This is a genomic window from Hwanghaeella sp. 1Z406, assembly GCF_048892425.1.
Taxonomy (GTDB): Bacteria; Pseudomonadota; Alphaproteobacteria; order UBA8366; family Aestuariispiraceae; genus Pacificispira.
Genome location: NZ_JBLZHU010000012.1, coordinates 1 through 57,671, shown reverse-complemented (window position 1 = coordinate 57,671; position 57,671 = coordinate 1). Strand labels below are relative to the sequence as shown.

General features: G+C 52.1%; 52 protein-coding genes, 1 tRNA gene and 1 rRNA gene (1 of these 54 running past the window's edge). 22 read left to right on the top strand and 32 right to left on the bottom strand.

The window, feature by feature from the left end; translation table 11 throughout:
- Nucleotides 1-171, bottom strand: partial view of an acyl-CoA dehydrogenase family protein gene (locus tag ACOSDR_RS19010; RefSeq protein ID WP_420722411.1) — the 5' portion only. The gene continues 966 nt to the left of window position 1, outside the view; only the first 171 of its 1,137 coding nucleotides appear in the window; the start codon lies at nucleotides 169-171; the stop codon falls past the left edge of the window.
- A 269-nt stretch (nucleotides 172-440) separates the two neighbouring features.
- Nucleotides 441-2,039 carry a rhodanese-like domain-containing protein gene (locus tag ACOSDR_RS19005; protein WP_420732252.1) on the bottom strand — a complete coding sequence of 533 codons (1,599 nt, stop codon included), beginning with the start codon at nucleotides 2,037-2,039 and terminating at the stop codon, nucleotides 441-443.
- Between the two features lie 167 nt (nucleotides 2,040-2,206).
- Here ACOSDR_RS19005 and ACOSDR_RS19000 point away from each other — a divergent pair, with 167 nt between their 5' ends.
- Nucleotides 2,207-2,998, top strand: a complete 792-nt coding sequence (locus ACOSDR_RS19000) for an IclR family transcriptional regulator domain-containing protein (protein WP_420732251.1) — start codon at nucleotides 2,207-2,209, stop codon at nucleotides 2,996-2,998.
- 20 nt (nucleotides 2,999-3,018) lie between these two features.
- Here ACOSDR_RS19000 and ACOSDR_RS18995 read toward each other — a convergent pair whose 3' ends face one another.
- Together ACOSDR_RS18995 and ACOSDR_RS18990 are read right to left on the bottom strand one after the other, a co-directional pair.
- Nucleotides 3,019-4,980: a TRAP transporter permease gene (locus tag ACOSDR_RS18995; protein ID WP_420722408.1), complete on the bottom strand. Its 1,962-nt coding sequence runs from the start codon at nucleotides 4,978-4,980 to the stop codon at nucleotides 3,019-3,021.
- Nucleotides 4,981-5,012: 32 nt separating this feature from the next.
- Entirely contained in the window at nucleotides 5,013-5,954 is a 942-nt protein-coding gene (locus ACOSDR_RS18990) for a TAXI family TRAP transporter solute-binding subunit (RefSeq protein WP_420722407.1), read from the bottom strand.
- 559 nt (nucleotides 5,955-6,513) lie between these two features.
- Between ACOSDR_RS18990 and ACOSDR_RS18985 the strand changes: the two genes are divergently transcribed.
- Nucleotides 6,514-7,017 (top strand): flavin reductase family protein, encoded by a 504-nt coding sequence (locus tag ACOSDR_RS18985; protein ID WP_420722406.1) that lies wholly within the window; start codon nucleotides 6,514-6,516, stop codon nucleotides 7,015-7,017.
- Between the two features lie 258 nt (nucleotides 7,018-7,275).
- Here ACOSDR_RS18985 and ACOSDR_RS18980 read toward each other — a convergent pair whose 3' ends face one another.
- The 6 genes from ACOSDR_RS18980 to ACOSDR_RS18955 form a co-directional block, all read right to left on the bottom strand.
- The gene (locus ACOSDR_RS18980; RefSeq protein ID WP_420732250.1) at nucleotides 7,276-8,103 is read right to left on the bottom strand and encodes an ABC transporter permease; all 828 of its coding nucleotides are present in this window, start codon (nucleotides 8,101-8,103) and stop codon (nucleotides 7,276-7,278) included.
- A gap of 18 nt (nucleotides 8,104-8,121) precedes the next feature.
- Entirely contained in the window at nucleotides 8,122-9,060 is a 939-nt protein-coding gene (locus ACOSDR_RS18975; protein ID WP_420732249.1) for an ABC transporter permease, read from the bottom strand.
- A 36-nt stretch (nucleotides 9,061-9,096) separates the two neighbouring features.
- A complete protein-coding gene (locus tag ACOSDR_RS18970; protein WP_420732248.1) occupies nucleotides 9,097-10,224 on the bottom strand; it encodes an aromatic ring-hydroxylating oxygenase subunit alpha in 1,128 nt (375 codons plus the stop codon).
- Nucleotides 10,225-10,258: 34 nt separating this feature from the next.
- Complete coding sequence (gene hisC, locus ACOSDR_RS18965) at nucleotides 10,259-11,371, bottom strand: histidinol-phosphate transaminase (protein WP_420732247.1); 1,113 nt, start codon at nucleotides 11,369-11,371, stop codon at nucleotides 10,259-10,261.
- An 18-nt stretch (nucleotides 11,372-11,389) separates the two neighbouring features.
- Nucleotides 11,390-12,787, bottom strand: coding sequence for an FAD-binding oxidoreductase (locus tag ACOSDR_RS18960; protein ID WP_420732246.1), 1,398 nt, complete (start codon nucleotides 12,785-12,787; stop codon nucleotides 11,390-11,392).
- Between the two features lie 98 nt (nucleotides 12,788-12,885).
- Complete coding sequence (locus ACOSDR_RS18955) at nucleotides 12,886-14,436, bottom strand: ABC transporter substrate-binding protein (protein ID WP_420732245.1); 1,551 nt, start codon at nucleotides 14,434-14,436, stop codon at nucleotides 12,886-12,888.
- A gap of 210 nt (nucleotides 14,437-14,646) precedes the next feature.
- Here ACOSDR_RS18955 and ACOSDR_RS18950 point away from each other — a divergent pair, with 210 nt between their 5' ends.
- From ACOSDR_RS18950 to ACOSDR_RS18930, 5 genes are all read left to right on the top strand, one after another.
- Nucleotides 14,647-15,567 (top strand): LysR family transcriptional regulator, encoded by a 921-nt coding sequence (locus ACOSDR_RS18950; protein ID WP_420732244.1) that lies wholly within the window; start codon nucleotides 14,647-14,649, stop codon nucleotides 15,565-15,567.
- A gap of 93 nt (nucleotides 15,568-15,660) precedes the next feature.
- Nucleotides 15,661-16,704 carry a Rieske 2Fe-2S domain-containing protein gene (locus ACOSDR_RS18945; RefSeq protein ID WP_420732243.1) on the top strand — a complete coding sequence of 348 codons (1,044 nt, stop codon included), beginning with the start codon at nucleotides 15,661-15,663 and terminating at the stop codon, nucleotides 16,702-16,704.
- A 4-nt stretch (nucleotides 16,705-16,708) separates the two neighbouring features.
- On the top strand, nucleotides 16,709-17,794 hold the full coding sequence (locus ACOSDR_RS18940; protein ID WP_420732242.1) for a 2Fe-2S iron-sulfur cluster-binding protein: 1,086 nt from the start codon (nucleotides 16,709-16,711) through the stop codon (nucleotides 17,792-17,794).
- Nucleotides 17,795-17,888: 94 nt separating this feature from the next.
- Nucleotides 17,889-19,346: a sulfatase-like hydrolase/transferase gene (locus tag ACOSDR_RS18935; protein WP_420732241.1), complete on the top strand. Its 1,458-nt coding sequence runs from the start codon at nucleotides 17,889-17,891 to the stop codon at nucleotides 19,344-19,346.
- A gap of 40 nt (nucleotides 19,347-19,386) precedes the next feature.
- A complete protein-coding gene (locus ACOSDR_RS18930) occupies nucleotides 19,387-20,514 on the top strand; it encodes a succinylglutamate desuccinylase/aspartoacylase family protein (RefSeq protein WP_420732240.1) in 1,128 nt (375 codons plus the stop codon).
- A 47-nt stretch (nucleotides 20,515-20,561) separates the two neighbouring features.
- On the opposite strand, the gene ACOSDR_RS18925 is transcribed toward ACOSDR_RS18930, so the two are convergent.
- Nucleotides 20,562-21,452 carry a LysR family transcriptional regulator gene (locus ACOSDR_RS18925; protein ID WP_420732239.1) on the bottom strand — a complete coding sequence of 297 codons (891 nt, stop codon included), beginning with the start codon at nucleotides 21,450-21,452 and terminating at the stop codon, nucleotides 20,562-20,564.
- 130 nt (nucleotides 21,453-21,582) lie between these two features.
- Here ACOSDR_RS18925 and ACOSDR_RS18920 point away from each other — a divergent pair, with 130 nt between their 5' ends.
- The 3 genes from ACOSDR_RS18920 (at nucleotide 21,583) to ACOSDR_RS18910 (ending at nucleotide 23,773) form a co-directional block, all read left to right on the top strand.
- The gene (locus tag ACOSDR_RS18920; protein ID WP_420732238.1) at nucleotides 21,583-22,608 is read left to right on the top strand and encodes a fatty acid desaturase; all 1,026 of its coding nucleotides are present in this window, start codon (nucleotides 21,583-21,585) and stop codon (nucleotides 22,606-22,608) included.
- Complete coding sequence (locus tag ACOSDR_RS18915; RefSeq protein ID WP_420732237.1) at nucleotides 22,605-23,309, top strand: 3-methyl-2-oxobutanoate hydroxymethyltransferase; 705 nt, start codon at nucleotides 22,605-22,607, stop codon at nucleotides 23,307-23,309. The genes ACOSDR_RS18920 and ACOSDR_RS18915 overlap by 4 nt, the downstream gene beginning before the upstream one ends.
- A 149-nt stretch (nucleotides 23,310-23,458) precedes the next feature.
- Nucleotides 23,459-23,773: a Rieske 2Fe-2S domain-containing protein gene (locus ACOSDR_RS18910; protein ID WP_420732236.1), complete on the top strand. Its 315-nt coding sequence runs from the start codon at nucleotides 23,459-23,461 to the stop codon at nucleotides 23,771-23,773.
- Between the two features lie 309 nt (nucleotides 23,774-24,082).
- On the opposite strand, the gene ACOSDR_RS18905 is transcribed toward ACOSDR_RS18910, so the two are convergent.
- The gene (locus ACOSDR_RS18905) at nucleotides 24,083-25,348 is read right to left on the bottom strand and encodes an amidohydrolase/deacetylase family metallohydrolase (RefSeq protein ID WP_420732235.1); all 1,266 of its coding nucleotides are present in this window, start codon (nucleotides 25,346-25,348) and stop codon (nucleotides 24,083-24,085) included.
- A 252-nt stretch (nucleotides 25,349-25,600) separates the two neighbouring features.
- Here ACOSDR_RS18905 and ACOSDR_RS18900 point away from each other — a divergent pair, with 252 nt between their 5' ends.
- From ACOSDR_RS18900 to ACOSDR_RS18880, 5 genes are read left to right on the top strand one after another with little or no spacing between them, the layout of a single operon-like run.
- Nucleotides 25,601-27,979, top strand: coding sequence for a xanthine dehydrogenase family protein molybdopterin-binding subunit (locus tag ACOSDR_RS18900; RefSeq protein WP_420722465.1), 2,379 nt, complete (start codon nucleotides 25,601-25,603; stop codon nucleotides 27,977-27,979).
- Nucleotides 27,976-28,803 (top strand): FAD binding domain-containing protein, encoded by an 828-nt coding sequence (locus tag ACOSDR_RS18895; RefSeq protein ID WP_420732234.1) that lies wholly within the window; start codon nucleotides 27,976-27,978, stop codon nucleotides 28,801-28,803. The genes ACOSDR_RS18900 and ACOSDR_RS18895 overlap by 4 nt, the downstream gene beginning before the upstream one ends.
- The gene (locus tag ACOSDR_RS18890) at nucleotides 28,800-29,966 is read left to right on the top strand and encodes a 2Fe-2S iron-sulfur cluster-binding protein (RefSeq protein ID WP_420732233.1); all 1,167 of its coding nucleotides are present in this window, start codon (nucleotides 28,800-28,802) and stop codon (nucleotides 29,964-29,966) included. Before ACOSDR_RS18895 ends, ACOSDR_RS18890 begins: the two co-directional genes overlap by 4 nt.
- A 36-nt stretch (nucleotides 29,967-30,002) precedes the next feature.
- Nucleotides 30,003-30,503: a MarR family winged helix-turn-helix transcriptional regulator gene (locus ACOSDR_RS18885; protein WP_420722462.1), complete on the top strand. Its 501-nt coding sequence runs from the start codon at nucleotides 30,003-30,005 to the stop codon at nucleotides 30,501-30,503.
- A gap of 39 nt (nucleotides 30,504-30,542) precedes the next feature.
- The gene (locus ACOSDR_RS18880) at nucleotides 30,543-31,691 is read left to right on the top strand and encodes a DUF1116 domain-containing protein (protein ID WP_420722461.1); all 1,149 of its coding nucleotides are present in this window, start codon (nucleotides 30,543-30,545) and stop codon (nucleotides 31,689-31,691) included.
- A gap of 7 nt (nucleotides 31,692-31,698) precedes the next feature.
- Here the strand turns inward: ACOSDR_RS18880 and ACOSDR_RS18875 are convergent, their stop codons facing one another.
- Nucleotides 31,699-32,091, bottom strand: a complete 393-nt coding sequence (locus tag ACOSDR_RS18875; RefSeq protein ID WP_420722460.1) for a Rieske (2Fe-2S) protein — start codon at nucleotides 32,089-32,091, stop codon at nucleotides 31,699-31,701.
- Here ACOSDR_RS18875 and ACOSDR_RS18870 point away from each other — a divergent pair.
- Nucleotides 32,082-32,828 carry a phosphoribosyltransferase gene (locus ACOSDR_RS18870; protein ID WP_420722459.1) on the top strand — a complete coding sequence of 249 codons (747 nt, stop codon included), beginning with the start codon at nucleotides 32,082-32,084 and terminating at the stop codon, nucleotides 32,826-32,828. The two genes, ACOSDR_RS18875 and ACOSDR_RS18870, sit on opposite strands and share 10 nt — an antisense overlap.
- Nucleotides 32,829-32,863: 35 nt before the next feature.
- Here the strand turns inward: ACOSDR_RS18870 and ACOSDR_RS18865 are convergent, their stop codons facing one another.
- The 14 genes from ACOSDR_RS18865 to ACOSDR_RS18800 all read right to left on the bottom strand — a co-directional run bounded on the left by ACOSDR_RS18865 (nucleotide 32,864) and on the right by ACOSDR_RS18800 (nucleotide 47,881).
- Nucleotides 32,864-33,580 (bottom strand): ABC transporter ATP-binding protein, encoded by a 717-nt coding sequence (locus ACOSDR_RS18865; RefSeq protein WP_420722458.1) that lies wholly within the window; start codon nucleotides 33,578-33,580, stop codon nucleotides 32,864-32,866.
- Nucleotides 33,573-34,331, bottom strand: coding sequence for an ABC transporter ATP-binding protein (locus ACOSDR_RS18860; protein ID WP_420722457.1), 759 nt, complete (start codon nucleotides 34,329-34,331; stop codon nucleotides 33,573-33,575). Before ACOSDR_RS18860 ends, ACOSDR_RS18865 begins: the two co-directional genes overlap by 8 nt.
- The gene (locus tag ACOSDR_RS18855) at nucleotides 34,328-35,302 is read right to left on the bottom strand and encodes a branched-chain amino acid ABC transporter permease (protein ID WP_420732232.1); all 975 of its coding nucleotides are present in this window, start codon (nucleotides 35,300-35,302) and stop codon (nucleotides 34,328-34,330) included. Before ACOSDR_RS18855 ends, ACOSDR_RS18860 begins: the two co-directional genes overlap by 4 nt.
- Nucleotides 35,302-36,162, bottom strand: coding sequence for a branched-chain amino acid ABC transporter permease (locus tag ACOSDR_RS18850; protein WP_420732231.1), 861 nt, complete (start codon nucleotides 36,160-36,162; stop codon nucleotides 35,302-35,304). The genes ACOSDR_RS18855 and ACOSDR_RS18850 overlap by 1 nt, the downstream gene beginning before the upstream one ends.
- Nucleotides 36,163-36,274: 112 nt before the next feature.
- A complete protein-coding gene (locus tag ACOSDR_RS18845; RefSeq protein ID WP_420722454.1) occupies nucleotides 36,275-37,489 on the bottom strand; it encodes an amino acid ABC transporter substrate-binding protein in 1,215 nt (404 codons plus the stop codon).
- Nucleotides 37,490-37,826: 337 nt separating this feature from the next.
- Entirely contained in the window at nucleotides 37,827-38,654 is an 828-nt protein-coding gene (locus ACOSDR_RS18840) for a phytanoyl-CoA dioxygenase family protein (protein WP_420732230.1), read from the bottom strand.
- A gap of 22 nt (nucleotides 38,655-38,676) precedes the next feature.
- Nucleotides 38,677-39,885 (bottom strand): amino acid ABC transporter substrate-binding protein, encoded by a 1,209-nt coding sequence (locus ACOSDR_RS18835; protein ID WP_420732229.1) that lies wholly within the window; start codon nucleotides 39,883-39,885, stop codon nucleotides 38,677-38,679.
- 616 nt (nucleotides 39,886-40,501) lie between these two features.
- On the bottom strand, nucleotides 40,502-40,807 hold the full coding sequence (locus tag ACOSDR_RS18830; RefSeq protein WP_420732228.1) for a DUF3325 domain-containing protein: 306 nt from the start codon (nucleotides 40,805-40,807) through the stop codon (nucleotides 40,502-40,504).
- Nucleotides 40,807-41,109 (bottom strand): hypothetical protein, encoded by a 303-nt coding sequence (locus ACOSDR_RS18825; RefSeq protein WP_420732227.1) that lies wholly within the window; start codon nucleotides 41,107-41,109, stop codon nucleotides 40,807-40,809. Before ACOSDR_RS18825 ends, ACOSDR_RS18830 begins: the two co-directional genes overlap by 1 nt.
- Before the next feature lie 5 nt (nucleotides 41,110-41,114).
- A complete protein-coding gene (locus tag ACOSDR_RS18820) occupies nucleotides 41,115-41,759 on the bottom strand; it encodes a hypothetical protein (RefSeq protein ID WP_420732226.1) in 645 nt (214 codons plus the stop codon).
- 11 nt (nucleotides 41,760-41,770) lie between these two features.
- Nucleotides 41,771-43,399 carry a PepSY-associated TM helix domain-containing protein gene (locus ACOSDR_RS18815; RefSeq protein ID WP_420732225.1) on the bottom strand — a complete coding sequence of 543 codons (1,629 nt, stop codon included), beginning with the start codon at nucleotides 43,397-43,399 and terminating at the stop codon, nucleotides 41,771-41,773.
- A 67-nt stretch (nucleotides 43,400-43,466) separates the two neighbouring features.
- Nucleotides 43,467-45,920 (bottom strand): TonB-dependent siderophore receptor, encoded by a 2,454-nt coding sequence (locus tag ACOSDR_RS18810; RefSeq protein ID WP_420732224.1) that lies wholly within the window; start codon nucleotides 45,918-45,920, stop codon nucleotides 43,467-43,469.
- Between the two features lie 259 nt (nucleotides 45,921-46,179).
- Nucleotides 46,180-47,247: a FecR family protein gene (locus ACOSDR_RS18805; protein WP_420732223.1), complete on the bottom strand. Its 1,068-nt coding sequence runs from the start codon at nucleotides 47,245-47,247 to the stop codon at nucleotides 46,180-46,182.
- 115 nt (nucleotides 47,248-47,362) lie between these two features.
- Nucleotides 47,363-47,881, bottom strand: coding sequence for a sigma-70 family RNA polymerase sigma factor (locus ACOSDR_RS18800; protein WP_420732222.1), 519 nt, complete (start codon nucleotides 47,879-47,881; stop codon nucleotides 47,363-47,365).
- Between the two features lie 497 nt (nucleotides 47,882-48,378).
- Here ACOSDR_RS18800 and ACOSDR_RS18795 point away from each other — a divergent pair, with 497 nt between their 5' ends.
- The 4 genes from ACOSDR_RS18795 to ACOSDR_RS18780 are packed head-to-tail and all read left to right on the top strand — an operon-like array spanning nucleotide 48,379 to nucleotide 52,019.
- Nucleotides 48,379-49,242: a siderophore ABC transporter substrate-binding protein gene (locus ACOSDR_RS18795; protein ID WP_420732221.1), complete on the top strand. Its 864-nt coding sequence runs from the start codon at nucleotides 48,379-48,381 to the stop codon at nucleotides 49,240-49,242.
- A 38-nt stretch (nucleotides 49,243-49,280) separates the two neighbouring features.
- Nucleotides 49,281-50,267, top strand: a complete 987-nt coding sequence (locus ACOSDR_RS18790; protein ID WP_420732220.1) for an ABC transporter permease — start codon at nucleotides 49,281-49,283, stop codon at nucleotides 50,265-50,267.
- Nucleotides 50,257-51,234, top strand: coding sequence for an iron chelate uptake ABC transporter family permease subunit (locus tag ACOSDR_RS18785; protein ID WP_420732219.1), 978 nt, complete (start codon nucleotides 50,257-50,259; stop codon nucleotides 51,232-51,234). The genes ACOSDR_RS18790 and ACOSDR_RS18785 overlap by 11 nt, the downstream gene beginning before the upstream one ends.
- Nucleotides 51,231-52,019 (top strand): ABC transporter ATP-binding protein, encoded by a 789-nt coding sequence (locus ACOSDR_RS18780; RefSeq protein WP_420732218.1) that lies wholly within the window; start codon nucleotides 51,231-51,233, stop codon nucleotides 52,017-52,019. Before ACOSDR_RS18785 ends, ACOSDR_RS18780 begins: the two co-directional genes overlap by 4 nt.
- On the opposite strand, the gene ACOSDR_RS18775 is transcribed toward ACOSDR_RS18780, so the two are convergent.
- Both ACOSDR_RS18775 and ACOSDR_RS18770 read right to left on the bottom strand, forming a co-directional pair.
- The gene (locus ACOSDR_RS18775) at nucleotides 52,000-52,935 is read right to left on the bottom strand and encodes an alpha/beta hydrolase (protein ID WP_420732217.1); all 936 of its coding nucleotides are present in this window, start codon (nucleotides 52,933-52,935) and stop codon (nucleotides 52,000-52,002) included. The genes ACOSDR_RS18780 and ACOSDR_RS18775 overlap by 20 nt on opposite strands.
- A gap of 93 nt (nucleotides 52,936-53,028) precedes the next feature.
- Nucleotides 53,029-55,170 (bottom strand): TonB-dependent siderophore receptor, encoded by a 2,142-nt coding sequence (locus ACOSDR_RS18770; protein ID WP_420726112.1) that lies wholly within the window; start codon nucleotides 55,168-55,170, stop codon nucleotides 53,029-53,031.
- 359 nt (nucleotides 55,171-55,529) lie between these two features.
- Here ACOSDR_RS18770 and ACOSDR_RS18765 point away from each other — a divergent pair, with 359 nt between their 5' ends.
- Both ACOSDR_RS18765 and ACOSDR_RS18760 read left to right on the top strand, forming a co-directional pair.
- Nucleotides 55,530-56,525 (top strand): helix-turn-helix transcriptional regulator, encoded by a 996-nt coding sequence (locus ACOSDR_RS18765; RefSeq protein WP_420726111.1) that lies wholly within the window; start codon nucleotides 55,530-55,532, stop codon nucleotides 56,523-56,525.
- 100 nt (nucleotides 56,526-56,625) lie between these two features.
- Nucleotides 56,626-56,955 carry a DUF2218 domain-containing protein gene (locus ACOSDR_RS18760; RefSeq protein ID WP_420732216.1) on the top strand — a complete coding sequence of 110 codons (330 nt, stop codon included), beginning with the start codon at nucleotides 56,626-56,628 and terminating at the stop codon, nucleotides 56,953-56,955.
- Nucleotides 56,956-57,161: 206 nt separating this feature from the next.
- Here the strand turns inward: ACOSDR_RS18760 and ACOSDR_RS18755 are convergent.
- The 3 genes from ACOSDR_RS18755 to ACOSDR_RS18745 form a co-directional block, all read right to left on the bottom strand.
- Nucleotides 57,162-57,238: transfer RNA gene (locus ACOSDR_RS18755), tRNA-Met, on the bottom strand.
- Nucleotides 57,239-57,314: 76 nt separating this feature from the next.
- A 5S ribosomal RNA gene (rrf, locus tag ACOSDR_RS18750) occupies nucleotides 57,315-57,430 on the bottom strand.
- The coding region (locus ACOSDR_RS18745) for a hypothetical protein (RefSeq protein WP_420732215.1) at nucleotides 57,417-57,671 on the bottom strand (255 nt) is incomplete at its 5' end. The genes ACOSDR_RS18745 and rrf, both read right to left, overlap by 14 nt.

Genomic DNA, 57,671 nt, shown 5'->3' with positions numbered 1-57,671 from the left:
TTCAGGCAGGGTGCACAATAAAAAGCCTGCCTGGCGTAGATCCTCAATATCCTGAACCGGAAATGCAGCGTCCCTGTCGTACTGGGACGCCCGATCTGCAATCCCATCGTGTGCGACGGCGTTAACGCGCTCCACCAGTTCCATATGTTTAGACGACAACCCCAGAACCATTGGTTCGTTTCCTTTCAAAATTCTTATTATTTCACTATGCGCACGTTCGTGCGTTATTTGCTAAAATAATCATGATCCTTGCCAGTGTCAATGTTGAAACCCGCAGCCCGTACTTCTTAAAACAATTCCCGAATGAACAACCTATTGAGACATCACATCTGGCACATCTGACGCGAACTCATGCTAACGCATGCAGCTCTATCTGAAACGCGATCGGCTGAAGGCTGAGGAAGACAAGACTGATTGATCGCTTTCCGACCCAGGATAAATCAATACGGCAATCGGAAGCGCAAACCAGGCTCCCCTTTCAGCTTAGGGATAAGGCCTGTTTCCCACTCAATGTATTCGGCCATCGCCGCTTTACCGCCGCCAAATTCTGAAGAGGGCGTATGCCAAAGATCCGTCGGCGGTTCCAAGGTTTCCTGGAACCCCTTGTCCAGTGCCATCCCGCTCAACTGCCAGCCCTGCGTCCCGCCGGAAAGCAGATGAACCCTCCGCGGCCAGACCGCCGCTACTTCCGGCAAAGCCCAGGCCGCCAGGACGCCATCTGGCGACGTCAGAACAATGTCTTTCTCCGGATCCAGCTTCGACAAAGCGTTCATCATCCTGGAGCGGATACAAAAATGTGCCCCCGCTATATGACCATTGAGAAATTCAGGACTGGTCGCCAAGTCTAATAACCATACTGAACCATCATCCAATTGGGCGGCCAATTTAGAGGGAGACATCACCCTGTCTTGAGAAATAACTGGCGCCGGTCCAATCGGACCTGTCGCCGGAGCGTGACAAACTTCATGTGGCGCATCGGTAAGAATATAGACCTCGTCCCGACCGGCCTTCGCCAACCAGGTCGCAGCCATAATCGCCCGCACCTTCTTATCATCAAAAACAACAATCCGGCTTTTCAGCGTGCCAACATAGCTGTCTGTGGCCTGAACAAGTTGCCCCGCAGGGGCCAGCACCGCCCCCTCTGGAGTCCCCGCCTGATACTCTTCGATGTCGCGAACATCGAACAGATAGGTAGTCCTATCGGCATCCTGGCCCATACGAAGATACGTGTCCCATGATATAGAACGAACAGCCTCACGCTCAGCCCATGCCTGCGCCAAATCCTTGGCCTGGGCCTGACCAGCCTTTCCCGGCATGGAGACGACGTTGTCGCGTGCCCGATCCACCTCATATCCGGCTAATTGCCACCCCATGGTTCCATTCCGCAACGCCATGACTGGATTAGATATCCCCCCATTGATCAGTGTCTGCGCCCCAAGAATGCTGCGCGTCCGGCCCGCGCAATTGACAACAACAACAGTCTCCCGCGACGGCAATATCTCCGGCAGGCGCAACAAAAGTTCCCCACCAGGACAATTCACGGCACCAGGAATGCTCATACGGCGAAACTCTAACTTTGGGCGACAATCAAAAATCTTCACGTTATCACCGGACTGAACCATTCGGGCCAGGGCATCCGGGTCAATATTTGGCGTATCATAATAATGCTCTACAATTTCACCGAAGGCCTTGCTGGGAACATATATACCGGAAAACGTCCGATACCCGGCGTCCGACCATGCCACCACACCACCGGCCAATTGGTACAGATTCGTGTATCCCATCTGGGAAAGAACGACTGCCGCGCGAACCACAAGATCACCATCCCCCTGGTCGCATAGGACGATACGTGTGGATTTCCGAGGAATTGCGCGCTCAACCATCAGTTCCAAACGGGACAGGGGCAGCGATGACGCAAACAGCAAATGACCCTGCGCATAATCACCCTGTTCCCGCACATCGATCAGCGCAATCTCTTCCAGATCCTCCAACCAATCCGCCAATTCATTTGGTGATACTGATGCGATCGCAGCCGTCATACTCACTCCCCTTTGAAATCATTTATCTGCGCCATTTCAGAACAGTCATCTTGCTCTGTCTGAATTGGCCTTTATTGAAAGAACCTTTTATAATCACACTGGAACATTCTAGGATTCACTCTATGATTTCACTAAGCGCCCAATAGTTCTTCAGGAGAATTTTTTTGATGGCACCAGATGATGTCAAGAATGAAAGCAATCGATCTCATGTTCGTTCCCTTGCCCGCGGGCTGGATACATTGAAAGCCCTGGGCACTGTCACCGATGGCGCAACGCTTAGTGACATTGCCGCCATCGTCGACCTGGATCGCGCCACGACACGTCGGTTCCTGTTGACCCTGTGTGATCTGGGCTATGTGCGACAAAGCAAAAAGCGGTTTTACATGGCCCCAAAGGTCCTGGAACTTGGCTATGCCTATTTCTCTACAATGTCGAAATGGGACGCGATCCAACCAATTCTGAATGAATTCTGCGATCAGACTCTCGGCACAATTTCGATTGGTGTCCAAGACAGTGATGAGGTCATCTATGTTGCCCGAGCTCAAAGTCATCGCAGTGTTTATGCCATTAATGTGACTGTGGGGTCGCGCTTTCCTATTTATTCTTCATCAATCGGACGGATCATCCTTTCCGGCCGGTCAGATGAGGACTTGCGGCACTACCTCTCCACACTCGATTTGATCAAAAGGACCCCCCATACAGTTACGGATATCGATGACTTCATGGCGGGCATCGCTACAATTCGCGAACAAGGTTACAGTATCTCTGATCAGGAAACCGAACTTGGAGTCCGATCCATTGCGATTCCAATACACGGTCCGAATGGCACCGTGATCGCTGGCCTGAATTCCAGTGTTGCAACCACCTTTGCGACTGTTGAGGATCTGATCAGCAAGTTTCTGCCCTTGCTGCATGAGGCCGTCCAGCAGATTCAACCTGCCATGCAAATTGATAAATAGTCTCTGGGTCCCCTCCATAACTAATCCGATCCTTGTTTTCGACCCGAGATACTCCTGCGCCAGATCGCACGGTCTGACAGCATTATCAGCGCCAGGCAGACCCCAGCGACGACATTGATCCAATGTGCATAGACGGACGCATCGACTGGTAACAACAACCCCAATCCAACCAGTAAATAAAGCACCCGACGGAACGTCGATAATTTCTGCCCCAGATAGCCAACGACTACACCCGATATTACCCAAACCCCCAGACTTGCCGTGACCAGGGTTAAGGCAATCTCAAACACAGACCCCTGCAAAAGAAGAGAGGGTGAATACACAAAGAGGAATGGAATCAGATACGCGACCCAGCCAAACTGAACCGCGCGCCATCCGGTTTGCATCATCGGTGCACCTGCCACCGTGGCTGCGGCAAAGGCGGCAATGGCAACAGGCGGCGTAATCATGGACATCATTCCATAATAGAAGACGAACATATGCGCCGCCATTGGCGAGACACCCATTTCCACGATTGAGGGCGCCACCAAGGTTGCCAGCAGAATGTAAACCGCTGTTGTCGGTAACCCCATACCCAAAACAATGCAAAGAATTGCAGACAGAACCAACAGGACAAGAAGATTGCCATTGGCTAAATCAACCAATCCCAAGGTCAACCCGAACCCCAGACCCGTTATGTTTAGAACCCCCATGATGGCACCGGCGGCGCAACCGATCATCAGCAATTCCAATGAGGCTTTGCCCGTATTGGTCAGCGCGGTCACAACCTTACCTACCGTTAGCTTTGTATCTTTATAGCCAAAGAGAAAACCAACAGGCAGTGTTATCAACGCGGCATAAAGTGCCGCCGTTTCAGGCTGTAAGTGCCATACGAAAAGACCAACGATTATCACGACAAAAGGTAAGAGGAAGACAAACCCTCGTTTTAATGTCGGTATCAAGAGAGGAATCAGTTTCCGGTCAACCGCCGTAATACCATCCCGAATAGCCTGCAGATCGACCATGAAGAACAAAGCAACGTAATACAGAAATGCTGGAATTATCGCCGCAAGCACAACCTCTGAATAATCAACCTGCAAAAGCTCCGCCATCAGAAATGCTGCAACCCCCATCATGGGCGGCATCAGCTGACCTCCGGTTGATGCAACCGCTTCAATGGCGGCCGCAGATGACTTGCTGTACCCGCCTTTGCGCATCATTGGGATGGTAATGGATCCCGTTGCGATAACATTGGATACGGCGCTTCCAGATATCGACCCGAAAAGTGTTGAGGCGACAACGGCAATTTTGGAAGATCCCCCGCGGAACCGGCCCATAAGAGCGGTTGACCCTTCGGCAAAAAACCGCCCACCGCCGCTTGGTTCCAACAAAAACCCAAAGAAAATGAAGGCAATCACAATGGTGGTTGAAACATGTATCGGAATTCCAAAGATACCATTTGGATCCAGCGTGACGTACGGTATCAGGCGATCCAGCGCTACATCATCCCCTTGCAATCGTCCCGGAATAAAATGCCCGACCAACGCGAAAGCCAGAAACGCCAACAGGAAGATCAGAAGAACAGTGCCTGCAGTTCGGCGTAACCCTTCTGCCACACCAATCAAAAGGATGGTCGCCGCAATCAACGTGCCGGTAGTGGCGCCGCCGTAATTCATAATGAAAACGGGAAACTGGACCATGATGTAAAGAGAGGTCGCCCCCATCACAATCGCGATCAGAATATCATACCAGGGCACATACAGCCGTTTACGTATTCCCGTTGCAGGTATTATCAGGAAAAGTGCCGGCATGCCCAGGGCAAGCATGCCGGCATAGAATTGCTCATTCAGGAAAATCAAACCAACCCGTCGATACAAGTCACCGGCCCAGGCCAATGATGCCAGCGTAATCAAAATCAACAGTGGCTTCCCGACCCATCGCACGATCCAGGGACTGGTGTACGACCCGGCTTCGTCGGCATCTGTATTATGATCGTCCGTCATAAGCTATATGTATCCCAACCAATATACAGATTCTATTGACCGATCTCTGCATAGAACTTTAAAGCGCCGGGATGATAAGGAACGCCCAGATCCATGCGCATATTTTCTGGATCAAACTCCGCCATCGCAGGGTAAGCGGCAACAAGGCTTTCTTTATTCTCGTACAATGCCTTTGTCGCAGTATAAACAGCATCTTCATCAGCGGAAGCATTGGTGACCAACAGATATTTTGACGCGATGACATTGATGGGCTTGGAGAATCCGGGATAGGCGGAAGAGGGCTCTACCGTTTCAATAAAGACACCCGGCATGGACTCGCTGGCCGCCGCCTTTGCTTCATCGGTATCTGGGATGGTGAGGAAACGAATACCGACAGAAGCATCCGCCTCTCTCGTCTTACCAGATGACAGAGAAAAATGCGTGATATCCAGTCGACCCGCAACCAGATCATCAACGGCTTTTGCGCCGCCCGCGACGGGCACCAGTGTCAGATTAGCCTTATCAACGCCGGCGGCGGCAAGGCCTGCATCCTGCATCAATCCTGCGGCGCGCTGGCGACCAAACCCTTCTGCGATACGTTTGCCGGCAAAATCAGCCGTCGAGGTAATGTCGGAGTCCGCTCGAACCATAAAGGCGGTCCGAAGCGTGCGCAGCACCGCAACAACGCGCACATTTTCCTGTTTAACGCCCTTATATTCTTCACCACCGGCCCAGGCCTGGATTAACGGCGGACTGGTCGCAATCCCAAAAACCATGGCGCCTGCATGCAGGCGCGACAGGATGATTTCTGAACCGCCTTCTGGCACCACGCGCAGATTCAAATCTGTCGCCTCGGAAATTGCCTTGGCAACCGCAGACCCTGTCAGAAAGGACGCAGACCCCTGTTGGGATGTTCCGATCGTCATGTTCTGAGCTTGTGCGGATGTTGCTGTCATAAATACGCCGGCGATTGCGGCGATAAGAAGTTTTTTCATTCTATCCTCCCACGGATCGTTTTTGGCCGGAACCCCCGGTCCATTGTCAGTTCTGCACCCCTTGCCGTCTTGTTGGGCTTTTTGCAGGTGAGATCGGTTTTCCTCTTGCGAGGAATGCGCCCCTGTTCGGGGTTCTTATCGTAAAACATAATTTGTGCGCTTAGCGCATTTTTGTGCATTATTTGTCACATAATTTCTATGGCCTGTCAATAAGCGAGTTTTGCTTGATCGCCTTTTTGAGCCTGCGACCCGGATGAATCCTAAGGGAGTAACGTCTTTTATAACGCCCCTCTACAGCATTCACTGTCCCCACGCTCATGCGGTCGCATGATGCGTATATCTGCCTCGCTCATGCGGTCGCATGATGCGTATGTCTGCCTCGCTCATGCGGTCGCATGATGCGTATGTCTGCCTCGCTCATGCGGTCGCATGATGCGTATGTCTGCCTCGCTCATGCGGTCGCATGATGTTTTGGCAACCCCATTGACATAATTTTTAGTTTTCGTTTACTCTACGCACAAACATGCGCATATCGCACAACTATTTTGAGGAACACTTTATGCGACAGAAGTTTCTGGATGGAATGAGCAGGGCAGCCACCTCCGTATGTGTCGTCACGACGGATGGACCGGCGGGCATAAACGGCATGACTGTCAGCGCGATGACATCTGTCTCCGCCGATTCTCTCAGCCCCTCCCTTCTTATTTGTTTGAACAAGGCGAGCCTGACGGCCGCTATGGTTATTCGTAACGGTGTGTTTTGTGTAAATCTATTGCGGGAGGACCAGTCAGTACTTTCCGACATCTTCTCAGGACGAACGCGGGCCCCATCCACCAATAAGTTTGACCAGATCGATTATCAACAGCTCAGCACCGGCAGCCCTGTAATAAACGGGGTTGTCGTTGCCTTTGACTGTCGCATCGCGCAAACCGTGGAATATGGCACGCATTGGATACTGATCGGCAATGTTCAGGATATCCAGCTAAGCCCAAATCAATCCCCGCTGATCTATGCGAATAGATGCTATAGCAAGACTGCCCCGATCACGCAGCCACACCACTAACCGAAAGAACCTACTTAATGGCTTTGTCAGATGAAACTTGAGGCACCGACGAGAACTGGATAGCCTCCGGGGAGCAGGTCACCTACCCTGATCTCATTGGACTGCGTCCAACGGCGAAGGCCTTCCGAACATGGCTGCTAACTGAGTTTCATGCAATTTGATGGTGCCGATCAATGACATTAGGAACGGTTGAGTTTCTTGATAACGTAGGTTTAGGCACGGCAAGTTCATAAAGTCAGAGGATATCAGTAACGCAATCTAATTCTTCAATCCACTCGCTTTGTGCAGGAACCAATCGACGATGTAGTTGACTGAGATTGTCAACAACGCGATGGCGAATGCCGGCAGGAGGGGGGTTATGTCACCAAACGAGATGAGGGCGGCATTTTCTCGCACCATGGATCCCCAATCGGCTGTTGGTGGCTGAATGCCAAGGCCTAGGAAACTTAGGGCGCTGATAAAGAGAAAGACATAGCAGAAACGCAATCCAAACTCAGCGGCCAAGGGGGCTAGAATATTCGGCAGCACTTCTTTGACCAACACATACCAGATACTTTCCCCCCGCAATCTGGCAACCTCAACATAATCTTGCACGATCACATTCATAGAGACGGATCGCGCCAGTCGGAAAACTCGTGTTGCTTCCAACAGCGAAATGACCCCAACCAGGACTGGTATGGATGTGCCAAGAATTGTCAGCAACAACAGCGCCGAAATCAGGGAGGGGATAGCCATTAAGACGTCGATAATTCGACACATGACTTGATCAACCAGGCGACCCAATGCCGCTGAAATCATGCCAAAAAAAGTTCCAATCAAGAAGGTAATGCATGTGGTCAACAGCGCAATGCCAACGGTGTTGCGGGTTCCATACATCAACCGGCTTAGGATATCGCGCCCCAGATTGTCCGTGCCTAAAAGGAATGTCTCACTCCATACTTCGTATTGATCCCCTGCAATCTCGGTCTCACCATAAGGTGCGATCACGGGGGTAAATATCCCAACAAGCAGAAAGAGTATCAGGACCGATATGCCAAAAAGGGCTGTGGCTGGTGTTGTCGTCAGAAATTTTGTGACGGTTTTCACTGCTGCTCCTTCACAATCCTATCGCGGGTGGAGGAGGCGAGGATTACTGGCCACTGATAAAACGTCCGCCAGCAAGTTCAAAAGAATATAGGTTGCGGCAAAGATCAGACTGCATGCCTGAACAACAGGCAGGTCACGATTTGCGACAGAATCCACCAACAATTGCCCCATCCCTGGATAAACGAAAACCACCTCAACAATCACCACACCAACAATGAGATAGGCCAAATTCAGCAATACGACATTGATGATCGGAGCCAGTGCATTCGGCAAGGCATGGTGCAAAATTATGCGTGTGCGAGAGAGTCCCTTCAAATGCGCCATTTCAATATAGGGGCTGGCCAATAGGTTGATGATAGCTGCCCGCGTCATGCGCATCATATGGGCAACAACACCGAGGGTCAGCGTGAGTGCTGGCAGCATCGATCGATAGAGAAATTCCGACATGCTTAGAGTGTTAGATATATTGGAAATGCTCGGGAAGAGCCCTGCCTTTACCGACAAAAACAAAATCAGAATATAGGCAACGAAGAACTCTGGTGTTGAAATGGCGGTCAACGCGGTCGTGTTAATCAGTTTATCCAGGAATGAATTCCGGTACAGCGCTGAGACAATGCCTAGAAACAGCGCCAGCGGCACCGAAATCACCGCCGCCAGTGCGGCCAGGAACATTGTATTTTCCAACCGTGCACTGATCAGTGAGGCAATGGTTCTGCCATTGGCTAGAGACGTTCCCATATCACCCGAGACAACACCGGAAAGCCAAGAATAGTAACGAATATGAGCTGGTAGATCCAACCCGAGTTGCTTTCTAAAAGCCGCCACAGTTTCTGGGGTCGCTGATTGACCAAGAATTTCCTGCGCCAAGTCTCCAGGCAATGTTTCCACTGCGAAAAAAATTAAAAGCGATACGACAAACAAAGTCCCAAGGCCAAGCAATAGCCGGGTGAGTATCATTCTATATATCAATGAGCCTCTCCTTTGGGAATCCGATCAACCGTTTGAGCGATCCTCAAATCGATGCGCGAAATATTGGATAAAATCCCAAATTGGGCCTTCAAAATCCGTCGGTGCCAGAGGTCCAAGTTTATAGTAGCGCGTATGCAGAGCCCTATGCAGAATTTCTAATTTTTCGCGATCTTCTGCATTGAAGGCGCGGCATAAGTCAACATAGTCCTTCACACTCTGAGACTCCGAGTCTGTACCAAAGCCAACAACCCCCCACCGGATAGCGACCTTCCCAACACCAGCGGGTCTAAGACACATAAACAAAGTATAGTGTGTCGCGATAGAGAGCAGAAAACACGGAAAGATCACTGATAAAATGCTGTTGCGACGCTCTGATGCCGTCAGGTCCTCATGAAAAGGGCCACGATCTGGCCATTTCGGATCATAAAAAGCATGATACGCCGTATAGGCCGGATCAAACTCTGTCTTTTTACACAATTTTGTGGGCGTAATCGGATGCAGCGTTTTCAGGTGAGTAGCGCTCAGATGATACCCTTCTGAAAAATTTTCCGCCAAGCTTTTCCAATTCGTATCCCAGACATCTTCCTCCATAAAGTTCAGATGGCGGAGTTCATGATGATAGTTCTTCATCAGCGCATCCATCTGGCCCATTTGGGGAGCAAGCGGCTCTGCAGTTCCATCCAAATTCACAAATATGAAGTTCTGCCAGATATCCGTCCTAAATGCATGCAGACCGCATTTCTCTTTAGAAAACCCAGCCACATCCTTCATCAACGGCGCCGCCTTTAGGCTACCATCCGTGCCATACACCCAGGCGTGATAGCCGCAAGTGAAGTTCCGCTGATTGCCACGCCCCTGTGCGACTAGATTCCCTCGATGGCGACACACATTGGAGAACACAGAGATGTCTCCAGATTCCCCTCGAACAACGATCAACTGCTCTGAGACCAATTCTGTAGTATAGAAATCACCCGGACTCGGGATTTCACCCACATGACCCAAGCAAACCCATTGGCTGCGAAAAATGGCATCCTCTTCCGCGCGCAATACATCTGGCGAGGTATAGAACTCTGCACTTAACGCACGGGCATTCTCTGCATCCATTGACCGGATGTCATTCAGTTCAGAGTAAAGTTTCGCATCGAGAGTCATTAGAGTCAGCCTCTTAGGTAGGGACTACAAAGGTTTAGGACTGATTATCGATCTGACGCAGAGCGTTCAGAAACGCACTCACCTCATCCGCAGAGCCAACACTGACCCTTACAAATTGAGTGTAAGGTTCTTCCAACCAAGCCTTCACAAGGACACCCTTTTTCCGCAACGCCTCTGCAACATCTGTCGCCGGACGTCCTGTATCGAAGAACACAAAATTTGCTTGGGATGGAGCACAGTGGAAACCCATCGCTTCCAACCCATCCGAAAGCAATTTTCGCCGCTCCGTTAAGGGTGCCACTGTGGATGCCAAGATCTCTGGCTCGGCAAGCGTTGCTTCGGCAGCGGCCAGAGCCACAAGATTGGATGTGAATGGGTTTCGAACTTTGGCAACCGCATCGACGAGTTCTGCATGGCTGATATATCCATAACCAACCCGCAGCCCAGCCAGACCATAGGCCTTTGAGAACGTGCGCAAGACCGCCCAGGGGCATATTGCCTCTGCCAGCGCAGCGACACTGTCAAAGGCATACGGTTCGGCGACAAATTCCCCATAAGCTTCGTCAAATATCAGTAGTGTGTTTTCGTCCAGCACCGATAGAATTTTGTTCAGATCCTCTTTCAAGATCACTGGTCCAGCTGGGTTTGAGGGCGAACTGAAAATGACGATACGGGTTCTTGGGGTGATGGCGTTAATCAGCCCATCAGTTGGAAAGCTCCAATCATCATTGAACGGAACTTTTGCTGCTGTTGCGCCCATAGACAGCGCCGCAAATTCATGCAGACCAAAGCTGGGGCACACGGTCACCACATGATCGCCTGGCGTTAATATGGCCCGATAGATGGCACCAATTAGATCTTCAGACCCATTGCCGATAATGACCTGGTCAGCGGTCAGACCAACACGCTGGCCCAAAAGGGTGCGCAGATGCATCGCGCCAGCATCAGGGTATCGATTGGCACTCGCCAATACAGATTGCATCGCCGCCAGCACAGCTTCGCTCAGCGGTGTTGGGTTTTCATTACTGTCCAATTTGGCCAAGCAGGGAATGCCGTACATAGCCTGAAATCGATCCAGCGAGAGCCCGGCATTATATTTTGGCAGGTCCGCGACGTCCTTGCGGATCAAATTACTTACCTTGGTCATGACCGTGTCACACCCATCTCAAAGATCGAAAATTTTTCCGGGATTCATGATATTCTTTGGGTCTATGGCACGTTTGATAGAGCGCATAACCCCAACAGCACCGCCAAGCTCCATGTCCAGATAAGCCTTTTTACCAATACCGACGCCGTGCTCTCCGGTACAGGTGCCCCCCATCTCGACCGCCATACGAACCAACTTTGCATTGACGGATTCAGCAATCTTGAATTCTTCTTCGCTGTCTGGATCAAACAAAAGCACCAGATGGAAATTCCCATCGCCAACATGCCCCACGAGGGGTGCTAACAAACCGGATTCCGCGACGACATCCTGAATTGAAGAGATGCATTGGGGCAGTTGAGAAATCGGCACACACACATCCGTTGAGATACCCTTTGCCCCTGGCTTTAAAGCACGGGAGGCCCAAAGAGCGTCGTGCCGGATTTTCCACAATGCGTTATAGGCATCCTTGTTTTCTGCCTTCTCAAACGATATCGCGCCATTGTCTGTCGCCAGCTCTTCCAGGATTGCGAGGTCATGAGAAACATTCGCAACCGATCCAGTCAGGTCCAGAAACAGTGTTGGCTTTTCGGGCAGGTCAGTTTTGCTATAGCGATTGATCGCATACATTTGAAGCGAGTCTGCCAATTCAATTCGATTAAGGCACAAACCAAGCTGAAGGGCCTCCACCACCATTTTGGTGGCGCCTTCAATTGTTTCGAAACTGCACATGCCCGCCTGGGCTTCCTCAGGAATGCCAAACAAACGCACGGTCAATTCAGTGATGATACACAACGTCCCTTCCGAACCAATGAATAGTCGGGCGAGGTCATAGCCTGCTGATGATTTTCTAGCCCGCTGTCCGGTTCTTATGATCTCACCGTCGGGCAAAACCACAGTCATTGAAAGAACTAGATCGCGCATAGTCCCATAGCGGACGGTGGTCGTGCCAGAGGCACGCGTCGATGCCAATCCCCCCATCGTCGCATGGGCGCCAATATCGATGGGAAAGAAAAGACCGCTGGCGCGCAATTCTTCATTCAATTGTTGGCGCGTTACACCCGCTTGGACGACGCAATCCATATCACTTGCATGGATTGCGACAATCTCGTTCATTTTGCTTAAATCGATGGTCAGGCCACCATGAATGGCCTGAACCTGCCCCTCGATACAAGATCCAATGCCGAACGGGATGATCGGCACGGAATGCCTGTTGCACAGAGCGACAACCTGGGAGACCTGTTCCGTGGATTCGGCAAAGAAAACCCCGCCGGGTGCGGCGGCTGGATGCCAGGATTCACCATGGCTGTGATGCTCAAGGATGGCATCGCTTTGTGTAAACTGAGACGGAAAAAGTTCCCCAATCTCTTTGAATGCCGCTTCAAATGAGGTGGATTTTTCAGTCGCATGAGCTGTCATGAAGGACATCTTGCTTCTCACGTAAAACAAAGTGAAATGAATTTGAACCCTGTTGGACCAGTAACCTACTGCCCCAACAGGGTATAATCACTCAGTATTTAGGAGAACCACCAACGCTCGGACGCTCTGCCGCCATCCAGATCCCAATCTGATGATAGATCACCATGCTCGACATTCGCCGCAGCCGCATCAACGAAATCCGCGAAGGCCGGCGCGATCATGCCGCCTTCTTCGTTGATGAGGGTTTGGCATTCCCAATACAATGCACGGCGCTTGTCATCATCAACTTCTGAGCGAGCGGCGATCAAAATCTTGTTGAACGCATCATTGTCCCAGAAAGTCTCGTTCCATCCGGTGGTAAGGGCATCTTTCGAATAGGCTGTGGAGAACATCAGATCTTCATTGATGCGCCCGCTCCAACGGCTCGCAAAGAAGGGTTTGTTTGCCCAAACATTGCTCCAGTATCCGTGATCAGGTTCACGCACCACTTCCAGGTTGATACCAGCCTTGGCGGCGTGCTCGCGGAACAGGACCGCCCCATCTGTTGCTCCGGAGAACGGGGTGTCTGCGACATGCAATTTGATGGTTTCCCCACTCATGCCAGCCTTTGCCATCAAGGATTTAGCACGATCTGGATCATACTCCCGTTGTGGGATGTTCGGATTAAAATATTCATAAGCGGCATTGATTGGCTGATCATTTCCCAAGGTACCAAAACCGCTCAGAATCTTATCTAGATAATCCTGACGATCTATTGCGTATTTCAGGGCCAGGCGAACATCGGGATTGGTGAATGGCGCCGTGTCAGTACGCACACAATAGGCATAGTGTGATTTCCCGGGCGTGCGGATCACTTTTACCTTGGGGTTGCGCGCAATGAGTTTCGCCGTCTTTGTATCCACAAAGTTCATTGCATCGATTTCGCCCGTGGTAATCGCGCTGGTTCGGGCGGAGGCATCCTTAATTGCGATAAGCTCGACCGTATCAAAATGGGCGCGATCCGCCTTCCAGTAATTTGGATTCCGTTTCACCTTTGACCGAATGCCCGGCTCGAAACTCTCCAGAATGTATCCCCCGGTTCCCATACCGGCGTCGAAATTTTTATCGCCATCTTGCACAATCTGGGTTTGGAAATACGCCAAGATCGACGGGAATCCAGCATTTGCGGAATCGAGCGTTACAACGACTTCATGGTCTGATGTTGCCTTGATGTCGCTCACCGCGGCCATAACCGATTTAATTGCAGAGGTCGTGTCATCCCCCCGATGAAGGTTCAGAGAATAGACCACATCGGCAGCTACGAGAGGTTTCCCATTATGAAACTCGACGCCATTGCGAATTTTAAAGGTCCAGGTTTTAAGATCTGCGCTTGCCCCCCAGCTTTCGGCCAGTTCAGGGACGATAACGCCACCAGGACCCACCTCAACCAGACAGTTTCTTACCTGGAAGCTCAAATAGGTGGTAAACCGAGTTTCGGCGACAGTTGGGGCGATCGTATCACTGGTGCTGAAGTCTCCAACGCCAATTCTAAAGGCACCGCCTTTGTTTGCCGCGTTAGCGCGCTTTGGGGATATGCCAAGCGCGCCGACTGCACCGGCACCAGCAAGTCCGCCTAAAACAGTCCGCCGATTTAGATTTCCAAATGTCATTGTAGTCTCCCATCCGTGTATAGAAAAAAAGAGCGCAACATCGTTGCTGGCAATTTTCCCCCTGATTAAACCGCTTAGGAACTGTTTTTCTTAATGAACAGTTAGCCAAAGTCTAATAGCGATTACAATTGGCAAATCCTAAACGAAATTGTAGTTTTTCTAATGTAATGTTGGTGAGAATACTGGCTCCAATAAATTTTGGGATAGGAAATGAGCACGAAGCTTCCCCCTTTGAGATCCCTTTTGGCGTTTGAAGCAGTTGGGCGCTCAGGATCTGTTTCAATCGCTGCGGGTGAGTTGAATGTCACGCCCGGTGCAATCAGCCAGCAAATCAAGCAGATCGAAGGACATGTTGGAATCCCGCTGTTCCAAAAGGATGGCCGTGGTTTGGTACTGTCAAAGTTTGGGAAGACATACCACCATATGATTGCCGCAGGGTTTGAGACGCTGCGAGAGGCTCAGAACCTTATTGTGAATGCTCAGAACATTCATGACATCTCGATCAGTGGATTGCCGTCCCTGATGATCAAATGGCTGAACCCCAACCTGCCATCGTTCAAGCCTAGCAACGCACGCACAACCTATCGCATGGAATGCACGCATATTGAGCCTGACAGGCGGCTGGTTGATACGACTTTCCGCCTTACATATGGCGAAGTGGCCTTCAAGTTTCCCCATTCCAAGGTGCTCTTCACGGACCATTGCTATCCTGTCTGTTCACCAAGCTATCTTGAAAAATATCCAGAAGCCTGCACGCCAGATGGGCTTCGTTCCTTGGACTTAATCGCTATTGCTTGGCAACCAATGCACAATGACCCGCCTGGTTGGCCAGACTGGTTTCGCGCTTGTGGTGTTGCTATGCCAAAGAAAGTTCCAATAACGACCTTCCAACTCTCCAGCCTGGCATTAGAGGCTGCGGCAAATGGGGATGGTGTTGCTTTGGGACAGGATTCATTTGTCGAGAAGGACCTGCTTCAAGGGCGGCTTGTCCGTATTTCGGACGCCGCAATAAGGATGCCTTTTCCCTACTATGTCTGCTGGAGTGGCTCTGCCCTAAGCTCTGATTCTGCCATTGAGTTTTTAGACTGGATTTCGATTGTTGGGTCAAAACGTGGCCCAAGACTTGTTTAGTGTACCTAAACAATAATTGAGAAGAATGTGGAAGCCCTTCTAGCCTATATCCAGTAATGTATACGACAGCGCAATTGGATGTAGGGCTGAATTATGTTTTTGAGAAACTCATGGTATGTAGGGGCGTGGAGCGACGAGATCGACGAGACCCCGCGCCAAATTCTCATGCTCAATGAGAAAATATGTGTCTTTCGCACTCAGTCTGGGACCTTATTTGCCCTGGAAGATGCCTGTCCGCATCGCAAACTTCCGCTCTCAATGGGACGGGTGAAGGGAGAGGCGATTGAATGTGGATATCACGGCCTGACCTTTAACTGCAGTGGCGCTTGTATCGCGGCCCCCGGTGCCGGAGGTCGTGTTCCGTCAAACGCCACGGTGAGGTCCTATCCGATTGAAGAGCGCTATGGACTTGCCTGGATCTGGATGGGGGACCCAAACTTAGCCGACCCAGCAAAGATTTTCCAAATTGAGCATTTCGACGATCCCACCTGGGGCATAAACCGTGGCAAGGCGATGGAGGTTGATTGCAATTATCTCTATATAACCGACAATCTTCTGGATCCGTCGCATGTGGCATGGGTCCATCAAACTTCCTTTGCTCAGAATGCAACACGGGATACGCCGCTGGAAACAGACGTGCAAGACGGGTGTGTCGTTGTTTCGCGATGGATGATGGATGTTGAACCTGCCCCGTTTTACAAGAAAATCGTAGAATTCGAGGGAAATTGTGACCGGTTGCAGCATTACGAGGTGCGCTTTCCCAGCCACGCCTTCATCCGTGCGGTCTTTAAGCCAGCGGGCACCGGCGGAAAGAATGGTCCAGACGATCCCAGAACCTTTATCATGGACAGCTTTAATTTCATGACCCCCATGACGGACGGCAAGACACGCTACTATTGGTTCCAATTGCGCAATGTCCGTCCCAAGGATGAAGCCCTGTCAAAAATGATGAGCGAGGGCGTTATGCAAGCGTTTGAAGAAGACCGCATTATCCTGAATGCTGTGCAGAATGGGATGAACGAAAAGACCAATCCCAATATCGACTTGGCAATTGACAATGGCCAATTGCGCTTCCGCAAGAAGCTGTCTCAAATGATCGAGGATGAGCGCAAATTAAAATCTGTCGAAGCCGCGTGATTTTATGACAGAAGGTTTTCGGCCGTTTCGAGTCGTGCGGAAAATTCGCGAGAGCACGATCATCACATCGTTTTACCTGGAACCTTTGGATGAGCAGGAAGTCACAGCCTGCAAACCGGGGCAATACATCACTGTGCGTGTGCCAGGCACAGCTGGAAAGACAGTCCTGAAAACCTATTCCGTCTCCAGCAATGTCACGAATAAGTCTGGCTATCGCATTACTGTGAAGAAGGAAGGCGCGCCAGTTCATGCCCCTGATGCCCCACCCGGTATTGGATCGTGTTATCTGCATGATCAGGTCGATGTGGGATCGATTTTAGAGGTCGCCGCCCCGCGGGGTGAATTCTATTTAAACGAGGCATCGGATCGCCCCGTGCTGCTGTTGAGCGGAGGCGTCGGCCTGACACCATTGGTGTCCATGTTTCACAGTTTGATCGAGACGCAGCGTCCAGTTTTTTTCCTGCATGCCTGCGAGAATGGCGACATTCATGCCCTCCGTGATGAGATACTAAACCTCTCAGAAGGAAATGAGAGCCGTGTTAAGGTTCATTTCGTCTATCGTGCCCCAACACCTGCGGATATCGAAACAGCCAAGCATCATTCTGTTGGATACATCACGAAAGAACTATTGCAGTCCCTTCTACCACTGGATGACTATGAGGTCTATTTCTGCGGACCGACGCCCTTCATGAAGGCCATGTATAATCTGACGCGTTCCCTCGGAATATCAGACGCGCGCATATCATACGAGTTTTTTGGCTCCGCTACGTCTTTGGTAGAGGCAGCGTCCGTAAAACCCGCCCCCGATCAGCCCCCTCAACAAAGTCAGGACGGAGGAATTGAAGTCGTTTTCGCCAAATCAGGGGTCACTGGTTTCTGGCACAATAACACCGGATCGCTTTTGGAATTCGCAGAAGATCTAGGCCTAGCACCCGAGTTCAGCTGCCGCTCTGGCATTTGCAGTACCTGTATGTGCCCATTACTGGAGGGAGAGGTCACCTATATTGAAGACCCCTTGGAGGATGCAGAGGAAGGCAATGTTTTGATCTGTTGTTCTCAGCCAAGGGGACGAATTGTATTGGATATCTGAGTGCACCGAAGGGCCTGAATTTGAAACGCCTTCGCTTTCGTTGAGTAGCGCTTATACAGAGTTTTTCCAGAAACATCAGAGCGAGGGGGAAGACGTGTCAGGGCGGAATTTTCTTGTGATTATGGTCGATGAACTCACGCTGGAGGGTATTGGGGCCTATGGCGGCATTGGTCAAACACCAGTAATTGATCGACTGGCAAATCGAGGGACTCGTTTCGAAACCGCCTATACTCCCTCTCCCGTCTGCGTTCCGGCCCGTGCCTCCTTCCAGACAGGCCTCTATGCCTACCAATCTGGAAATTGGAGCAATGCTCAAGCCTATACCGGGGCACAAAAGGGATGGGCGCATCGCATGAAAGCGGCGGGGCACGAAACCGTCTCTATTGGAAAATTACATTACCGCGCAGCGGGTGAAGACCATGGTTTTGCGCGCGAGATTGTGCCGCTATATGTGAAGGATGGGCAAGGATGGGTCTTTGGCATTCTGCGCCGCCAGGATCACACCTCTTATGATCCTTCAGGCTTCGCCAATGGTGTAAAAATCGGCGATGACCCCTATACCGACTATGACAGGACGGTCCGAGATCGCGCGGTACATTGGCTTACCAAAGAAGCACCATCGGATAGCGACAAACCCTGGGCGCTGTTTGTATCATTCTTGCGCCCACATTACCCCCTGACATGTCCTGAACCGTTTTATCAACTCTATGATCCAGATCGCCTGCCCCCAATCCGCTATTCAGGCTTTAAGACAGAGTTTCGCAACCCGGTCCTTAACGCTAATCGCACGTACAATAACTATGATGACTTTTTTACCGACGACCGTCATCGCAACGAGGCGCGGGCCTGTTACTTTGGGCTATGCAGCTTCGTAGACTCCCTAATTGGTGATGTCCTGGGAGCCTTAGAGTCTTCCGGTCATATGGACGATACAGTCATTCTGTTTACGTCTGATCATGGCGAAATGAATGGGCATCATGGCCTTTGGACAAAAATGACCATGTATGAGGAAGCCACCCGTATCCCCATGATCCTCTCTGGGCCAGGGATTCCTGTTGGGGTTCGCAGCACGCAATGCAGCTTAATTGATATTCACCAGACCGCTCTTACGGTGACAGGGCTTGGGCTCTCGGAAAATGATCAAGCCTTACATGGCAGAAGCTTGGAACATTTGGCCACAAAGCCTGATGATCCTAATCGCATTGTTCTGAGTGAGTATCACGATGGCGGCGCTATTACGGGATATTTGATGATCCGGGACGGACGTTGGAAATACATTTGCTATCCCGGTTTCGCCGCACAATTGTTCGACCTGGAAAAAGATCCGCATGAGGCAAATGACCTTGGCCTATCCAATCAACATGCCGATATTCGAACGCGCTTACACGCAAAACTGACAGAGACATTTGAAGATCCCGCAGCGATCTCTGATCGGGCCTTTGAGCACCAAAGGCAAAGAATAGAAGAATTGGGCGGTTTTGACGGGATTTACAGTGGTCAAAACTTTGACCATACCCCCGTTGAATTCATAGAAGAGGCGCGCCCCAACTGACCAGGGCACATCAATTGTGGCACCAAAGGCTCTAACGCAGATGCCTGCTTTCCAAGGTCAGAAAACCAACGCGTCAAAGTTATTAGGAGAAAGCAGAATGCTTCGTCACGGGCCAATCGGCTGTAATTTGGATATGGACTCGCCCGGAGCACGAAGCGGTTTCTTGGAACTGACCCATTCTTCAAATCAATTTGCCTTCTCGGTCATCCAGATCCCGATTGCTGTGATCGCGAACGGCAACGGACTAACGGTCTTGCTGACCGGAGGCAATCATGGGGATGAGGATGAAGGACAGCTGATATGCCGCATGTTGCGAGAAGCGATTGCCCCAGAAGATATATCTGGACGCATCATTTTTATGCCCGCATTGAACATGCCTGCCGTCCTGGCGCGCCAGCGGGTATCTCCCTTAGACGAAGGGAACATGAACCGGGCATTTCCGGGCGATTCTGCTGGTGGCCCCACGAAAGCCATTGCGGCCTTCGTCACAAACTGCCTTATACCCCTCGCTGAGGTCATTTTGGATTTCCATTCTGGCGGGACAGCAACACGCTATCTTGATTGCGGATTTTTGTGTGTAGGGCCGAACCATGAGCTAAACAAAATGAATTTAGCGCTCGCTGAAGCATTTGGTGCGCCGCATACGGTGGTCTTACCGATCGACGGAAGTGATGGCGATTTTGACACTGCGGCGCATATGGCAGGCGTTTCATTCCTGTCCTGTGAATTGGGGGGAGGCGCTACTGTAACAGAAGCGTCCCTTCAAACTGGCTTTCATGGTGCTTTGAGAGTTCTGCATCAAGCGGGCTTGATAAAAGCATCTTTGCTGCAGCGCCTATCCTGTCCGGAAAGGCCACATCCAACCACGTTCTTGGATTACGGCACTCAATCGCATGCCGTCACTGTCTCAGAACATGCTTTGGTTCGACCCATCGCTCAGCTTGGGGACGACGTGAATATCGGCGATAGCATCGCTATGCTCTATGATCTGTTTCGAACAGAGCGATCGGCACAATCGGTCACGGCGCCCTTTGCTGGTGTGGTCACCGTCGCCCGTCGGAATCCAGTTGTCGCGCCGGGCGACCATCTCTACTTGATCTGCCAGAAAATTAAACGGGAAGCACTCTTGGCCAGGCTGGATCGGCCTAACGCTGTTTCATGGGATTGATTTCGGTAGAGTGCGGGCTCTTTGTCAGAAACGCTGTCAGCTTGATATCATGTCTTTGTCCAGGAAGCCTTTGTCTGCGTCTCTAGCCAAGCCTTGAAAATACGTGTCGCCTCACTCTCCGGGCGATCATGATTGTGTATCAGGTAGTGTGACTCCGGCATTGGGATCGACTCCTCAAATGGTCTTGCCAGAAGTCCCCGATCAATCAATGCCTGAGAAAACGTTTCATTGGCCATCGATAAACCCGCACCATACATCGCCATAGATAGGCTGACGCCAAATGTCGATGCATAGTTGATCGGCTTGTCATCTTGAGGATGTTTGCCCGTGCCGGCAAACCACGCCTCCCAATCTCCCTGCATGCCGGAGCAATCATACAAATCAAACAACGTCCAATCTGTTTGAACCGCCTCCAATATATCCGGAGAACACACGGGAAAACATGTGTCATTGAACAGGCGCTGCACGCCTAGTTTATCCTCCAATCGATAACCAAACCGAATTTCAACATCCGCGTTCTCTTCAGTCGCCATCGGGGGCCATAGTTCGCTCAAAATTCTAACCGTGATCCAGGGGTTCTGATGCTGAAAGGACTGCAGACGCGGTGCTAACCAAAACATCGAAAACGCCAGATTGCATTGAATTGTCAGCGATTTCTTTTTATTTTTGTTGCTCAAGGCTCGTGTTCCGCGACTAAGCCCAGCCAACGCCTGTTGCACCACCGGAAGATAGTTTCTGCCAACTTCTGTCAGTTTGAGGACTCTGGGACCCCGGAGAAATAAAACCTGACCCAGATACGATTCCAAAGACCGCATTTGTTGGGAAACCGCAGACTGCGACATGTTCAGTTCCTGCGCCGCCTTTGTAAAGGACAGCAAACGCGCGGAGGCTTCAAATGCCCGCAACCAATTCAAAGGTGGAACTGATTGTTCAGACACGCAGACCTCCTCGATTATAAGTTTATCTTATGCCTACGGGTCATTTAATTCGTTTGTCCACGCGCAATCAAGCGTTCCATTATTTACATTGGATCGGCGCCTTGAGATTGATGTAGAACTGGAGACTGAAATGGAATATAGCGCGACAAACGCTAAGTCTTCTGGGGTTTCCCTTCCTCGTTCAAGCCTGAAGCAACTTGCCACGCGACGCGATGTACCGGGACTGCTGTGGCTCGCATGGTGGGTAACCAGCCTTATGCTTTCTGGCGCGGCTCTTGCTGTAACGTTGGGCAGCTGGTTGGTAGTTCCTGCCATGATTGTTTATGGCAGCCTTCTCGCTCTTCCAGCTTATGCCTTAAGTCATGAGACCGCGCACGGCACAGCCTTCCGAACCCGATGGCTGAACGAAACTGTGTTCTTGATCAGCTCATTTCTGTATGTTGGAGAGCCCTACCATCGGCGCTATGCCCATACCAGTCATCACACGAACACCTGGCATATCGGCAAAGACGGCCAAATGCCTTTTGATACGCCAATGTCATTTTCAGGATGGGCCTGGGAACTGACGGGGATCCCAACCCTTTGGTATGAGGGGAAAATCATCGTCCTGCATAGTTTCAGAAAGTTCTCACCGACAATCCTTTCCTATACGCCTGAAAACGAACTTGGACGATTGACCTGGAGCGCACGTGCGTATCTGATCCTGTACATACTGATAATTGGCCTCAGTGTGACATGGCTTCCAGAATTTCTTGTCTTCCTGATCATCCCACGTCTGGTCGGTGGTATTGCCCTCCAAGTCTATACAGTGCTGCAGCATGTGGAGCTTGAAGAAAACAGCCCCTCCATTCTCAACTCCACCCGATCCTTTAAGACCAATGTGATCGGCAGACTGCTCTATATGAATATGAACCATCATCTTGGTCACCATCTCTACACACAGGTGCCTTTCTTTGCTTTACCGGACCTGGAGAAAGAGCTTGGGGATCAGCTTCCGGATCCGGATCCTGGCGTCTTAAGATCAAACTTGGATTTGTTTTGCGTAACACTTCGCCGGTCTCTGGGTAAAAACACAAAGGCCTCATCACTGCGGCAAGCGCCCCATATGATTACCACGGGAAGCTATGCTCCAATTGCAAAGGCATCAATGCGGTGACTCTCACCAATATCTATACCTATGGCGGCAGACCGGCGAAACGAAACCTGACCGTTGCCTCAATTCTTGCCGCCAAGGGACATCACAAGCTCGTTCAGGTCTCAGCAGCAACGGAGGACGAGGCAAAAACATGTGAGGACCTTGATGTGGATATGCTGTCTATCTGGGACAGTGATATTCATACGATCCGCCCCAACGCGCCGACTCGGTTCGTCACGGCTGGCTTGGCCATGACCGCCTATATCACACCAGACGAGATTTTGCGCGCGGCGATCCGTGCAGCAGAAGCTGGGGCCGACGCGATCTATACCCCACGCGGATTCGATATCGTTGAAATGCTCGCAAAGGAGGGTCTGTCTGTTCAAGGACATGTTGGCCTTATCCCCAGGCGATCCACGCAAGTTGGCGGTTTACGTGCCATTGGGAAAACGGCACAGGAAGCCATGCACATATTGGAGGACTGCCTGCGGTATGAAAATGCTGGGGCCTTCGCGGTCGAAGTTGAGTGCGTCGCCGCCGACGCGCTTATGGCCATCAGTCCCAGAACGCGTCTCGTCACTCATTCTATTGGGTCTGGCTCTGGCGGCGATATTATTTTTAGTTTCATGGAAGATATCTGTGGCGATGTCCTTCATCCCCCTCGCCATGCCAAAGCATACGGTGACATGTTGAGTATTCGAAAACTGTTGTCCAAGGAATGAGAGAGCTCGCTTAGGCAGTTCAGTTCTGATGTCAGATCCGGGGCATTTCCCGATCAGGAACACAGCATCAAAATGCCTGCGGACGAGTTGGAGGCGCTTCAGGAAGCGCTTGAAAAGCATTCACGCCACATTGCATAGGACACCAGTACATGAATGAATGGATTAGAGTCTGCCGCGCGGACGAAATTGAAGAAGAAGATTTGCTACGCTGGGACCATGGAGATCACAGCTATGCCATCTACAATACCAAAAAAGGCTTTTACGCCACCGATGGATACTGCACCCACGAAAAACAACATTTGGAGGAAGGGTTGGTCATCGGAATGACAGTCGAATGCCCCCTTCATCAAGGCCGTTTTGATATAGCAACTGGCAAAGCCTTGAGTCCCCCTGTCTGCGAAAATCTGAAAACTTATCCAATAATCCTCAAAGATGGATCTGTTTATATCCAGCTTGGGAATTAGCAAGAACGAAAGCTGCTTCAAAATCATCCGACTTAGCCGCGATGAGCCTGGTCCGATCAATCCTGCGCCACACCACTCCATTGTGAGCGGATGCTAAACCCACCCTGCTTACCTATTGCTTACCGAACGCAATAACGGCCTAGCGGTGTTAGCGCTAAGTCGTTGTTATGATTGGTTGCGGGGGCTTGCAATCAACTTTACTTGTTGGCTTTTAAGTCACTTGCTTCCCTAAAACCACCCGCCGTCTCTGTTTAGGAAACAAAGGCTGTAAGGCATTGGTTTGGATCACCCAATTTCTAGGCATAAGGCTTAGGCTACAATTGCATCGGGCACGAAGACTGAGTTCGAGTCGAACCGTGTGCCCGCGCGAATGCAGAAAGCGGGTCGGACCAGTTTTTCTGCAACGACACTTTCACCGCTATTGTCTGACAGCTTAAAACGACCCGTCTCGATCTTAAGTACACTGATATCCGCCTCTCGACCCACAGCAATGCTGCCAAGTTGATCTTGCATCCGAATGAGTGTCGCGGGATTGCTGCTGACCATCGCGATCACCTGTTCCAGCGGAACACCCAGATGCAGCAGTTCTGACATGGCAATTGTCAGATTAAACGGTGCGACCCCAAAGAAAGGATTTTCCGCGCGATCTGACCGGTCCGTGGAATCTGGAATAGCAACATTATAGCCATGCATATCCGCCCCTAAGGTGAAGGGGACGATACCGGCATCCAGAACACGTCGCGCCGTTTCAAAACTGAAATGTGATCCATGTCCAACATCTACTTTGATGTTCTTCTGATGTACTGCTTCCAATAGGATTGGATGAATTTCCCCGGTCTCAGAAACGAACCCTCCGGGATGACGCGTAAACGGATGCGCCAACACATCCCCTTCCTTCATCAGCGGTACCAGTTCGTGAATCAACTCATCGGGTGACGGCATTGGCGCTGTATCACTGGTCGGCCAAAGCTGACCAAGGTGGATATAAAGCGGCAGATTGGTCGCTGTTGCAATTTCTTGCCCGATCTTGATGACATCCATTCCCCACCGGGACTGTCCCCCAATCTCGGCATGCGCCTTCACGCCTTTAACCAAGTCCAGATTGTCGCGCGTCACCTTGATCGTATGGTCTGCATTCACGCCATTGGGGCCATAGAGTTCGGGATAAAGATGCCCCTCCAGACCGCCAACAAGATAGGTCGAGATGAAGGCCAGGACCCTGCTGATTGAAGGCTGAGCGATGAAGTTCCGAAAGCCACCAATTGTCATGCAACTGGGGCCACCCTGATCAATCAGGGTGGTCACACCCGAATAGACACCCACGAGATCCGGCGAGAGACCAAACTTTCCTGTCACATGTTCATATACATGCGCATGGGTGTCGATCATGCCTGGAATGACGTGATGTTCGGATACATCAATCCGCTCCGCTGTCGGGGCGGCGGCAAGAGTGTCGCTGACCGCTGCAATCACGCCGTCGCGGATACCGATATCATACCGCCCATTCAAGCCGGAAGCGGGATCAATCAAAGTCCCATTTTCCAATACGATATCATAGGGCTTCACATCGCTCATCGCGGGTATCCTTTATCCTTTTCCGACACGCTTTGGATGAAACATATCGCGCCGTGTTGCCGGGGAAAAGATAAAAGTAGTAATAGCGAAAATTATATCTACACATATTCTCTGAAACCCTTTACCGTTGCGATGTGCAGTGCAATATTTGACTGTATCAAAGATTGGCATCGAAACGCTTTGCAGAGCATTGATAGCACGATCAAAGCCCCTCAAACTCGAGGGTCCTAAAGATACAAGGAATGGGGTGAGATGGAAAAAAGTCTGGATGCCAAAGAGCAGGGATTGGGCATCGGCGCCCGCCTTGAGCGGAAAGAAGATGATCGCTATCTGAATGGCAAAGGCCGTTATATCGCCGACATGCGCCTGCCAGGCATGCTGGATCTCGCCTTTTTGCGAAGCCCGATGGCGCACGCACGAATTCTGTCACAAACAAAACCTGACACAACCAAAAACACCGTGTTCTTTGCCCGTGATCTGGAAGGCGTTTCGGGTATTCGGGCGGTGTCTGGCCTGCCGGGGTTTCGACCCTCAACACAGCCCATTCTGGCCCATGATAAAGTGCGCCATGTTGGGGAACTGATCGCAGCCTGTCTTGCCCCGTCGCGCGCCCTGGCCGAAGATCTGACGGAGCAGATTGATGTCACCTTCGAGGAGCTGTCCGCTGTTCATGACATGACCAAGGCACGCGACAAGGATACCGCCCTGGTGCATGAAGACTGGGACGAGAACGTCTTTCTAGAAAGCGCTGTTGATATAAATTTTGAGGCTGCGGTCGAACAGGCGGATGTGATTGTCCGCCGCCAATTCAAAACAGCCCGGCAATGCATGGCCCCTATCGAAGGGCGTGGCCTGATTGCCGCCTGGGACCGAAACCTAGAAATCCTGACCCTTCATTCGGCAACGCAAATGCCGCATATCGTTCGCACTGGACTGTCGGAATGCCTGAAACTGGATCACGGCCAAATCCGGGTGATCGCACCCGATGTGGGCGGAGGGTTCGGGTATAAAGGAATCCTACTGCCGGAAGAGGTATGTGCCTGTTTTTTGGCCATGAAGTTGGACAAACCAATTCGCTGGATTGAAGATCGCCGTGAACATCTGATCGCCGGTGCCAATTGCCGGGAGCATAGCTATGAGATCACAGGCTATGCAAAAGCAGATGGGGAATTGCTGGCGGTAGACTGCAGCGCGATTGTTGATTCAGGGGCCTATTCTAGCTATCCCTTCTCCGCCTGTCTTGAGGCCGCCCAAGTCGCCAGTATTTTACCCGGCCCATATCTGATGCAGGGATACCGCTGCAAGACGTGGTCGGTCGCCACCAACAAGCCACCAATCCTGCCTTTTCGTGGCGTCGCACGAACGGGTGTTTGTTTCGCGATGGAGGTCCTGCTGGACAATATTGCGCGCGAATTGAAGATTACGCCTGAGGCCATTCGCCATCGAAATTTGGTGCGGCCAGAACAAATGCCCTTCACCAACATCACCAATAAGTTCTTCGACAGTGGGGACTATACCGAAGCCTTAAAGCGCGCCGTTTCCGCGATCGACATGACGGGCATCCGCGCCGAACAGCAGTCCCAGACCGGGCGGACACGGATCGGAGTGGGCCTGTCAATTTTTTGCGAACAAGGAGCCCACGGGACGTCTGTTTATCATGGTTGGGGCATTCCGATGGTGCCAGGATTTGAGCAGGCCATCGCGCGCCTGACGCCTGATGGCGGCCTGGAATTGCGCGTTGGTGTACACAGCCATGGCCAGGGTTTGGAAACAACCCTAGCGCAGATTGCCAATAGTGAAATCGGGATCGACCCGAAGAAGATCAAATTGGTCCACGGGGATACGGCCTACACGCCCTATTCCACAGGAACCTGGGGATCACGCTGTATTGTCATGGCAGGCGGGGCTGTTGGCACCGCATGCGTATCTCTGGGAGAGCGTATCAGCAAAATCGCGGGCCATCTGCTGCAAGCCGACCCTGCTGAAATTGTTCTAGAGAACGGCATGGCACGCGTCGGTACCAGCGCGATCAGCATCGAGGAGGTCGCAAAAACCTGGTACTTGAAACCGCAACTGTTGCCCGATGACGTTGACCCCAGAGGACTGGAAGTGGTTGAGGGGTATAAGACAGTCAAGGATACCGGAACATTTTCCTATGCCTGCCACGCAGTGAAAGTGGAGGTTGATCTGGATCTGGGCCATGTGCGCCTGCTGGACTATGTCATCGTTGAAGATGCCGGAACCATGATCAATCCCATGGTGGTTGATGGCCAGGTTTACGGGGGCGCGGCCCAAGGCATTGGCACCGCCTTGTTTGAAGAGATGTGCTTTGATGCATCGGGGCAGCCCTTAGCCTCGACCCTGGCGGATTATCATTTGCCGCTTGCCTCCGACCTTCCTGCAATCCGGATAGAACATATGGAAACCCCGTCCCCCCTGAGCCGATTTGGCCAGAAAGGGATTGGGGAAAGTGGCGCCATTGGGCCGCCCGCCGCCATTGCCAATGCGGTCAATGATGCCCTGTCTTTTCTTGGTGCGGAGGTGTCGGAAGTGCCGATCACCCCAGAACGGGTTCTGGCAGCAATTGGACACGCCCAAAGCGGCCAGACAAAATCAGGGGACGCAGCATGAAACCAGCCCCGTTCAATTATGCCGTCGCACACTCTCTGGACGATGCCCAGAAAGCATTGGCCGGGGGGCAAAACAAACTCGTGTCCGGCAACCAATCACTAGGCCCGATGCTAAACCTGCGACTCGCGCGACCGACAGGGCTGATCGATATTGCCCAGCTTTCAGACCTGCGTCAGGTCGAAGATTTTGGCGATCGCGTGCGATTTGGGGCAGCCACCACCCATGCCGAGATTGAGGATGGATTGGTGACAGATCCGACCGGCCATTGGATGCGCGATGCGGCCGCCAATATCGCCTATCGCGCGGTGCGCAACCGCGGCACGATTGGAGGCAGCCTGGCCCATGCCGACCCAGCGGCGGATTGGGTAATTGTGATGACCGCGCTGTGTGCGACAGTCCTGATACGCGACCCGGATCAAGGCGCAGACTTGCGTTCCCTGCCCATCGAAGACTTCATCACGGGACCCTATAGCACGGGCCTAGGCCCCGATGATGTCCTGACCGCCATTGACGTGCCGCGGCCCGGCCAGAACGCGCGATGGGCCTATTGGAAATACACCAGGCAGGTTGGCGAGTTTGCCAAGGCCAGCGCCGCCATTCTGAGCGATCCAGAGAATGGGAGAGTGAGGGTAGCAATCGGCGCCCTTGGCCGTGAGCCTGCCATTTTGTCCCAGCCTCAGGCCCTCCTGGAGGGACAAGTATCCCCAATAGAGGCCCTGCAAGACGCGATCCCGGATCACCCCGTTGAAACACTGAACTTGCATGCGGTCGCCCTGTCACGGGCCCTCGCGCAGCTTGAAGAGCGCAAGGAGAACGACGCATGACTGACGCAACGATCCAACTGATGGTGAATGGAACGCCCGTCTCCCAAACTGCGGAACCACGTACCCATCTCGCTGATTTTCTGCGCGAGGAAATGCTGCTGACAGGAACCCATTTGGGATGTGAACAAGGGGTCTGTGGGGCCTGCACCGTGTTCGTAGATGGCAAACCGACACGGTCCTGCATCACCCTGGCCGCCGCCTGCACAGGCGCAGAAATTCGCAGTGTCGAAGGGTTTGACGAGGATCCCCTGATGCGTGCCTTGCGCACCGCGTTCAAAAAACATCATGGTTTGCAATGCGGCTTTTGCACACCCGGAATGCTGGTCACGGGATATGATATCGTCCGGCGACTGCCCAATGCAGATGCGGCGCGTATCCGTAAAGAACTGTCCGGGAATTTATGCCGCTGCACCGGCTATGCAGGGATCATCGCCGCGATCACAGACGTACTGGAAAACGCCCCGCCAGAAGCGTCGGTTCAACCGCATGCCAGGGCACAGCAGCCTCAGTCGTCGGCTGCGACCAGTTTGCTAGATAATCAGGATACGCCCTCACCACAGACCGCCAAGGGCGATGCGTCGACGACCATACCAGATCGACACTCGCTTGAAGGGTCACCAACCCTGTCGCGGACGCTAACCTTCGATACGCCGGCCGCCGATATTTGGAACATCCTGTCGGACCCAAAAAAAATAGTCTCCTGCATTCCCGGCGCGCGCCTAGACAGCGCAACGCAGGACGGCAAATTGCAGGGGCAATGCGCTGTCTCAATGGGGCCGATAAAAGCAGCCTTTGTCGGCACTGCAAAAATGGACCTGAAGGATGCAGAAAAATCGGGACATGTCATCGGCCGGGGCCGCGACAGCCTGAGCCGATCTCAATTGGATGGCATGCTGGATTTCCACGTCACACGGTCCGAAACAGGGGACACGGTCTTGAGCCTGGACATGACCTACAAACTTACCGGCACACTCTCTCAATTCAGTCGTCCCACTTTAGTCGCCGAAATTGCTGACCGAATTCTCGTGCAGGTGGCAAGCGCAATTGAGGCCCGCGCCCAGGGGAAAGAACCCGATGCAACGGCACAAACCAGTCTGAATGGATTGTCGCTTCTCGCCTCCGTATTTAAGGGGTGGTTCAGAAGAGTCTTGTGGTTTCGCTAACTTCCATTCACTCTTTTGAAGGGGAAATTTATAACAATGACATTTCAATTGGTTCAAAAAATGCAACCCAATGACAATCAGAAAAGTTCAACAGATCCTTGGCGGGATGGCTCACTTACGTCCAGACCCGGTGTTTTAATTCGACGCCTGCATCAAATCCATACAGCGCTTTTCGCACTGGAATGCGGGGATCAAAACATCACACCGGTGATGTATTCCGTTTTATCCGCCCTGCAACAAACTGGCGCTGTCGACCAAACGACCCTGGCCAATGCGGTCGCGATCGACAAAACCAACATGACCGATATCCTTGATCGCCTAAAAAAACGGGGGCTTATCAAACGGCGCGTGTCGTCCAGCGATCGTCGCATTCGCCTGACCACGCTGACCGATGACGGCAAGGAAATGCTGGCCATTCTGGATGAGCGGGCAAAGCGCGCCCATGAGCGCACCATCGAGGCACTGGCCCCACAAGACCGTGTTCGGTTGATCGAGATGATGACGCAAATCATCGACGCAAACAGCCCCACAAGCTGACAACAGCCAGATCGCGTCAATCATTTCAGGAGCCTAATTGTGTCTCATTCTTCTGCAGCCACACAAAAATCCTATAAAAAGCTAATCGCCGTCGTGCCGATGCTGACCCGTATCGCACGGCTAAAAGAACTGGTGCCAAGCCTCCCGGACCGGACTCTGCTGCATGCCGGTCCCCCTTTCGCTGATCTGTCGGACCTACCGGCCCCCATGCGCAATGCCATCACGGCGACGGCGCAACTGGAAGGCTGGGCAGAATCTGAATCGGAAATGCTCACCCATTTGCGGTCCGGCCAATTGCAACTGCGCCCCGCGCAAGATTTTGGGGTGGTAACGCCCCTGGCCTTCATCGTTGGTCCAAGTGTCTTCTGCGTTGAGGTGACCGACCGTACCAGTCCCCAGAACAAGCGCGTTTCGCCCTTAAATGATGGCCCATTGCCCTATGCATTGCGGCTGGGCAACGGACATCCAGACGGCCTTGCCCTGCTGCGCCGACTGACGGATCCTATTGGCGCAACATTGGCAGCGGCGCTAACGGATGCGGTTCCATTGCTACCAATACTGGACTATGCCTTACGGCATGGCGATGACCTTCACGGCCAAGTTGCCGCCACGCAGGCCCAAATACGAGACATTTTCCCGGAGTCATTAGAGGATGAGGCCGCGTCCTATCTGGACAAGGCAAACCAGTTTGCCCTGAATATAATTATGGCCAGCAGTGCGCTGATGATCGGTGCTGGGGCCGGTGTTGCAGAAAGCAATATGCTGGTCGCCTGTGGCGGAAATGGCCAGAATATGGGGTATAAGGTAGCGTCGGATCCTGAGGCCTGGATCACGCGTCCCGCGCTGCCCCCGATTGGACCAAAATTTAACGGACAGGAATTCGCCAGCGCGCTACCCGCAATCGGCGACAGTGCCGTGATCGACGCACTAGGCTTTGGCGCGGCTTGCCTGCGGACAACGCCCAGCCTGGCGGAGTCCTACCGCGACCATGTACATCCAGATTATTTCACACCAGCCGCACATGCCCCTTTTATCGGGCCGCATCCCGCGCTTTCCGACCAAAGCGTTCATGTAGGACTGGATCTGACCCGCCCGCGAACCTGCCTAGGGATCAATCTGGGTATGGTCGAGAGCACCGGCAAAGCTGGTCTGATTGGACGGGGCGTTTCCCCCTGGCCCGAGGATTGAGTGATTGTCAGATAGAGGGGCGCTTTGTGGACAGAGGAGAGGCCAACGCAACGGTTCCTGCCGCATCAACCCGGAGAGTGTATTGGCGCAAGGCGGGCAACATCCAGCCGGGCCCACAAACCCCATCGCGAAGATCAAAACACGCCTTATGCTGGGGACAATGGATCGATCCTGCCGCGACATAACCCTGGGCCAGTCTGGCAAATTGATGCGGGCACAATCCTTGATACGCGACGACCTCTCCGTCCACCTTCAGCAGGATGACAACAGTATCTTCGACGATCACTTCTAGCGGCGTGTCGGGAGACAAATCCGCAAGGGATGCTACCGGGCACCATTCGCCATCACCATTGTCCATCACATCACCGAATTCTGAAAAGAGTGTATTCCATGAGCTCAACGCCATCACCAAAGTCAGATTTTATCATTCCAACAACCACATTCTGGCAAGACCTGATACCGGCTGGTGATCCGAAAGCCGTGCAGGCCGCACCGTATCGCTATGGCTATCCAGCCCTCATGCCAGACAAGCGGGCCTTGTTGTTGCCGCTGCGTAAACTGCCAGAGGGCGACCGCGCCGTTGCCTCCCTGATCGCAAATCAAGCCAGCTTCTCCGTCATCAGCGCACTGACAGACGCGATGGCCGATATTGCAAAATCAATCAATCCAGACCAGATCGTGGGCCTGCCCACCCTTGGCCTGGCCTTTGCGCCCATGATTGCTGAAAAACTGGGGCATTCCCATTTTATTCCTTTAGGCTATTCCCGGAAATTCTGGTACTCAGATGACCTGTCCGAACCGGTCTATTCAATCACTAGCCCCGACCGCAGCAAAAAAATATATCTCGATCCCAATATCCTGCCTCGCCTGAATAAAAAGCGTGTGATCATTGTGGATGATGCAATCTCCAGCGGGTCCACAATCCTCTCTGTCTTGAGACTGCTGCACCGTCAGGATTGCGAAGTCATCGGCATTCTGGTTGCGATGCGCCAAGGTGTTTTGTGGAAAACCACCCTGGAGCAAGAGTTCCATGGATCATCCGCCCTGGTCAAAAGTGTGATCGCCGCACCGCTGTTTGAACATCAGGCAGACGGCTGGTTCCCCATTCCCGAAACAATCGACACAACAGCCCAATAACATGGGCCTTTCAGAACCCGCTAACTCGAGGCGGGTTAGATTCCCATATAGGCTTCTTTGATTTTGGGATCATTGCCCAGTTCCGCCGTGGAACCCGAAATCGACACACGCCCGGTCTCAATCACAAAAGCGCGTTTCGCAATTTCAAACGCGGTCATGACATCCTGCTCCACCAACAAGATGGTCAGGCCCGACTTGTTAATTTCCAACAGCGTATCCCCCAAACGGTCAACCAATCGCGGTGCCAACCCCAGTGAGAGTTCATCGATCATCAACAGCCGTGGCTTTGACATGATACCACGACCGATCGCGCACATTTGCTGCTCTCCACCAGACATCGTTGTCGCATCCTGGGTGGAGCGTTCCTTTAGAATCGGAAACAGGTCATAGACAAAGGAAAGGTCTTCGCGAATGGATTCACGGTCATCGCGCAGATAGGCGCCCAGCATCAGGTTGTCCTGAACTGACAGGCCCTTAAACAAGCGCCGCCCTTCTGGAACATGGGCGATCCCTGTCTTCAAAACAGCATCGGGCAAACAGCCAACCAATTCCTGCCCGTCAAGCTTAATGCTGCCCGCCGTTGGCTTCACGATGCCTGAAATTGTATTGAGCAGCGTGGTTTTCCCCGCACCGTTAGAGCCTACGATACAGGCGATCTCTCCCTTCTCAACGGAAAGGGAGATATCCCAGAGAACCCGCACGTCGCCGTAACCCGCCTCTATTCCATTAATCTCTAGAAAAGATTCAGGCATGATGAGACTCCGCTTTGACTCGCGCTGCAAATTTGGACCCCAGATAGGCCTCAACAACTTGAGGGTCCTCAATAACCGTTCTTGGATCCCCTTGGGCAATCAATTCCCCATGGTGTAAAACCAGAATCCGTTGAGAGATCGAAAGCACGACCTTCATCAAATGCTCGATGATCAGAATTGTGACGCCTCGGGCGGCGATCTTACGGATCAAATCCAGCGCCCCATCGATTTCAGTGGCGTTAAGGCCCGCATTCACCTCATCCAGCAACAGAACTTTCGGGCGCATGGCTAGGCTCTTTGCCAGTTCCAGACGCTTGCGGTTTGGTAAAGCAAGAGAGGATGCCGCCGTATCGGCCACATGGTCCAGGCCAACGAATTCCAATTCTTTGCGTGCAAGCTCCATTGCCTCCTGCACAGAGGTGGATCCGCCCCCAAACAAGGCCCCGGCCGCAACATTCTCCAATACCGTCATTTTGGGAAAGGGTTGGACGATCTGAAATGTCCGTGCCAGGCCCCGTCTTGCGGCCTGAAAGGCCTGCTGGCGGCTGACATCTTCACCGGCAAAAATCACTTTTCCCGATGACAGCGGATGAACCCCGGTAATCAAGTTGACCAAGGTGGTCTTTCCCGCCCCATTGGGCCCTATCAGCCCAATAATTTCACCTTCAACGAGGCTGAAAGATACATCATTAACCGCGTGGATGCCGCCGAACTGCTTACCGACATTCTCCAGTCTGAGGATCTCAGTCATGAACCTTCTCCTGGTTTTTGAGACCGCGTGGGAAGCCTTTTCAAAATCGCGGCATAAAGCTCAAGATACTGAATTTTCAACAAACCGTTGGGCAGGAAGAAAATCAGGAAGACAATAATGCCGCCCAGGATCGCACGGTTCCATTGCAGGAAGTTTGCCCAGAAAACCTCTTCCAACAGAATGAAAACACCCGTGCCCAGGACGGGACCCAACAAGGTTCCAGCGCCGCCAAGGAGGACCATTACCGGCACCTTTAAGGTCAGCAAGATGGAAAAACTGTCCGTGGGATCGATATAACCAACCCAGGAGGCATAAACCGCCCCGACAGCGCCGCAAAACACAGCCGACAAGGTATAGGCAACAATCTTGAACGCTGTCGTGTTCACGCCAACCATATTCGCCGCGTCTTCGTTCTGGCTGATGCATTTCAGACCAAACCCTAAACGAGACCTGTCCACATAAACTGATGTCAGGAATGCCAGTACCAGAATTCCAAGCATCACATACAGAACAAGACCAGCGACCTCCTGCGGGCTTCCCTGCAGCAATGGAACATTCAGACCGTCGCCCCCACCTGTCAGACTGCCCCAAGACGATGTAATCAACCGTGTCAGTTCAACAATGGCAATGGACCCAATGGCGAAATAGTGACCCTTCAGGCGCAGAATGATGGCCCCCAGCAAGGCGGCAAACACGGCAACGAGGAGTGTTGCAAACAACCAGGCCAGCACCAACGGCACCCCATTGCGCTGGGCAATGGCTCCTGCATAACAACCAATTCCAAAAAAGGCTGCTGTTGAAAAGGACGGATACCCCGTGAACCCGCCGATAAAGTTCCAAGAGACCGCCATGACGGAAAACATTGAAACAGATATTGCGATCCGGATCGTATAGTTATCCGCGAGAAGCGGCGTCGCGGCAATCATAGCCACCCACAACGCAAAGGCGCCGAAGCATAAAAGCTGTTTCATTACTCGTATCCCTTAACACCAGCAATACCGGTCGGTCGCACAATCAACAGAAACAACATCAAGAGAAAGCCAACTGTCGTCGCATTTTGCGGCCCGATCGTGAAGCCGGCGATGCTTTCAATCAGCCCCAGCGCGATGCCGCCAATCAGCGCACCGGGCACACTGCCCAAGCCGCCAATCACGCAAATGACAAAGGCTTTGCCCAGAAATGTTCCAGTCAGGTTTGTCGTGATGGGAAAGACCATAGAGAAAATCGCCCCGGCCGCCCCAGCCATCAAGGCCCCAATCCCAAAGGTAATGGCATAGACGTGATTTACGCGAATGCCCATCAATGTGGCGGCCTGACGATCCATGCGTACAGCGACAATGGCACGACCAATCTTGGATGCCCGCATCACCAAGAACAGGATGGCAGTCAACAACAGCGCCAACCCCATTCCCAGCAAGCGATCCACCGGCAGATAAAGGTCGCCTAAATTCAAGGTTCCTAAATCCAATGTCACACGGCGTGGTGTCGCCGTGAAAAACACCGTCATCAAGTTATAGAGGATCATGTCCAGACCAAAGGTCAGCGTCAGGGTGGTCAGAACCGGCGCCATAACGACCTTATTGATAAAGAAATACTGCAGCCCATAGCCCAGGCCGAATAGAATGATCGTAATGATCGGCAGGACCACAATGGGGTTCACCCCTGAATACTGCCACGCAAAGTATGTCAGATAGCCGCCGAGAATAATGAAAGACCCATGCAGCATATTGATGATGTTAAGCACGCCCCAGACCAACGAAAAGCCAATCGCGATACAGGCATAAAGCGAGCCCAAGACAATACCATTAAGGAGGATTTGAAGAATATCCACAATGCACGTCCCGATCTGATCTTATGTGGCGAAAGAAAATTTAGCCCTTTGCGGAGAGGGGACGGTTTTGTCTCCAAAATCCGCCCCCAATCTGTCCCGCAAATTGCGCGCTTTAGTCGATCATTTTCAGATCAGCGTTTTTGATCGATTCAGGATATAGGACTTTAATTTCTTCGCCCTGGACCTGAATGATTGGCATTTCACGCCCCTGATTCATCCCATTATCACCGAAATCAATCGGGCCATAGAATGTCAGGATGTCGGTGGCTGCCAAGGCATCCCGAACCGCTTGCTTGTCTTTTGAGCCAGCAGCCTGAACGGCACTCACCAGAACATCCGCAGCGGCAGCACAGGAGGCATGAACATAGTCCGGATCGGACTCATAAGCAGCGGTAAAGTCAGCATAGAAGGAAGCTGTCGTGCTCCATGGGCCCACCGCATCGGTGTAGGCGGTTGAATGGTGCCACCAGGTCGAACTGGTCACGCCATCCGCAAGGTCGCCCAAACCTTCAGTGAATTCACGATAGGCAGGGCCCGTCACCATCGTGATGATCGGGGACGTTACGCCCATATCCGACAACTGCTTACGACCCAAAATAAGATCCTGGGTATAACCCGTCATGTACACCCAGTCCGGGTTCTCCGACTTAATGGCAGAGACTGCAGCCGAGTGATCCATTGTCCCAACGGCATAAAGCTCATTATAGACAACATCCAAACCGCCAGATTCAGCAGATGCGGCTAAGGCACTTGCCATAGCTTTCGGAAACACGTCATCGCGGCCATAGATCGCCACAGTCTTCAGATCAGGTTTTTTTTCCTTGAAAAATTCGACCATGGATTCGGTCATACCGGTGTTTGGCGCAAGCGTGCCAAAGAGATACTTAAAGCCTTGGTCATAGACCGACACTGAGGATGCCACACAGGCCAGCATTGGGACCTGATACCGTTCTGCAACCGCCGCAATGATCTTCGTATGGCCAGAGCCAAATGGCGCCATCAGAACATCAACATTGTCATCGGTAATCAGTTTTTCGGCCAATTGCCCGGCGCGCTTTCCGTCCGTCTGATAATCATACTCGACGAATTTGACCTGCATTTTCTTGCCGTCGACATCAATGCCGCCAGCAGCATTGATTTTGTCCAGCCACAGCTTCCAAACATCCTGCTGCTTCTTGCCTTCATCGGCCAGACCACCGGTCAGCGCCAAAGGCGCCCCAATGACCAGCACATCATCCGCAGCCACGGCTGGCCCAGCAGCACTTGCCATCGCAATGCCCAAGGTCAAACCCGCTATCTTCAATCCATTTTTAAGTGTCATAGTCATGTCCACCACATCCTTCCTGTTCAAAAAAATCCCAAGACAGCCTTTTGAAAACAGCTGTTCCGGGCTCAAATAAGCAAGGGTCATGCCAAAGTCGTAACTATAACTATTGTAACTACATTTTTAAAAATAGCTCGGAACAACCACCTGAATTTGTCTAATTTTTAACCACCAAAAACACAGCCGATTAAATATTAATCAATCTTTCGAAGCGAGAGAAGACAAAGAAAAAACCCATGCCAAAAAAAGAAGGGCGGTCGGAATAACGCCGAGCCGCCCTCTTTAATTTTCCCTGGAATACCTGTTGGTCAGGGCGTTCTGACGCCCGCCACCTGACTGTTTAAAGGCGACCAGCTTTCGCCGCTTGCTGCACCTCTTTGCTTTGATACTTCGACCACATATTGGTCAGAAAATCGAGCGAGAGCGGGTCGAGGTCATAACGGGGTAAAGGATCTTCATCCCAATGCCCATATGTGTCTTGTCCCCGCACACACAGCGCCGTGCGACGGCCCAGAGTCGAACCAACATGCGCCCCAATGTAAAAGAAGGCCAGTCCGATCCGATGATCGTCCGAGTAATTCCCCAAGCTGCCATGCGCGGTGCGTACATGATGCATGGAAAATTCGCCAGGGTCTAATTCCAGGTATTTGGCCTGGTCATCATCGACACCGCGAATGGTTTGACCCTTAGCGAGCAGATTCTTGGGATCATAGGTTTCATCATGTTCAAAATCCTCCCCCAGATGAGAGCCCGGCAGCACCCGAAGGCATCCGTTCTCTTTATTGCTGGGGGTGAAGGCCAACCAAACAGTCACAGAGTCATTCGGTGTCAGGCCGTAATAGGCTGAATCCTGATGCCACGAGACGAACTTGTCACTGCGGGCCGCCTTCGCAAACATTGATGATCCAAAGAGTAAGATATCTGGTCCCAGAAGTGATTCAACGGCATCCAGGATCAACGGGTTCCTAGCCAAATCAACCATCCAGGGAGAGGCAATATGCGCTTTGATCTTCATGCGTTTATTACAATCCTCCTGGAGTGTTTCCTCCATCGCTTCCAAACGACGACGGCAATCCTTCGCATGGGCCTGCGTGATCGCACGCCGCTTCAAAAAGTAACCGTCTCGTTCGAAACCTGCCACTTCTTCTGAGGTCAGATATCCACTCATCTTCATGCTCCCAAATACCGCGTTATTGGTTCAAACGCATTTCTGCCGTCGCCAGATTAGCCGGGGATAGGATTACCGGTTTGCCGTCCTGAATCTGAATGATCGGCAAGTTGCGGTTATCATTCAGACCATCTTCCCGGAAACTGATCGGCCCATAGAATGTTTCGATATCCAGGTTCTGCAATGCGGTTCGCACAGCATCACGATCCAACGTGCCGGCCGTTTCAATTGCCTTCTGCAGGGCGATCAGTGCGGCAGCGGATGAGGCATGGACATAATCGGGTTCTTCGCCAGAGGCCTTAACAACCGCGTCATAAAATGCCTGTGTCGTCCCAAACACATCATCTCCAGAATAATCTGCGGAGTAATGCCACCAGGTCGCACTGGTCACATTTTCAGCCAACGGACCAAGGTTCTCAACAAATTCACGATAGGCCGGGCCCGTGATCATGGTCACGATCGGGGCATTGATGCCTTGCTCTTCCATTTGCTTGCGGACGAGAACCAAATCACCGGTATACCCCGTGACATAAATCCAGTCGGGCTTGGCCGCCCGCATACCAACCGTCGCTGCGGAATGATCCAGGGTTCCAACCGGATACAGCTCCTCGTAGACCACCTCAATGCCTCGGGCCGTGGCAGCTTTTGACATCAGGCTCGCCATGATTTTCGGGAAGACATCATCCCGGCCATAGATCGCCATTTTCTTCAGGTCAGGCTTTTTCGCCGTGAAGAGATCCAACATACCATCAATCAGACCGCCGGATGGGGCCAATGTACCAAACAGATTTTTGTACCCTTGATTATGCACCGGCTCCGAGGACGCCACAGCAATAATAGGAACGCCATACCGTTCTGCGACACCGGCCGTTATCTTGGTGTGCCCTGACCCAAACGGGGCTGTCAGGAAATCAACTTTATCGTCAATGATCAGTTTTTCCGCCAACTGCCCGGCCCGTTTCCCATCGGTCTGGTAGTCATAGGTGATAAGTTCGACAGGCATCATCACGCCACCGACATCAATACCACCCAGCGCATTGATCCGCTCAAGCCACAAATCATAGGCCAGTTTTTGCTTGGCCCCTTCCGACGCCAGGCCACCCGAAAGAGCCAAAGGCGCGCCAATTTTAATGACACCGTCTTCAGCACCGGCATGCCCCATCATTCCAAGGGTCATGACACTAAGAGCAATGGCGCCCCGCTGGAGCCGCCGCACAAAACCTTGTCCCATCTTTATCCCAACCTTCCTGTTCATTTTGTTTGGGAAGCAATCTTCTCGAAGCTTCCTCTGGACAAAATGACGCAAGAGATATGCCAAAGTCGTAATCATAACTATTGTAACTACTTATATAAAATTTTCAGGACGAACGACCGAGAAACTGTATAAATTCCAATCAAAAAAAATCGGCATCGCTCAGAAAATAGACAGCGCAATGCCCATCATTGGTCCGTTCAGACACCCTGCCGGTTCCTAAACAAACCCTCAAACCACTGGCATCCGCCGATTTGACTATGAGAGGCCGGAGACACTCGAAGCCAAACGAGGACACCGTTCTATTGCCGTCTATACTTCAGCGTATCGCACAATGGACTTGTAACGGTTTGGTTCCGGTCACTTGAGATTATATACTTGAAAAACCCATACTATATACGGTACCGCACGGACTAGCTCCTGAGTATAGGGTGGCTGGCTGGCGATCCGATCCATAATGTATCCACAGCTCGGAATGGCTGGCTGGCTTGCCGTGTGACACGGCCACCTTCAAATTGCATCTCGCGATCTGTCGCGGCGACGCGTCACAAACTGTTCGCACATCGATCTCCCAGTACGTTACGGTTGATAAAGATTATCTGGATATTCGACGGCTCTTCTTGGAGGGTGTGCGCCGGGGACCATAGGTAAGCGATAGGGCGACAATCAGCGCAGCGACGGTGCCCAGCCCAAGCCAGACAACAATCCCAAGCGACCAACCATGTTCTCGAAGACTAATCAGCACGGAAAGGCCCAGAACTGTCCATCCGCTGTAGAGAAGCGTCTTGGCGCGGAGGGGAGAAGGCGGCATCCCAAGCACATCGCGGTGATGTTTATGCATCGACAGGCTCGATGCCGCAAAACCGATGATCGCAAGAATCAAAGTGATCGCCTCTGTCATCACACGGCCCCCGGCAACAAGAATGCAACAATGACGGCAGGAGGTACTGATGCGATGACAAGATATGTCCAGGCTCGGGCCGCGCTGCTGGCGTGAAAGACTGCCATGATGATGGCCACATACAGAACGAACCCGAAAATAATGGTCAGGAAGATGCTCTGGGCCAGCTCTATTCCAGCACTGGCCAGCACCAGCGGAATAGCTAAAGTCAGCATTGCAATGAAAATGTACCCGCCAACAATCGCTGCCGCCGCGCGCAATGCAACGGACCAATTCTGCTGATATGTCTGGCCCAGCTTCATCCTTATCACTCCGCTACGAAAGAGACGGAGGCAATATGCTGAAGCATTGAAACAGCCTGACCGGCGATCTGGGTTGCCTCTTTGGTCTGATGGCGTGCGACCAGAACATAAAGGCCTTTCGCGGAGACCGGTACTGCCAGATGTCCGTGCTCATCAGTCTTTATGGTTTTTTCCCAGTTATCGGGATTGATCACGGTGATCCCCACATCGGGTAAAGGGTTCCCTTTATAGATCAGAATAAAGGTGTCAGAGCCAGGGTTGTCCGGCACCATTTCTAAATCGAAAACCGGTTTGATTTCTTGGCGTCCTGCCTTTGCTTGAAAGACAGCCGCCTTATATCCACCATCCTTCGTCTGCCATGGCGCCCACACACCGTCATTGTAGTAACGCACATCTCCTTGGGTATCGACAGTGCCCAGCAAATGGTCCTCCGCCGCCTTGACGGAAACGACCTTGTCCTGATCCCGACCGAACAGGTGGGACGATGCAATCAGCTTTTCAATCGTTTCTCCATGATCGACCTCGCCGGTCTTATCACCGACAAAAACTTTCACGGAATCCCCAGAACGCTCCAGCCAGATTTCATGCGCTTGAATGGCCTCCAACGGGATAAGTGTCAGGACGACTGCGAATGCCAATCTTTTAAGCATGGTATTCTCCTTTATTTTGCGGGAAGCGATGAGGCGACAGATTGCGCGCCTGCTTTTTTATGGCGGATGGGTGCCACAGTTATCTCTGACCGGATTTTTCGACGGACGGAAATGGCCAGAAATGCAAAGAATAAACCGGCAGCTATTGCAGAAAGGTCAAAACCTGCAACGATCCAATCGCCATCGACCAGCGTAACGCCAAGATGGCGATCCGTCGTCAGCGCATTGACCACCGGCAATGCCGCATAAGCAAAGGCTGTCGCCCAACACAGTTCCGGCCATGCCCGTTGCATCGGCCGCCAGATCGCGATGATGAAACACACAGCCCAGGCAATGAACATGACGTGGACTTCCCAGTCCCGACGCTGTTCCATATCAATCGGCAGTAGACGATTGGCCCAGAAATATGCCGCAATGGCGAGAGGCAGCCCAATGATCGTCCCCAGATTCAGAATATCCACGGCTTGAATCCCGAAATGCGGTGTGGCGCCACTTTTCAGCTTGGCCTTGCGCTTTGTTGACCACAACAGAAGACCCGTTGCGATCATGGCCGTACCCGCAAAGCCCGCCAAAATGTATAATATGCGCATTAGAGGGGCGGCGAAGCGTCCTTCATGCAGACCAAACATAACCTGTGAAAAACGTCCCGCGACGCTCCAGTCACGACCGGTGCCGCTGTCATCCAGCAATTCACCGGTCACGCCATCAAAGCGAAGCGCAGATTGATCACGGCTGATCGACCCACCGCGCCGGACAATTGTGATCTCAGCGGTTTCAAGATCAGGGTTCTTTACAGTCAGGTAGAATATCTCACCCTCGCCCCACCGTGCCTGAGCCATCGCAATCATCGGTTCGATCGATGCCGTCGGAACAGATTTCAATCCGGTCGGGTCGGCCACCCTCTCCCACCCATAAATGGAATCGAAGACGGCGGTCCGTCCTTCATCACCTGAATAGAGGATTTCCGCGGCGACAGGAAAATAGGCCACCGTGAAGAATACCAGCCCGGTCCAGGTGATCATGATATGAAAAGGCAAAGAGGTAACGCTTAATAGATTGTGACCGTCCAGCCAGCTTCGTTGCCCCTTTCCTGGACGGAAGGTGAAGAAATCTGCAAAGATCTTTCTGTGGACGACGATACCGCTGATGATCGCAACGAACATGAACATGGTACAGACGCCAACGATCCTAATCGCCACCTGATAGGGAATATAACGCAATTCATAATGCATCCGGTACAAGGTGGTGCCTCCACCGGTTTCCCGCACCGGATGGTCCAGCCGTTCACCCGTATTCGGATTCAGATGTTGTTGATGGAACGTTCCGCGTGTCTTACCTGGGGCGGGCCAGTCCTGCCAGGATGTTGTCAGATACACGTTCTCACGGGTACCGGGCAAGGCAACCCTCCATGATTCAGCACCCTGGGCGTTCTGCCGCAGAAAGTCCTGTGCCCGCAAAACCATAGATGCTTGCGACTCCGTGCTTGGAATTTCCCGCATTTCCGGCCGCATCCAACGGTTTATTTCGTATGTCGCATAGCCGAAAGTGCCTGTCAGAAAGACAAAGAACAGAATCCACCCCACCGTCAGCCCGGCCCAGATGTGCAACCATGCCATGGATTGCCGGAATGTGTTCTTCATTGAGAAACTCGCCTATTGGAAACGTGATACACGTACGGCGCGCCCGCTATGCGGACGCGCCGGCAAATCAAAAGTCGTATTTCGCTGAAAGGGTGGCACTTCTGGGTTCACCGTAGCGACCAGAATAGCTCAAGCCGCTATAATACTTCTCATCGAATACATTGTTAATATTCAGTGCCAGTGTAACGTCAGACAGCTTGTACCGCGCCATCAGGTCAACCGTCGTGACCGCCCCCTGAACGAAAGAATCGTTGTTGGGCCAAAGATTGGATGTATCCGATTGGGAGGTTCTGCCCTGCCAGCGCACGTTGCCACCGACGGTCAACCCTTCCAAATCGTCGCTGAAACGATAGCTGGTGAACATTTTGAAACTGCTTCGTGGTATGTTCGTCAGCAGTGGGTCATCATTGTTGTCTTTAACATCCGTTCTGTTAAAACCCCCACCGACTTGCAGACCCGGTAGGACTTCTCCGGAAACCTCAATTTCAAAACCTTCTGACGTTGTGCCACTTGCGGCGCGGTATGCCTGCCCTCCACTAGGCGTTACGGCACCGGGGATCGCCACCGCGAAGTTATCCTGTTCGATCCGGAAAAGAGCTGCGCTGGCATTCAAGGCCCCGCCATAAAATTCCGCCTTCAGGCCAGTCTCGTAACTGGCGCCAACCGTTGGCGGCAAGGCAGAGCCACTGGCATCCTGATTGGTCTGGGGGTTGAAGATTTCCGTGTAACCGACATAGGTGGAAAGCTGGTCGGTTAGGTCGACCACGACACCGGCATAGGGAACCCATACATTCTTTTCATTCGTTTTAACTTTGTACTGACGCTCAGCCTGGGAATTTGCCTGGGTAAACTCTCGTTCCTTCCAGTTGGCGACGCGGGACCCCAGAATGACAGCCAGATCATCCATAGGATTCAGACGTGTGGCACCGAACAGGGCACTCTGCTGGATATCACCACCATAATGTGACCCGGTCGGCCCCAGATACGGTTGGTTGGCGACGCCAGTTTCATAAAGGGTGAAAGCATTGGGGAATGTCGCGCTGTATGCATTGCCGCTCCACCATCCCGGATAATTCGGACCATGGTCTTGCGACAGGCTGTAATTCACCCCGAACATAAATTCATGTTCACGTTCGAACAATTTGACCGGACCATTTGCCCGCGCGTCGATCGAATATTGCTCCAATTCACCGGCCCAACGGGCGGCATAGAGCTTCGCACCTGCCCCGGTATCCTTGTTGATCGCGTTCGACCCATTCAGGAATCCCATCAACTCGTCATAGTGACGATGGGAATATTCTGCATTTACCGCCACTAGCCATTGATTGTCGAATGTGTGTTCGATGCCAGAAAAGATATTCATGGTGTCATTCTGAAAATTCGACCATTCCGTTCCGACATTGGTTGACCGTGGAAGGTCGGTTTTTGAACCATCCGTGAACACAAGCGGAAGACCACTGCGTGCAGCGCCGGAATTCTCGAACTCCTGATACTCCAACCCAAATGTCAGGACCGTATCCTCGGTCACATCTGCTTCGACAATTCCATACAACAATTTCTTTTCAAGATGCTCCCGATCCACGAAAGAGTCGTTCTCTTGATAGGCGGAAACTAGGCGACCCCGTAACTTGTCCCCCTCCACCAGGGACCCACTTACATCGCCCTCAACGCGATAACGATCCCAGGAGCCCGTTTGCCCTTTAAAATAAGCTTGCGATTCAGCGGTTGGACGTTTGCGGACCAGATTGACCGTTGCTGACGGATTGCCCACCCCGTTCATCAGGCCAGAAGCACCACGGACGATTTCGACCCTGTCATAGGCAGCCATATCTGACGTTGTGACCTCAAAACCATAGATCGATGTCGGACGGGCGATGCCATCGACCTGATAGTTCTGCACTTCGAAGCCACGAGAATAGTAATTGACGCCATCGGTACCAAGCCCGGTCGTTCGATTTGCCGAAATCCCCACGGTTTCATCCAGAACATCCCCAATTTCATCTATCGCCTGGTCATCAATACGCGCCCGGGTGATCACCGACATGGATTGCGGGGTTTCCCGCAGGGATAGGTTCAATCCCGTCGACGTGTTCGCAGAACCTGTCGTGTAGGAATCTGTGCCTTCTGTGGTCGCACCCATCGCGACCGCCTGACCTTCGACATTCACGGGATTCAGCATGATTACGCCATTATCCGCAGCGGGAAGCGCTTCAAGCTGCGCCGTATTGGTATCTGTCATTCTGAATGTCAGGCCGGTACCGGCGAGCAGTCTTGCCAAACCATCCTGAACGCTCATCTCCCCCGAAACGCCGCTGGTATTTTTGTTGCGGATCAATTCAGCATCCACCGAGACCTGCATACCAGATTGCCGTCCGAACAGGGCCAGCGCATTCGTCAGGGATTGAGCCGGAATTTTGAGATCGACAGATTTTGCTTGAGCCAGAACCGATGTCTTCAGCTTTGCTTCTGCATATACAAGTGAGGGAACCGCAAACAGGGCAACCAGCGCAGTGGACATCATAAGGGCACCGTATCGCGCACCTCGTCTCGTTTTCCTCACACAATTCGACCGCATCTGTCGACCTCCCAATCCTCAATATAATCAAAACCGCATAAATGCGAATGACATGCAATCGCACCTTCTTGATTACAGAACGATGGGGCTGATGGTTTTTTCGGAAAAAATCACAGAATAAAAAATTTATCTGAGGTGGCGGCAAATAGCGTGCGATCAGATTTTTCGGAAGACGCTTTTCCCGACAGGATAAAGCAAAGCAACATCACCCGGCCGAAACAACCAGCAGCCAGGGAGAAATCTTCGTGACTCGCCCGCCATGTGCGCCAACAATTGCGGAAAGGGCTGCCTGCGGATCGTTGGTGTTATAAACACCTGACACGCGTTTCTTCGCCAAATCGACATCGGCTAAAAGGATTGTGCCGGAAAAGTGTCGTCGCAAATCATCGACAACATCAGAAAGGATACGATCCCGCGCGACAATTTGCCCGTCCATCCAGGCTGCGATGAAATCCAGTGGCATATTCCCGCGCTGAACTTCGCCAGATTTTGTGATCCGGATCCAATCGCCCGCGGTAAGTTCCTCGGCTATGCCCATATTCGAAATGTTACCGGCAACGGCAACATGGCCTTCGCGCACGCCAACAGACGCGTTATCTTCCCCCAAATGTACATCAAATGATGTGCCAAGGACCGTGGTTACGATATCACCTGAATGCACCTGAAACGGTCGGTTCGGGTCCGGTGTCACGACGAAGAAGGCTTCGCCGCGCAGCAATTCGACATCCCGATGATTCTGGGCGATTTCGTTGATTGTGACGGCACTGTCAGGCCCCAGATAGATAAGGCTTCCGTCTGAGAGCGTTACGGTTTCGGTTTCACCTGACCCGGTGACGTTGTCCGCCGTTACGTGCAACAATATCGATGGTGCGAATATAACCATGAAGCAGGCAGCGATCGAAGCCGCGATACCGCCCAGAACAGCCCGCCGCACGACACGTCGTGCAGAACCATGCCGTCCAGAATCCCGCCGGGAAGGGCGCATGGTTTGAGAAACAGTGACCGCCTGCGGTGAGAATGAACTGCGGGCAATCGTTTCGCCAGAAGCTGCCTCAACCGGCCATTGATCTGTCGATTTCGGGCTGGTCAACAGCATCATTTCATAAACCTCGGACGCATTTTTCCAAGCGACTGCGTTTTCTGCATCCGCATTCAGCCAGCTCTGAAACTGACGTTTCAGCGTCGGATCATCTGGATCCTCCTCCAAAGAGACAAGCCAATAGGAGGCGGCCTTGGCAGCAGCTTCTTTGTGGTCTGAAGGCGATGACTTCATGAGGGTCCCTCAAACAGTGCTGGTGTCACCTTAAACAGGGTTTTCACAGACACGATACTTCCTGTACTAAACATAAAGACGAATGACCCCGGTACTTTTTCGGTATAAGGAGATTTCATAATGAGGATCCCGGTCGGACGCGCCTCATGCAATGGGCGATCCCGACAGCAATAATATCATGTGCTGTCGTGACTGAAATGTTCAGATGGTCGGCGATCTCTTTTAATTTGTATCCTCCAAAGCGTCGCATCTCGACAGCAATCCGCGTTCGTTCCGGCAATTCTGATAGCGCTTCATTCAGTAACCTTAAATCATCCTTTGACGACGCAACGGCTTCCGGGGACGGCGCGCTGTCAACGGCAGACGCAGACAACATCCCACCATCTGAATCCAGAACGTGATTTTCCCGGCGTTGCCGACGGTATGCATCAATCGCCAGATTACGAACGGTACGATAAACATACCCGACAGGTTCATCCAGAGAACGATCCTTTGCGACTACGCTGAGCCGCATCCACGCTTCCTGGACGACATCTTCCGCACGGGCAGAATCCCCTACGATCCCATGCGCGTAATTCACCAACTCTTGTCGATGTGCAAGGTAGATAGCAAGTATGTTGCACCGATAATGCACGATCCAGAGGCTCTCTTTCGGCAACGGGACGGGACGCGCCTGTCAGCAACAGAGCATCACCGTCAAATGATAATCATTCGCAACTTGGTTATCATCGGGCCGAATAGACATCAACTAGATATCACAATCTTCGGTCAAAAGGATCACCTGACAAATGACCATTCCCTTAACTGTGTCAGAGCTATCCTGATCGGTTTCGCAATTACCCTGCCTGCCTGACGCCAGCGCCCTATACATGCTCGATGCATTAGAGAATTGGATCGATCCGTAAGTGCTGAGCTCATGGCATTGCTCAGAACCGTCAAAAACCTTTGCAGAACAAGCAGGGCGGCTTGAAAGCCCAGAAAAGCCCGCCCCCTATATTGAGGATGATTATTATTTACATTATAGAACGGCCTCAACCCAATCTCAGTATCCACCCGCGGCGGGAGTAGATCATGCACTTTAATCGCAGATATTTTCTAGCTGGACTCTTAGCTTTTTCCTGCTTGTTCGGCATGCCGCACGCTGGTTTCGCTGAAACAATTATCGTTAAACATGCCCAGGGCGAAACAGAAGTTCCGCTATATCCGAAAAGGGTTGTAGTCTTTGATCTTGGTATTCTGGATTTGCTGAACAGCCTGGATATCCCGGTCACGGGTATCCCGACCGGTCCAAAACCAGAATACCTTCAAGCCTATGATGACGACAGATACGCCAAGGTTGGTACCTTGTTTGAGCCCAATTATGAGGCCGTCAACGCCCTGTCACCCGATATCATCCTTCTTGGCGCACGATCCGCGTCGAAGCTGAAAGACTTGTCGAAAATCGCACCAACACTGGATTTAAGTTATGATCCGTCGAAGCAAATCGACAGCATTATCGACAATGCAAAACTGCTGGGGCAAATCTTTGGCAAGAATGAAAAGGTGGCCGAACGATTGGCGGCCATTGATGCGAAACTGCAAGAGGTTCGAAAGGCGACCGCATCGGCAGGAACGGGGCAATTGATTCTGACCACCGGTGGTCGGATGAGCGCCTTTGGACCCAATTCGCGCTTTGGCTTACTGTATGATGAATTTGGCATATCGCCCAGTGCGCCATCGCTGGATATCGGCACCCATGGACAGGCTATTTCCAACGAATTTCTGCTGGAAACAAATCCTGACTGGCTGTTCGTGTTGGACCGTGATGCGGCCATCGGTCATGACAGCGCCTCGGCCCGAACTCTGCTGGACAACGCGATCATGCATCGAACGACCGCCTGGAAACAGGATCACATCGTCTACCTGTCTTCGGATGCCTGGTATCTGGGCGGCGGGGGCATTGAAGCTTTACTTCGCAGCATGGAAGACATTCTGTCGGCCATGCGCAGACCATAATGACGACGGGTCGCGTCGGTCCAGAGATACGAACCTCAATGAAACTTCTATTATGCTCCCTCATTCTGATCGGTTTGGCGATTACCAGTTTGTTTGTCGGGGTCAGTAATGGGGCATTAAATGCGCTGATAGACGGGTTTGGTCAAAACACAAGCGGCATGCAGGAACGAACGGCAGAAGCCGTCACGGTTATGGTCACAAGCCGTATCCCTCGCACGGTAGCGCTAATTCTGGCCGGTGTCGGCCTATCGGTTTCCGGTCTGATTATGCAAATGCTGGCACGCAATAAATTTGTCGAGCCAAAGACAGTAGGAACATCTGAATCCGCAGCATTTGGACTATTAATCGTGCTTCTGGTCGCTCCAGAAATGCCAATTGCAGGGCGCATGTTGGTCGCGATGGGATTTGCCATGGCGGGAACGGCGCTGTTTTTGCTACTCCTGCAGCGCATTTCCTGGGGATCAATTTACATCGTGCCGCTGGTCGGCCTTATGCTGGGGGGCGTTATAGAAGCTGCAACCAATTTCTTCGCCTATCGAACAGATATGATGCAGGCACTCAGCAATTGGACCGTTGGGGATTTCTCCAACATTTTGCAGGGGCGGTATGAATTGCTTTGGCTGTCTCTTGTCCTGACCATTGGCGCATATCTGGCCGCTGATCGCTTCACGGTCATTGCAATGGGAGAAACTGTCAGCACAAGCCTGGGCCTGAACTATCGGCGGACTGTCGTTTTTGGCGTGGTGATCGTATCCCTGATAACCGCCGTGGTCGTTGTCACCAGCGGCATGATCCCTTTTGTAGGATTAATCGTCCCCAACCTGGTCACCCTGATCATGGGCGACAATGTGCGACGCAACCTGCCCTGGGTCGCGCTGACCGGGGCATGTCTGCTGCTGGCGTCCGACATTGCGGGCCGTTTGATCCTGCATCCCTATGAGTTGCCGGTTGGGACGACCATGGGCGTCATTGGTGGCGCTGGCTTTTTGGCACTGTTGCTGCGGAGCATGCGCCGTGACCGGTAAGGGAACAGCGACACTGTGGGCATCGCTGCATATCCGATTGGCAATCCTGGCGGCAATCGCCGTCCTGAGCGGTATCTTATTCATGACGATTGGCGTGCGGGGCAGTTGGGAATTCGTCATGACGTTCCGGGGTGCGAAACTAGCGACCATGATCCTGGTCGGCACTGCAATTGGAACATCAACAGTGATATTTCAAACCCTGGCCCAGAACCGAATTTTAACCCCCTCCATCATGGGTTTTGATTCGTTATACATTTTAATACAAAGCCTTCTGGTGTTTTCAATAGGTGTGACCGCTGTCGCCAGCATGTCGACAGCAATGCGTTTCAGTCTCGAAGCCGTTGCATTGACCCTTTTTTCTGTATTTTTGTACCGGATGTTGTTTTCTGGTGGAACGCGGGGCCTGCACCTTCTGATCCTGATTGGGATCGTGTTTGGTATTCTGTTTCGAAGCCTCTCTGGATTCCTGAAATGGCTTATTGATCCCACGGCTTTTATGGTTGTGCAGGATCGCATTTTCGCATCCTTCAACCGACCGGATCCAGATATACTTATGATTTCGGCTGGCGTCACAGCAACTGTATTTCTATTGGTTTGGCGGGCCTTACCGATGTTGGATGTTCTGGCGCTTGGCCGCGAACAATCCACCAGCCTGGGCCTGAATCATCGCCGCGCCGTGACGATTGGCCTGATGGCGGTATCGATCCTGGTCGCAGTATCGACGGCCCTGGTTGGACCGATGTTGTTTCTGGGCCTGCTGGCAGCGCATTTGGCCTACCTGGTGATCCCCAGCCATCGCCATGCGCTGCTTCTGCCCGCCGCCGCCCTGACCGCAACGATCTGCCTTATTATCGGACAGACCGTGTTGGAACATGTGCTGTCCTACGACACAGCCTTGGGAGTGGTAGTAGAGTTTGTCGGGGGCCTGTTCTTTCTTATTCTTTTACTGCGTGGGCGATTACAATGATTGAGATCAGAAACATCACCAAAGCCTATGGAAAGACTGTCGTTGTGGATGATGTCAGCTTGACGATCAAGCGCGGTGGTGTCGTTGCCCTGGTGGGCGCAAACGGGGCCGGGAAATCAACTCTTCTGTCCCTGATCAGCCGCCTGCTTCCAGCAACATCTGGTCAGGTGATGCTGGATGGTCAGGATATCGCGCGCACCCCAGGATCCGTCTTGGCACAAAAACTGGCCGTGCTTCGGCAGGATAACTCCTTAACAACACGGATGTCTGTTGAAGATCTGGTCAGCTTCGGCCGGTTCCCGCATAGCAAAGGGCACCTTACATCAGAAGACCGAAAGCAAATCGAACAAGCCTTGCAGTATCTGGACCTTTGTTCGATCCGCAAAGATTTTCTGGATGAGATTTCTGGTGGACAAAGACAGCGCGCCTTTATTGCTATGTCCCTGTCACAGAATACAGATTTTCTTTTGCTGGATGAACCCCTGAACAATCTGGACATCAAACATGCTGTGACCATGATGGGGGTCTTCCGCAGCATGGCGGAAGACTTTGGCAAGACAATTGTGGTTGTCCTGCACGATATCAATTTCGCATCCTGTTACGCAGACAGGATCATTGCCATGCGGGATGGCCGAATCCTGCATGACGGCCGTTCGGACGATATTATCGTACCCTCTGTCATTCGTGACATATATGGAATTGATACATCGATCCATCAAATTGAAGGACAAAAGCTGGTTTACTATTTCAAACCAGTTAATACCGCTAAGGCGCTTTCTGATTAAAAGCAAAGTGAAGGCCATGGATCATCAGTTGCGGGATAATCGTTCCATGATCTTCCCCCTCAAACACCTTAAAGGCGATATCCAGTTCGGGCTGATTTGACATCAACGCCACGAAATCCTGCGCATTTCCGATCATGCGGTTATCCTTTTTCCACTGACGCCTGATTTCCGCCTGTGGATGCGTTTCTTCCGCTGCGGTGATATCCTCTTCTTCGCCCCCAACGCATATATACAGCCGCGCCTTCACGGAGTTACCAGCTGCCAAATAGGCCTTAGCTTCTTCCATCACCTGTTTCTGGTTGAACCAAATCGAAGGGCTGCCCGCCAGATACGTATCGAATGATCCTGGCTGTGTCAGCATCACATGCAGGGCGAACAATCCACCAAAGGAATGCCCCATCAGTGTTTCCTGCGATTTATCCACCGGGGCACGCTGGTCAACCAGCGGCTTTACTTGAGTTTCGATAAACCGCAGAAAGGCATCTGCCCCGCCGGTTGGTGGCCAAGGCTTGCCATTGGGGCGCGGTGGCATCGTGACATTCTCCGAAGGAGGGGTCAGGTCAAAGGTCCGTCGCTTCAGATCATATGGGGCGTCCGTCGGATAGGCGATACCAACCAGAATAGCGGGGGTTATTCCAGTCGAATCCTTGTTTAGAGACCGTGTGCTGACCAAATCTGACGCCATGCCGAACCAGGCATTGCTATCTAAAAGATAGATAACAGGAAAACCGGATTCAGGTGGCTTGGAATTGGGCAAACGGATTTGTATCTGATACGCGTCGCCTGTTTCGCGTGACGTTATGGTATGCAACTCACTGTTTGGAATTGTAACCTTTTCCGCAGCATGAACATCCGCAAATGCCATCAGGCCAACCAACCCACCGATAAAAAGCGTCCACCGCGCCTGACGAATCATGATCCACCCCTTACAAAGTAAACTGTGTGTAAAAAACCCGACAGAGCGGGATCGTAAAACCCCGCCCTGTCCATTTTTCGAATTTTCCTGTGACTAGAATTTTGCCGTCATTTTCAGCAAGGCGCTGCGGGGTTCCCCATAAAAATTGAACAAAGCCGTCGATCCGGTCCGGGAATAATACTCATTATTCAGTAGGTTATTCACGGTCAGGGTCGCTGCCAGATTCTCCGTCACATCATATCCTGCCATCACATCAAAAATGGCGTAACCATCCCGTTTGATCGTGCCGTTATCAGCACCCGAAAAGGCTTTCATCCCACCGCCCAGATATAGGCCATCCACGATGTCAATGTCCTGCTTTGCCCAGATCTGAAGCTGATGCTTCGGCGTTTGCCCCCGCAGCACGAAGGACTGAATGCTGTCTGGACCGCTGACATAGGTGATCAGGCTATAGGTGTACCCCGCCATGACTTCCAGGCCAGGCATAACAGAACCACTGGCTTCCAATTCAAAACCGCGGACACTGATGTCTGCCCCGGCATCACCAACTGTCGCGTTATTGCCATCCGCGTCCGTCGCATAGTTTTCATTCACAAGATCAAACACAGCGGCAGATGCATTGAGCCCCTGATAATTGCCCTTAACGCCAATTTCATACTGGCGACCGGTTCGGGATCCAATCAGATTACCATTCGCGTCCGTATCGGTTTGCGGCTGAAAAATCTCTGTATAGCTTCCATATGCAGAGAGGTTCTGCGTGAAATCATAAACAACACCTGCATAAGGGGTCAGTTCCGCATCAACCGTTTGCGATGTTTCCGTGCGGGTCAAGAGATTGGTATTGGTGCTGTCATACCAGGTGCTGCGCAATCCACCAATCACGGTCAAAGGATCGAAGGGTTTAACCCGAACCTGTCCGTAGACGCCATACTGGTTCGTTTCGATCTGTTCCTGAGTTGTATAGTTGATTGTCGGAATGGTCAGGTTTCGGTTCCAGTTGAAGATGTTGTTCGTATCTCCATTGGCAACACCGCGACCATTGTTCAGGGATGTGCTTTCATTCTGTTTATAGTCAACACCGGCCAGCACATTGTGCTCTTGCCCAAACAGTTCCACGGGCTGGCTGATATGCGCATCCAGGCTCAACGAGCTTTCTTCAAAGTCCTCGGCATAGACTGTGACGCCCGTAATATTACCATTCGCTGCGGCGGCTGATCTGGAATAGGCATAAAGCGACTCTGCTGTACGTTCAGAGTACAGACCGGATAATTTAAAATGACCGCCATTATCGAAGAAATGTTCATATTCTCCCATAACATCCGTGATACCGCTTTCAAACGTGTTCCAATCGGCACCCGTTGTTGTAGACGTATCAAGATTAATCAGTGTGCCATCCGCAAAACTTGGAAGACCGTTAAAGGGCTGCAGGTCACGTTCCGTCCGGCTGACGCTGAAGGTCACCATATCGGACTCAGTGATATCCCCCTCGATAACCAGGTAACCAAGGCTCAAATCATTGTCATTGTTATCAACCCAGGTCTTCCCCTGATCACGGGTTGCAACGACACGGCCGCGCAATGTCCCCTCCTCCGTCAAGGGAGAGGATATATCACCAACCCCACGAATTCCGCCCCAGGTATTGCCAGATGCTTCAACAGATGCAGCAAATTCACGGGTTGGCCGCTTCAGACTCATATTGATCGCGCCGCCCGGGTCCCCCGCACCATCGAACAGGCCCGCCGGCCCTTTCAGAACTTCCACATGGTCGATGATCGACATATCAGGCTGAGTTCCTTGGCGGCTGGAAACAGGCGCGGATAGTCCGTTGAAATACAGCTTATCAACCTCAAAACCGCGCGAGAAAATGCTGGAACGTCCATTGTCATTGTCCAGCACGACAATACCTGGCGTCTTGCGCATCGCCGTATCCAGCGACGTGACATTGCGGTCCTTCAGATATTGATTGGTCAGCACCGTTGTTGATTGCGGAACCTCTTTTACCGTACGAGCGTCTTTTTCCCCGACGCTGATCAAGTCAGAAGCATAGCTGCCGGAATCCTCTGTTTCGTATCCTGAGCCAACGACATTGAGCGGGTCCAGAACAATTGCTTTCTTAGAAGATGTCTCTTCTGCATTTGCCAGCCCGATGGGACCCAACGTGGTTGCCGTGACAAATCCACCAATCAGCGCCAGAACTGAAACTTGGCTATTCCAGAAGGAACGATTCTTTCTCATACTATTCACCCCACTTTTCCAAACAGCATCAGGCCCCAAGCGGCGGAATTATGCTTCGTCCGCCACCCTTCATCATCCAATGCATTCTTTGCGCGCCCATCGCGCACCACTATTCACTCTGGGAAAGCAACGCTTGCCTTGAGTTGCGATTAATTATTATAATCATATGAGAGAAGGGAGAAGCAGACCATCACTCCGCTCTTTGCGACGGCATCATTCTTGTTTGCAAAACGCTCGTGCAAGGCACGCCAAATGGTTGAAAAAGCGCCTTCCTAGCCCCTCAGCCGTATGTTTGGATCAGTCCACTCATCAGAGATAGGGTTGAGAACCAACAGTTTGAGTTTTAAAGGGTTATCTTAATGCCAGCGAAACAGAAAGCAGACGCAATGCATTCAATTGATGTGAACGCACTAACCAAAAGTGCGAACAGTGTCAGTTCAAAGTTCCAGATTATCGCGCCACAGACAGTTCAAGGTCCCGTTTTACAGGGTAGTTTTGAAATGCGGTGCCTGCGCCCAGGACTGGTGCTGCACGTGTCTGACGCCATCGATCAATATGATCTTGTGACACATTCTGAACAACAACCTGGCTTGACCTTACAGATTTTCCTGAAAGGGACAGTAGACGCCACTGTAGACGGGCAACCCCTGATGGACAGGGAAATGGGGGCGGATTCAAACCGACCGCGCGCCTTGATCATTTCGCGCAACAAAACATCCCTGTTGGAGCGTCGTGGACATCGGGGCGACCATATCCGCAAGGTCAGCCTTCGGGTGACAAGCGAATGGTTGTCCCAAAGCGATTGGCGTCATGATGAAAAGGGGAATGCAATTGATCGCTTTACCCGCAAACATCTTGCACAGCATGTCTGGCCCCCCTCCCCCCGGCTGATCTCCCTGGCAGAACTTATTCTGGAAGCGGCGATCTCTTCAGCGCCGATGGCAAATCTTCATCTGGAAAGCCTTGCGCTGGAATTGCTGGCGGAAAGTCTGAAGCAACTGACACCGGGAACTAACGGAACTTCGCACACCCCCCTTGTCGCCATCGATCAGCGCCGCATTCGAAAGGTTGAACAATTCCTTGAAACCTGTGATGGCTTCACACCGCTTCAGGAAATTGCTGAGGCGACGGGTCTAAGCATCAGCACGCTGCAACGCTTGTTCCAAACCGTACATGGCATGAGCGCCTTCAAGTACATTCGTCAGCGCAACCTGGAACGCGCCATGGTCGCGCTGGACCGGGATCGAATTTCCGTAAAGGAAGCCGCTTTCCTGGCGGGATATTCCAGTGCTGCCAATTTCTCAACCGCATTTCGCAAAGCGTTTGGGCGCACACCACGCCAAGTGTCATCATAATATGTTTTGGAGCATACATCAGAAACGCCATAGCCAACCTATCAGAATGGATGGCGTTCGCGATTAACCCAACGCGCCGGCAACAGGAGATCCCGCAGACATGATTCACTGTCACACCAACATCGAAACGACAAATGCCAGCAAGTATCTGCAACAACTGTGCAAGCATTTCCGCCACAAAGTGACAGTCCAATACGATGCCACCTTTGGCCGGGTGGAATTTCCAGGTGGCCTATGCCTGATGACAGCAAATCAAAATGTACTGTCATTTTACTGCAAAGCTCAAAAACCGGAAGGTGTCGGAATGATGCAATCCGTCCTGGACCAGCACCTCGTTAAATTTGCCTGGCGGGAAGACTTAAACGTCACCTGGCAAGACGGCCTCCCTGACCCCCTGCCCGTAAACCCCAACCTTGAAGAGATCGGGTGAGCTGCAGCCATAAAGATTCTCCAGATTTGGGAAGAATTCGTCGACGCGCATGAGACAAACTTAAACAGCGTTGTTGGTTACCGGAAGGCCATATCATCCCAATAAAAAGAAGCAGACAACTGCCCCCTGCTTACCTATATGCTTCCTAAATGCTTACCCAAGCAAAAGCCCCGCTGGTGAGAGCGGGGCTAAGTGCATGATTTATTTGGTTGCGGGGGTAGGATTTGAACCTACGACCTTCAGGTTATGAGCCTGACGAGCTACCGGGCTGCTCCACCCCGCGTGGGTGTGGTTAGGTAGGAGGTTGGGTATTTGCATGGTGTATTGCTGAGGTGACTTGAGATCTGTCCGCATGGAAGACTTGGCAGCGACCTACTCTCCCGTGGCTTGAGCCAAAGTACCATTGGCGCGGGAAGGTTTCACGGCCGAGTTCGGGATGGGATCGGGTGTTGGGCCTTCCGCTATGGCCACCAAGTCGTCGATGCGGACAGATATTCTGTCGGTATCAGCAAATGGGGTGTTTTGAAGCATTTGGTTTTGTTGTTTGCGATATGCTGATCTTGTTTTCCGGGATCCGCTTTATGGGCGGTGCCTGGTTTTGTAAAGATCGGCGGATCTCTCGCGAGTAGTCTTAAGTATTGCATTGAACTTTGTGTACCTGTGGCTCTTTTCAGTCCAGACGTGCAACGGCTTTTACCGTCATACGAAGGGAAGAT

Excerpts from the sequence above, each read along its gene's own strand:
- ACOSDR_RS19005 (WP_420732252.1), bottom strand. The coding sequence starts at position 2,039 with ATGACGGCTGCGATCGCATCAGTATCACCAAATGAATTGGCGGATTGG.
- ACOSDR_RS19000 (WP_420732251.1), top strand. The coding sequence starts at position 2,207 with ATGGCACCAGATGATGTCAAGAATGAAAGCAATCGATCTCATGTTCGT.
- ACOSDR_RS18995 (WP_420722408.1), bottom strand. The coding sequence starts at position 4,980 with ATGACGGACGATCATAATACAGATGCCGACGAAGCCGGGTCGTACACC.
- ACOSDR_RS18990 (WP_420722407.1), bottom strand. The coding sequence starts at position 5,954 with ATGAAAAAACTTCTTATCGCCGCAATCGCCGGCGTATTTATGACAGCA.
- ACOSDR_RS18985 (WP_420722406.1), top strand. The coding sequence starts at position 6,514 with ATGCGACAGAAGTTTCTGGATGGAATGAGCAGGGCAGCCACCTCCGTA.
- ACOSDR_RS18975 (WP_420732249.1), bottom strand. The coding sequence starts at position 9,060 with ATGATACTCACCCGGCTATTGCTTGGCCTTGGGACTTTGTTTGTCGTA.
- ACOSDR_RS18970 (WP_420732248.1), bottom strand. The coding sequence starts at position 10,224 with ATGACTCTCGATGCGAAACTTTACTCTGAACTGAATGACATCCGGTCA.
- hisC (WP_420732247.1), bottom strand. The coding sequence starts at position 11,371 with ATGACCAAGGTAAGTAATTTGATCCGCAAGGACGTCGCGGACCTGCCA.
- ACOSDR_RS18960 (WP_420732246.1), bottom strand. The coding sequence starts at position 12,787 with ATGACAGCTCATGCGACTGAAAAATCCACCTCATTTGAAGCGGCATTC.
- ACOSDR_RS18955 (WP_420732245.1), bottom strand. The coding sequence starts at position 14,436 with ATGACATTTGGAAATCTAAATCGGCGGACTGTTTTAGGCGGACTTGCT.
- ACOSDR_RS18950 (WP_420732244.1), top strand. The coding sequence starts at position 14,647 with ATGAGCACGAAGCTTCCCCCTTTGAGATCCCTTTTGGCGTTTGAAGCA.
- ACOSDR_RS18945 (WP_420732243.1), top strand. The coding sequence starts at position 15,661 with ATGTTTTTGAGAAACTCATGGTATGTAGGGGCGTGGAGCGACGAGATC.
- ACOSDR_RS18940 (WP_420732242.1), top strand. The coding sequence starts at position 16,709 with ATGACAGAAGGTTTTCGGCCGTTTCGAGTCGTGCGGAAAATTCGCGAG.
- ACOSDR_RS18930 (WP_420732240.1), top strand. The coding sequence starts at position 19,387 with ATGCCTGCTTTCCAAGGTCAGAAAACCAACGCGTCAAAGTTATTAGGA.
- ACOSDR_RS18920 (WP_420732238.1), top strand. The coding sequence starts at position 21,583 with ATGGAATATAGCGCGACAAACGCTAAGTCTTCTGGGGTTTCCCTTCCT.
- ACOSDR_RS18910 (WP_420732236.1), top strand. The coding sequence starts at position 23,459 with ATGAATGAATGGATTAGAGTCTGCCGCGCGGACGAAATTGAAGAAGAA.
- ACOSDR_RS18905 (WP_420732235.1), bottom strand. The coding sequence starts at position 25,348 with ATGAGCGATGTGAAGCCCTATGATATCGTATTGGAAAATGGGACTTTG.
- ACOSDR_RS18900 (WP_420722465.1), top strand. The coding sequence starts at position 25,601 with ATGGAAAAAAGTCTGGATGCCAAAGAGCAGGGATTGGGCATCGGCGCC.
- ACOSDR_RS18895 (WP_420732234.1), top strand. The coding sequence starts at position 27,976 with ATGAAACCAGCCCCGTTCAATTATGCCGTCGCACACTCTCTGGACGAT.
- ACOSDR_RS18890 (WP_420732233.1), top strand. The coding sequence starts at position 28,800 with ATGACTGACGCAACGATCCAACTGATGGTGAATGGAACGCCCGTCTCC.
- ACOSDR_RS18885 (WP_420722462.1), top strand. The coding sequence starts at position 30,003 with ATGACATTTCAATTGGTTCAAAAAATGCAACCCAATGACAATCAGAAA.
- ACOSDR_RS18870 (WP_420722459.1), top strand. The coding sequence starts at position 32,082 with ATGAGCTCAACGCCATCACCAAAGTCAGATTTTATCATTCCAACAACC.
- ACOSDR_RS18865 (WP_420722458.1), bottom strand. The coding sequence starts at position 33,580 with ATGCCTGAATCTTTTCTAGAGATTAATGGAATAGAGGCGGGTTACGGC.
- ACOSDR_RS18860 (WP_420722457.1), bottom strand. The coding sequence starts at position 34,331 with ATGACTGAGATCCTCAGACTGGAGAATGTCGGTAAGCAGTTCGGCGGC.
- ACOSDR_RS18855 (WP_420732232.1), bottom strand. The coding sequence starts at position 35,302 with ATGAAACAGCTTTTATGCTTCGGCGCCTTTGCGTTGTGGGTGGCTATG.
- ACOSDR_RS18845 (WP_420722454.1), bottom strand. The coding sequence starts at position 37,489 with ATGACTATGACACTTAAAAATGGATTGAAGATAGCGGGTTTGACCTTG.
- ACOSDR_RS18840 (WP_420732230.1), bottom strand. The coding sequence starts at position 38,654 with ATGAGTGGATATCTGACCTCAGAAGAAGTGGCAGGTTTCGAACGAGAC.
- ACOSDR_RS18835 (WP_420732229.1), bottom strand. The coding sequence starts at position 39,885 with ATGGGACAAGGTTTTGTGCGGCGGCTCCAGCGGGGCGCCATTGCTCTT.
- ACOSDR_RS18830 (WP_420732228.1), bottom strand. The coding sequence starts at position 40,807 with ATGACAGAGGCGATCACTTTGATTCTTGCGATCATCGGTTTTGCGGCA.
- ACOSDR_RS18825 (WP_420732227.1), bottom strand. The coding sequence starts at position 41,109 with ATGAAGCTGGGCCAGACATATCAGCAGAATTGGTCCGTTGCATTGCGC.
- ACOSDR_RS18820 (WP_420732226.1), bottom strand. The coding sequence starts at position 41,759 with ATGCTTAAAAGATTGGCATTCGCAGTCGTCCTGACACTTATCCCGTTG.
- ACOSDR_RS18815 (WP_420732225.1), bottom strand. The coding sequence starts at position 43,399 with ATGAAGAACACATTCCGGCAATCCATGGCATGGTTGCACATCTGGGCC.
- ACOSDR_RS18810 (WP_420732224.1), bottom strand. The coding sequence starts at position 45,920 with ATGATGTCCACTGCGCTGGTTGCCCTGTTTGCGGTTCCCTCACTTGTA.
- ACOSDR_RS18805 (WP_420732223.1), bottom strand. The coding sequence starts at position 47,247 with ATGAAGTCATCGCCTTCAGACCACAAAGAAGCTGCTGCCAAGGCCGCC.
- ACOSDR_RS18795 (WP_420732221.1), top strand. The coding sequence starts at position 48,379 with ATGCCGCACGCTGGTTTCGCTGAAACAATTATCGTTAAACATGCCCAG.
- ACOSDR_RS18790 (WP_420732220.1), top strand. The coding sequence starts at position 49,281 with ATGAAACTTCTATTATGCTCCCTCATTCTGATCGGTTTGGCGATTACC.
- ACOSDR_RS18780 (WP_420732218.1), top strand. The coding sequence starts at position 51,231 with ATGATTGAGATCAGAAACATCACCAAAGCCTATGGAAAGACTGTCGTT.
- ACOSDR_RS18775 (WP_420732217.1), bottom strand. The coding sequence starts at position 52,935 with ATGATTCGTCAGGCGCGGTGGACGCTTTTTATCGGTGGGTTGGTTGGC.
- ACOSDR_RS18770 (WP_420726112.1), bottom strand. The coding sequence starts at position 55,170 with ATGAGAAAGAATCGTTCCTTCTGGAATAGCCAAGTTTCAGTTCTGGCG.
- ACOSDR_RS18765 (WP_420726111.1), top strand. The coding sequence starts at position 55,530 with ATGCCAGCGAAACAGAAAGCAGACGCAATGCATTCAATTGATGTGAAC.
- ACOSDR_RS18760 (WP_420732216.1), top strand. The coding sequence starts at position 56,626 with ATGATTCACTGTCACACCAACATCGAAACGACAAATGCCAGCAAGTAT.